Origin of the sequence: Streptomyces sp. NPDC059696, from assembly GCF_042733745.1 — a bacterium.
Lineage (GTDB): Bacteria > Actinomycetota > Actinomycetes > Streptomycetales > Streptomycetaceae > Streptomyces.
The window spans coordinates 1-56669 of the sequence record NZ_JBHWFG010000035.1 but is presented as its reverse complement, the minus strand read 5'-3'; the positions used below and the strand labels follow the sequence as shown (position 1 = coordinate 56669).

54 protein-coding genes and 1 riboswitch (1 of these 55 running past the window's edge) are annotated in these 56669 nt (G+C 72.1%); of the genes, 36 read left to right on the top strand and 18 right to left on the bottom strand.

The window, feature by feature from the left end; translation table 11 throughout:
- The 4 genes from ACFV20_RS30210 to ACFV20_RS30195 all read left to right on the top strand — a co-directional run.
- Positions 1-368, top strand: partial view of an ArsA family ATPase gene (locus tag ACFV20_RS30210; RefSeq protein ID WP_385662264.1) — the final stretch only. It extends 802 nt beyond the left edge of the window; only the last 368 of its 1170 coding nucleotides appear in the window; its start codon lies beyond the left edge, outside the window; it ends in the stop codon at positions 366-368.
- Between the two features lie 99 nt (positions 369-467).
- Positions 468-968 carry a DUF5304 domain-containing protein gene (locus tag ACFV20_RS30205; RefSeq protein WP_385662262.1) on the top strand — a complete coding sequence of 167 codons (501 nt, stop codon included), beginning with the start codon at positions 468-470 and terminating at the stop codon, positions 966-968.
- A gap of 132 nt (positions 969-1100) precedes the next feature.
- Positions 1101-2054, top strand: coding sequence for an ROK family glucokinase (locus ACFV20_RS30200; RefSeq protein ID WP_385662259.1), 954 nt, complete (start codon positions 1101-1103; stop codon positions 2052-2054).
- 112 nt (positions 2055-2166) lie between these two features.
- Positions 2167-2913: an endonuclease/exonuclease/phosphatase family protein gene (locus ACFV20_RS30195; protein ID WP_385662257.1), complete on the top strand. Its 747-nt coding sequence runs from the start codon at positions 2167-2169 to the stop codon at positions 2911-2913.
- Here the strand turns inward: ACFV20_RS30195 and ACFV20_RS30190 are convergent.
- Positions 2910-3539 (bottom strand): hypothetical protein, encoded by a 630-nt coding sequence (locus ACFV20_RS30190; RefSeq protein ID WP_385662254.1) that lies wholly within the window; start codon positions 3537-3539, stop codon positions 2910-2912. The genes ACFV20_RS30195 and ACFV20_RS30190 overlap by 4 nt on opposite strands.
- Complete coding sequence (locus tag ACFV20_RS30185) at positions 3532-4329, bottom strand: alpha/beta hydrolase (protein WP_385662250.1); 798 nt, start codon at positions 4327-4329, stop codon at positions 3532-3534. Before ACFV20_RS30185 ends, ACFV20_RS30190 begins: the two co-directional genes overlap by 8 nt.
- Before the next feature lie 204 nt (positions 4330-4533).
- Here ACFV20_RS30185 and ACFV20_RS30180 point away from each other — a divergent pair, with 204 nt between their 5' ends.
- Genes ACFV20_RS30180 through ACFV20_RS30165 form a run of 4 tightly spaced genes read left to right on the top strand, consistent with a single transcriptional unit; the run spans position 4534 to position 8443 of the window.
- Positions 4534-5415 (top strand): lysophospholipid acyltransferase family protein, encoded by an 882-nt coding sequence (locus tag ACFV20_RS30180; protein ID WP_385662248.1) that lies wholly within the window; start codon positions 4534-4536, stop codon positions 5413-5415.
- A 30-nt stretch (positions 5416-5445) separates the two neighbouring features.
- Positions 5446-6675: a MacS family sensor histidine kinase gene (macS, locus tag ACFV20_RS30175; RefSeq protein ID WP_385662245.1), complete on the top strand. Its 1230-nt coding sequence runs from the start codon at positions 5446-5448 to the stop codon at positions 6673-6675.
- Positions 6672-7361: a response regulator gene (locus tag ACFV20_RS30170; RefSeq protein WP_385662242.1), complete on the top strand. Its 690-nt coding sequence runs from the start codon at positions 6672-6674 to the stop codon at positions 7359-7361. Before macS ends, ACFV20_RS30170 begins: the two co-directional genes overlap by 4 nt.
- Before the next feature lie 53 nt (positions 7362-7414).
- The gene (locus ACFV20_RS30165) at positions 7415-8443 is read left to right on the top strand and encodes a 6-phosphofructokinase (RefSeq protein ID WP_385662239.1); all 1029 of its coding nucleotides are present in this window, start codon (positions 7415-7417) and stop codon (positions 8441-8443) included.
- Positions 8444-8495: 52 nt separating this feature from the next.
- Here the strand turns inward: ACFV20_RS30165 and ACFV20_RS30160 are convergent, their stop codons facing one another.
- Both ACFV20_RS30160 and ACFV20_RS30155 read right to left on the bottom strand, forming a co-directional pair.
- The gene (locus ACFV20_RS30160) at positions 8496-10361 is read right to left on the bottom strand and encodes an anthranilate synthase family protein (RefSeq protein ID WP_385662237.1); all 1866 of its coding nucleotides are present in this window, start codon (positions 10359-10361) and stop codon (positions 8496-8498) included.
- 107 nt (positions 10362-10468) lie between these two features.
- Positions 10469-10525, bottom strand: coding sequence for a trp operon leader peptide (locus ACFV20_RS30155; protein ID WP_078625594.1), 57 nt, complete (start codon positions 10523-10525; stop codon positions 10469-10471).
- A 96-nt stretch (positions 10526-10621) separates the two neighbouring features.
- Here ACFV20_RS30155 and ACFV20_RS30150 point away from each other — a divergent pair, with 96 nt between their 5' ends.
- Positions 10622-11974: a class II 3-deoxy-7-phosphoheptulonate synthase gene (locus ACFV20_RS30150; protein ID WP_385662234.1), complete on the top strand. Its 1353-nt coding sequence runs from the start codon at positions 10622-10624 to the stop codon at positions 11972-11974.
- Positions 11975-12122: 148 nt separating this feature from the next.
- A complete protein-coding gene (locus ACFV20_RS30145; protein ID WP_234750469.1) occupies positions 12123-12356 on the top strand; it encodes a bacterioferritin-associated ferredoxin in 234 nt (77 codons plus the stop codon).
- Between the two features lie 13 nt (positions 12357-12369).
- Here ACFV20_RS30145 and bfr read toward each other — a convergent pair whose 3' ends face one another.
- Complete coding sequence (bfr, locus tag ACFV20_RS30140; protein ID WP_104779326.1) at positions 12370-12846, bottom strand: bacterioferritin; 477 nt, start codon at positions 12844-12846, stop codon at positions 12370-12372.
- Positions 12847-13021: 175 nt separating this feature from the next.
- Here bfr and ACFV20_RS30135 point away from each other — a divergent pair, with 175 nt between their 5' ends.
- Positions 13022-13672, top strand: coding sequence for a sulfite oxidase-like oxidoreductase (locus ACFV20_RS30135; protein ID WP_234750471.1), 651 nt, complete (start codon positions 13022-13024; stop codon positions 13670-13672).
- Positions 13673-13714: 42 nt separating this feature from the next.
- Here the strand turns inward: ACFV20_RS30135 and ACFV20_RS30130 are convergent, their stop codons facing one another.
- The 5 genes from ACFV20_RS30130 to thiO form a co-directional block, all read right to left on the bottom strand.
- Positions 13715-14593 (bottom strand): deoxyribonuclease IV, encoded by an 879-nt coding sequence (locus ACFV20_RS30130; protein WP_385662230.1) that lies wholly within the window; start codon positions 14591-14593, stop codon positions 13715-13717.
- 58 nt (positions 14594-14651) lie between these two features.
- Positions 14652-16583 carry a Stk1 family PASTA domain-containing Ser/Thr kinase gene (gene pknB / locus ACFV20_RS30125; protein ID WP_385662227.1) on the bottom strand — a complete coding sequence of 644 codons (1932 nt, stop codon included), beginning with the start codon at positions 16581-16583 and terminating at the stop codon, positions 14652-14654.
- Between the two features lie 183 nt (positions 16584-16766).
- Positions 16767-17564 (bottom strand): thiazole synthase, encoded by a 798-nt coding sequence (locus tag ACFV20_RS30120; protein WP_385662225.1) that lies wholly within the window; start codon positions 17562-17564, stop codon positions 16767-16769.
- Positions 17565-17566: 2 nt separating this feature from the next.
- On the bottom strand, positions 17567-17767 hold the full coding sequence (gene thiS / locus ACFV20_RS30115) for a sulfur carrier protein ThiS (RefSeq protein ID WP_053671923.1): 201 nt from the start codon (positions 17765-17767) through the stop codon (positions 17567-17569).
- On the bottom strand, positions 17764-18948 hold the full coding sequence (gene thiO, locus ACFV20_RS30110; RefSeq protein WP_385662222.1) for a glycine oxidase ThiO: 1185 nt from the start codon (positions 18946-18948) through the stop codon (positions 17764-17766). The genes thiS and thiO overlap by 4 nt, the downstream gene beginning before the upstream one ends.
- Positions 18946-19057: riboswitch (TPP riboswitch) on the bottom strand. Its footprint overlaps the gene before it by 3 nt.
- Positions 19058-19109: 52 nt before the next feature.
- On the opposite strand from thiO, the gene ACFV20_RS30105 reads away from it, so the two are divergent.
- The 6 genes from ACFV20_RS30105 to ACFV20_RS30080 all read left to right on the top strand — a co-directional run bounded on the left by ACFV20_RS30105 (position 19110) and on the right by ACFV20_RS30080 (position 24155).
- Complete coding sequence (locus tag ACFV20_RS30105) at positions 19110-19460, top strand: hypothetical protein (RefSeq protein ID WP_385662219.1); 351 nt, start codon at positions 19110-19112, stop codon at positions 19458-19460.
- Positions 19461-19492: 32 nt separating this feature from the next.
- On the top strand, positions 19493-20734 hold the full coding sequence (locus tag ACFV20_RS30100) for an NAD(P)/FAD-dependent oxidoreductase (RefSeq protein WP_385662216.1): 1242 nt from the start codon (positions 19493-19495) through the stop codon (positions 20732-20734).
- 64 nt (positions 20735-20798) lie between these two features.
- On the top strand, positions 20799-21164 hold the full coding sequence (locus ACFV20_RS30095) for an Rv2175c family DNA-binding protein (protein ID WP_030848153.1): 366 nt from the start codon (positions 20799-20801) through the stop codon (positions 21162-21164).
- Between the two features lie 302 nt (positions 21165-21466).
- On the top strand, positions 21467-22123 hold the full coding sequence (gene thiE / locus ACFV20_RS30090) for a thiamine phosphate synthase (RefSeq protein WP_385662213.1): 657 nt from the start codon (positions 21467-21469) through the stop codon (positions 22121-22123).
- Positions 22124-22242: 119 nt separating this feature from the next.
- Positions 22243-23166, top strand: a complete 924-nt coding sequence (gene metF / locus ACFV20_RS30085) for a methylenetetrahydrofolate reductase [NAD(P)H] (protein WP_385662211.1) — start codon at positions 22243-22245, stop codon at positions 23164-23166.
- Between the two features lie 56 nt (positions 23167-23222).
- On the top strand, positions 23223-24155 hold the full coding sequence (locus ACFV20_RS30080; protein WP_385662208.1) for a hypothetical protein: 933 nt from the start codon (positions 23223-23225) through the stop codon (positions 24153-24155).
- A 27-nt stretch (positions 24156-24182) separates the two neighbouring features.
- Here ACFV20_RS30080 and ACFV20_RS30075 read toward each other — a convergent pair whose 3' ends face one another.
- From ACFV20_RS30075 to ACFV20_RS30060, 4 genes are all read right to left on the bottom strand, one after another.
- Positions 24183-25727 (bottom strand): phytoene desaturase family protein, encoded by a 1545-nt coding sequence (locus ACFV20_RS30075; protein WP_385662205.1) that lies wholly within the window; start codon positions 25725-25727, stop codon positions 24183-24185.
- A gap of 532 nt (positions 25728-26259) precedes the next feature.
- Entirely contained in the window at positions 26260-26889 is a 630-nt protein-coding gene (locus ACFV20_RS30070) for a TetR/AcrR family transcriptional regulator (RefSeq protein ID WP_366709661.1), read from the bottom strand.
- Positions 26890-26936: 47 nt separating this feature from the next.
- On the bottom strand, positions 26937-29021 hold the full coding sequence (locus ACFV20_RS30065; protein WP_385662201.1) for a YhgE/Pip family protein: 2085 nt from the start codon (positions 29019-29021) through the stop codon (positions 26937-26939).
- Positions 28993-29994 carry an ATP-binding cassette domain-containing protein gene (locus ACFV20_RS30060; RefSeq protein ID WP_385662198.1) on the bottom strand — a complete coding sequence of 334 codons (1002 nt, stop codon included), beginning with the start codon at positions 29992-29994 and terminating at the stop codon, positions 28993-28995. The genes ACFV20_RS30065 and ACFV20_RS30060 overlap by 29 nt, the downstream gene beginning before the upstream one ends.
- 167 nt (positions 29995-30161) lie before the next feature.
- Here ACFV20_RS30060 and ACFV20_RS30055 point away from each other — a divergent pair, with 167 nt between their 5' ends.
- The 3 genes from ACFV20_RS30055 (at position 30162) to ACFV20_RS30045 (ending at position 32398) form a co-directional block, all read left to right on the top strand.
- On the top strand, positions 30162-30725 hold the full coding sequence (locus ACFV20_RS30055; protein WP_385662196.1) for an SAV_6107 family HEPN domain-containing protein: 564 nt from the start codon (positions 30162-30164) through the stop codon (positions 30723-30725).
- Positions 30726-30904: 179 nt separating this feature from the next.
- On the top strand, positions 30905-31720 hold the full coding sequence (locus tag ACFV20_RS30050) for a methyltransferase (RefSeq protein WP_385662193.1): 816 nt from the start codon (positions 30905-30907) through the stop codon (positions 31718-31720).
- A 279-nt stretch (positions 31721-31999) separates the two neighbouring features.
- On the top strand, positions 32000-32398 hold the full coding sequence (locus ACFV20_RS30045) for a DUF3040 domain-containing protein (RefSeq protein ID WP_385662190.1): 399 nt from the start codon (positions 32000-32002) through the stop codon (positions 32396-32398).
- 315 nt (positions 32399-32713) lie between these two features.
- On the opposite strand, the gene ACFV20_RS30040 is transcribed toward ACFV20_RS30045, so the two are convergent.
- The 4 genes from ACFV20_RS30040 to ACFV20_RS30025 form a co-directional block, all read right to left on the bottom strand.
- The gene (locus ACFV20_RS30040; RefSeq protein WP_385662187.1) at positions 32714-35107 is read right to left on the bottom strand and encodes a DUF3488 and DUF4129 domain-containing transglutaminase family protein; all 2394 of its coding nucleotides are present in this window, start codon (positions 35105-35107) and stop codon (positions 32714-32716) included.
- Complete coding sequence (locus tag ACFV20_RS30035; RefSeq protein WP_385662185.1) at positions 35107-36468, bottom strand: DUF58 domain-containing protein; 1362 nt, start codon at positions 36466-36468, stop codon at positions 35107-35109. Before ACFV20_RS30035 ends, ACFV20_RS30040 begins: the two co-directional genes overlap by 1 nt.
- The gene (locus tag ACFV20_RS30030) at positions 36468-37544 is read right to left on the bottom strand and encodes an AAA family ATPase (RefSeq protein WP_385662184.1); all 1077 of its coding nucleotides are present in this window, start codon (positions 37542-37544) and stop codon (positions 36468-36470) included. The genes ACFV20_RS30035 and ACFV20_RS30030 overlap by 1 nt, the downstream gene beginning before the upstream one ends.
- 286 nt (positions 37545-37830) lie before the next feature.
- Positions 37831-38382, bottom strand: coding sequence for a beta-class carbonic anhydrase (locus tag ACFV20_RS30025; RefSeq protein ID WP_385662182.1), 552 nt, complete (start codon positions 38380-38382; stop codon positions 37831-37833).
- A gap of 385 nt (positions 38383-38767) precedes the next feature.
- Between ACFV20_RS30025 and rsmH the strand changes: the two genes are divergently transcribed.
- The 16 genes from rsmH (at position 38768) to ACFV20_RS29945 (ending at position 56519) form a co-directional block, all read left to right on the top strand.
- Positions 38768-39724, top strand: coding sequence for a 16S rRNA (cytosine(1402)-N(4))-methyltransferase RsmH (rsmH, locus tag ACFV20_RS30020; RefSeq protein WP_385662179.1), 957 nt, complete (start codon positions 38768-38770; stop codon positions 39722-39724).
- Positions 39725-39755: 31 nt separating this feature from the next.
- Positions 39756-40205, top strand: coding sequence for a hypothetical protein (locus ACFV20_RS30015; protein ID WP_385662176.1), 450 nt, complete (start codon positions 39756-39758; stop codon positions 40203-40205).
- Between the two features lie 5 nt (positions 40206-40210).
- Complete coding sequence (locus tag ACFV20_RS30010; RefSeq protein WP_385662173.1) at positions 40211-42169, top strand: peptidoglycan D,D-transpeptidase FtsI family protein; 1959 nt, start codon at positions 40211-40213, stop codon at positions 42167-42169.
- A gap of 193 nt (positions 42170-42362) precedes the next feature.
- Positions 42363-43883 (top strand): UDP-N-acetylmuramoyl-L-alanyl-D-glutamate--2,6-diaminopimelate ligase, encoded by a 1521-nt coding sequence (locus ACFV20_RS30005; RefSeq protein ID WP_385662171.1) that lies wholly within the window; start codon positions 42363-42365, stop codon positions 43881-43883.
- Positions 43884-43911: 28 nt separating this feature from the next.
- On the top strand, positions 43912-45327 hold the full coding sequence (gene murF, locus ACFV20_RS30000; RefSeq protein ID WP_385662167.1) for a UDP-N-acetylmuramoyl-tripeptide--D-alanyl-D-alanine ligase: 1416 nt from the start codon (positions 43912-43914) through the stop codon (positions 45325-45327).
- The gene (gene mraY, locus ACFV20_RS29995; RefSeq protein WP_037670865.1) at positions 45327-46418 is read left to right on the top strand and encodes a phospho-N-acetylmuramoyl-pentapeptide-transferase; all 1092 of its coding nucleotides are present in this window, start codon (positions 45327-45329) and stop codon (positions 46416-46418) included. The genes murF and mraY overlap by 1 nt, the downstream gene beginning before the upstream one ends.
- Positions 46400-47851 carry a UDP-N-acetylmuramoyl-L-alanine--D-glutamate ligase gene (gene murD, locus ACFV20_RS29990; protein ID WP_385662165.1) on the top strand — a complete coding sequence of 484 codons (1452 nt, stop codon included), beginning with the start codon at positions 46400-46402 and terminating at the stop codon, positions 47849-47851. Before mraY ends, murD begins: the two co-directional genes overlap by 19 nt.
- Before the next feature lie 135 nt (positions 47852-47986).
- On the top strand, positions 47987-49351 hold the full coding sequence (ftsW, locus tag ACFV20_RS29985) for a putative lipid II flippase FtsW (protein WP_385662162.1): 1365 nt from the start codon (positions 47987-47989) through the stop codon (positions 49349-49351).
- 6 nt (positions 49352-49357) lie between these two features.
- Positions 49358-50455 (top strand): undecaprenyldiphospho-muramoylpentapeptide beta-N-acetylglucosaminyltransferase, encoded by a 1098-nt coding sequence (gene murG / locus ACFV20_RS29980; RefSeq protein ID WP_385662160.1) that lies wholly within the window; start codon positions 49358-49360, stop codon positions 50453-50455.
- A gap of 25 nt (positions 50456-50480) precedes the next feature.
- Positions 50481-51275, top strand: coding sequence for a cell division protein FtsQ/DivIB (locus ACFV20_RS29975; RefSeq protein ID WP_385662157.1), 795 nt, complete (start codon positions 50481-50483; stop codon positions 51273-51275).
- A 288-nt stretch (positions 51276-51563) separates the two neighbouring features.
- On the top strand, positions 51564-52757 hold the full coding sequence (gene ftsZ / locus ACFV20_RS29970) for a cell division protein FtsZ (protein ID WP_385662155.1): 1194 nt from the start codon (positions 51564-51566) through the stop codon (positions 52755-52757).
- 10 nt (positions 52758-52767) lie between these two features.
- Positions 52768-53499, top strand: coding sequence for a peptidoglycan editing factor PgeF (gene pgeF, locus ACFV20_RS29965; RefSeq protein ID WP_385662152.1), 732 nt, complete (start codon positions 52768-52770; stop codon positions 53497-53499).
- 6 nt (positions 53500-53505) lie between these two features.
- Positions 53506-54225, top strand: coding sequence for a YggS family pyridoxal phosphate-dependent enzyme (locus ACFV20_RS29960; protein ID WP_385662149.1), 720 nt, complete (start codon positions 53506-53508; stop codon positions 54223-54225).
- A 129-nt stretch (positions 54226-54354) separates the two neighbouring features.
- Positions 54355-54996, top strand: coding sequence for a cell division protein SepF (locus tag ACFV20_RS29955; protein ID WP_033312670.1), 642 nt, complete (start codon positions 54355-54357; stop codon positions 54994-54996).
- A gap of 59 nt (positions 54997-55055) precedes the next feature.
- Positions 55056-55343, top strand: a complete 288-nt coding sequence (locus ACFV20_RS29950) for a YggT family protein (protein ID WP_385662145.1) — start codon at positions 55056-55058, stop codon at positions 55341-55343.
- A 54-nt stretch (positions 55344-55397) separates the two neighbouring features.
- On the top strand, positions 55398-56519 hold the full coding sequence (locus tag ACFV20_RS29945) for a DivIVA domain-containing protein (RefSeq protein WP_053671892.1): 1122 nt from the start codon (positions 55398-55400) through the stop codon (positions 56517-56519).
- The last annotated feature ends 150 nt before the right edge of the window (positions 56520-56669 follow it).

Sequence of the window (56669 nt, the reverse complement as noted above, 5' to 3'; positions counted from 1 at the left end):
GGCGCGAGTCCCACACCGTCCACACCGTCGCCCACCTCGGACGCGACCCGCGCGGCACCGACGACCTCACCACCCTCGCCGTGCCCGGCACCGGGCAGCCGGCCCCCGCCGCCGACTGGCCCGTGACCGACCGGCTCGACGCGGACGGCGTGCTCGTCTGGACGATCCCGCTGCCCGGCGCCCTACGCGAGGAACTCGACCTCGTCCGGCGCGGGGACGAACTCGTCGTCACGGCGGGCGCGTTCCGCCGGGTCGTCCCGCTGCCCTCCGCGCTGCGCCGCTGCACGGTCGACGGGGCCGCCCTGCGCGAGGGCGAACTGCGGATCCGGTTCGCGCCCGACCCGAAGCTGTGGCCGCAGGACCGCTGAGGCGGGCAGCGGCAGGGGGAACACGGCCGGTCCGGGCCGTGAACCCGGTACGCCCGTTCGGGTAACGTCGTAGGGACGAACCGTAGTCAGGAGTCCGTCATGAGCGAAGATCTCCCCCCGTCCGGCGCCGCCCGCGACGAGGCCGCGGACGACGTGCGGGTGACCGACGCCGACGCCTGGGCGACCGCCTGCAACGAGGACCTCCAAGCGGAGAAGGACCGCCGCCGCGCCCAGTACGGCACGCCCCCCGGCTCCGCCGCGGAGGAACTGAGGAAACTCGTGGACACCGTCGCCGAGAAGCTGTCCGGTGCCCGGTCCCCGCTGCTCGGCGCGGTCGCCGGCCCCGCCGCACAGCAGGTCGTGCGACAGGTCGTGCAGCAGGCCAAGGACGCCGTGGAACCGGTCATCGAGCGCAATCCGGACGTCTTCGACCACCTGGCCGCCGCAGGCAACGAACTGCTCGCCGCCTACCGCTCCGCCGTCCAGGCCCAGGAGCGGCGCTGGACCGGCCGCGACGCTCGCGACGATCCCCGTGACCAGGACGAGCGCCGGGACGGCGGCGACGACGCCGGCCCCGGGGAGCGCATCGACCTGGACTGAGTCCCCGGACCCGGCCGGGCGACGGCCCCGGAGCAGCCGCCCCGGGTGCCCACCGTGCGGACGACAGCGAACCCGGCGGCACGCCTCGGGTACCGTTGCCCGTAGCGGGGCTCGACCGAAACTGAGGGATTCATGGGACTCACCATCGGCGTCGACATCGGCGGCACGAAGATCGCGGCCGGCGTGGTCGATGAGGACGGCAACATCCTCTCGACCCACAAGGTGCCGACCCCGGGCACGGCTGAGGGCATCGTGGACGCCATCGCTTCGGCGGTGGACGGCGCACGCGTCGGACACGAGATCGTCGGCGTGGGCATCGGTGCCGCCGGTTACGTGAACCGGCAGCGCTCCGAGGTCTACTTCGCGCCCAACATCCACTGGCGCAACGAGCCGCTCAAGGAGAAGGTCGAGGCCCGTGTGGGCCTCCCCGTGGTCGTGGAGAACGACGCGAACGCCGCGGCGTGGGGCGAGTACAAGTTCGGTGCCGGCAAGGGCCACCGCAACGTCATCTGCATCACCCTCGGCACCGGCCTCGGCGGCGGCATCATCATCGGCAACAAGCTGCGCCGCGGGCACTTCGGCGTCGCCGCCGAGTTCGGCCACATCCGCATGGTGCCGGACGGCCTGCTGTGCGGCTGCGGCTCGCAGGGCTGCTGGGAGCAGTACGCCTCCGGCCGCGCCCTCGTCCGGTACGCCAAGCAGCGCGCCAACGCCACCCCGGAGAACGCCGAGACCCTGCTGGGCCTCGGCGACGGCACGCCCGAGGGCATCGAGGGCAAGCACATCTCCATGGCCGCCCGCCAGGGCGACCGGGTGGCCGTCGACTCCTACCGTGAACTGGCCCGTTGGGTCGGCGCGGGCCTCGCCGACCTCGCCTCCCTCTTCGACCCGTCCGCCTTCATCGTCGGCGGCGGCCTCTCCGACGAGGGCGAACTGGTCCTGGGCCCGATCCGCAAGTCCTACAAGCGCTGGCTGGTGGGCGGCAACTGGCGCCCGGTGGCCGAGGTCCGCGCGGCGGAACTGGGCAACAAGGCGGGCCTGGTGGGCGCGGCGGACCTGGCCCGGGAGCCCGACCCGATCATGTAGACGCCGTCAGGGTGCGCGCCGCGGGGCGCGGGGAACTGCGCGATCGGCCACATGCGACCCGGCACTCGCGCACCCTCCCCGCGCCCCGCCCCTTTGGGCGTAAATTGATCACATGTCGCTGCTCCCCAACGCGCGTACCGAACCCGACGGTTCCGCAGTCATCAGGGTCCTCAGCTACAACATCCGCTCCATGCGCGACGACACCGACGCCCTGGCCCGGGTCATCACGGCGTGCGAGCCCGACCTCGTCCTCGTCCAGGAAGCCCCCCGGTTCTTCCGCTGGCGCAAGAAACTCGCCCGCCTGGCCCTCGCGTCCGGCCTGGTCGTCGTCACCGGCGGCGCGACCACCACGGGCCCGGCGATCCTCAGCTCGCTCCGGGTGGGCGTCGAACGCACGGAGGACGTCCTCCTGCCTCCCACGCCCGGCCTGCACCGCCGCGGCTTCGCCACCGCCGTCGTCCGCATCGCCGGCACCCGCCTCGGTGTCCTCAGCTGCCACCTCTCCCTGCAGAAGGAGGAGCGCCTAGAGCAGTCCGGCATGCTGCTGGACCGGCTCGCCGGCATGGGGGTGGAGCACCTGATCGCCGGCGGCGACCTCAACGAACGCCCCGACGGCCCGGCCTTCCGGCGGCTGGCCGCCGAACTGACCGACTGCCGGGCCGCGGCCCCCTGGGGCGGCGAGCACACCTGGACCCCCGGCGACCCGTACCAGCGCATCGACGCGATCTTCGCGACGAAGGGCATCGAGGTGCTGGGCTGCGGTGTGCCGACCGATCAGCCCGGGGTGTCCGACGCAGACCTGAGGGCGGCCACGGACCACCTCCCGGTCCTGGCCGCCCTCAGGATTCCGGCTTCCTAGACGACCGCGCCCCGGCCGGGGTCGTCGTCCTCCTCGTCGTCCGTGCGCATGCGCGTCACCAGCGTCGCGAATCCGCCGAGGAAACCGCCGATCCCCAGCGTGGCCAGCCACCAGGTCATGTCCCAGCCGAGCAGCACGGCCAGCAGGAGCAGCACCGGCCCGCCGAGCACACCGAGCCAGGCGAACTTGGCGGTGGGGTCGGCGGTGGGCAGCGGGGGCGGCTCCGGGGGCACGAAGTGGCCCTCGTCGTCCTCGTCGAAGTCGTCCTCGGCGGGCTCGGGCGTGGTGTAGTCGCGCGGGCCGACACCGGGGGCGAAGGAGACCGAACCGCCCAGGGGCCTCACCGGCTCGTCCCCGGGATCCGTGGCCTGCTCCGGCTCGGCCGGCTTCACCGCGTCCCCCGACTTCACGGCCGTGTCGCCCCGGTCGCCGTCCAGCACCGCGTCGTTGGGCCCGCTCGCCGGCAGGGCCAGGTCCTCGATGGACTTGAACGGCTTGGCGCCCGGCGGGTCCGGCGGCTCCTCGCCGTACCCGGCGACGATCGCCGCCCAGGCGGCCTCCTCGTCGAAGGGGACGCCCTTCTCGTCCGGCTCCCGGCCCTCGCGGTCGGAGTCGTGCTCAGCCACCTGCGGTCGTCCCTTCCTTGCCGAGCCCGGGCTCCTTGCCGAGGCCGGACGCGATGCGGCGGATGAACGCGAGGCTCTCCTCGTGGATCCGGTCCGCGTCATGGTCCAACGTGGCGACGTGGTAGCTCTGTTCCAGGATGACCTCCTTCACGTCCGTCGACGAGATCCGGCTGAGGATCCGGGCGCTGTCGGCGGGCGGCACGACATGGTCCTGCGGGCTGTGCAGCAGCACCACCGGCTGAGTCACCTGCGGCAGCTCACCGTCGACCATCCGGAAGAACTGCCGCAGCGAGTGCGCCGCGTGCAGCGGCACCCGGTCGTAGCCGAGTTCCCTGCTGTCCGGCTTGGCGATGTCGCTGGCGATGCCCTTCGTCGCCGGGACGAGGTGGCGCACCACCGGCAGGGCGTGCGCGGCCAGGCCGTGCACCTTGTTCGCGGGGTTGACGACCATGACACCGCGGACGGCGTCGCCGTGCTTCGCGGCCAGCCGCAGGGCGAGCGCGCCGCCCATGGACAGACCGGCCACGAAGACCGTCTCGTGGCGCTCGCACAGCAGGCGCAACGCGCGGTCCACCTCCGCGTACCAGTCCTGCCAGCCGGTGATCCGCAGGTCCTCCCAGCGCGTGCCGTGCCCGGGCAGCAGCGGCAGGGAGACGGTCAGGCCGTGGTCGGCGAGGTGCTCCGCCCAGGGGCGCAGCGACTGCGGGGATCCGGTGAAGCCGTGGCAGAGGAGGACGGCGACCTCTCCGCCCTCGTGGTGAAACGGCTCGGCTCCGGCGAGGACCGGCACCTTCGGCCTCCTGGATGGTGAGAAGGGACTGGCACGATCACGCAATGTCACGGAACGTCATGGAAGGGGGTCGCACGGCGTTCGCGGGACCTTCACCGTACGCGACCGCACTGACACCGACCAGGGCCGTCGGCGCCTTTGACGGCGCTCCGGGTTAAGGTCTGTTCGACACATACAGGAGGCACTCGGTTGTTGTACGGCGCGATGAAGGTCGCTGTTGGGGGACCGCTGAAGGTCGCCTTCAGGCCCTGGGTGGAAGGCCTGGAGAACATTCCCGCAGAGGGCCCCGCGATCCTGGCGAGCAACCACCTGTCCTTCTCGGACTCGTTCTTCCTGCCCGCGGTCCTGGACCGCAAGGTCACGTTCATCGCGAAGGCCGAGTACTTCACCACACCCGGTGTGAAGGGACGGCTCACGGCCGCCTTCTTCAAGGGCGTCGGGCAGCTCCCCGTGGACCGCTCCGGCGCCCGCGGCGCGGGTGAGGCCGCCATCAAGAGCGGCATAGAGGTGCTGGAGCGCGGTGAGCTGTTCGGGATCTACCCGGAGGGCACGCGCTCGCCCGACGGACGGCTCTACCGGGGCAAGCCCGGCGGCCTCGCGCGTGTCGCGCTGGCGACCGGTGCGCCCGTCATCCCCGTCGCCATGATCGACACGGAGAAGATCCAGCCGCCCGGGAAGGTCATGCCGAAGCTGATGCGGCCCGGCATCCGGATCGGCGAGCCGCTGGACTTCAGCCGGTACCAGGGCATGGAGCACGACCGGTTCGTGCTGCGCGCGGTGACCGACGAGGTCATGTACGAGATCATGAAGCTCTCCGGCCAGGAGTACGTCGACATGTACGCGACGGCCATGAAGCGTCAGCTCGCGGAAGCGGCCAAGGCGGAGAAGGAAGCCGAGAAGGCGGCGAAGACCGCCCTCGCCCGGGCGGAGAAGGAACAGGCCGGGAAGGAACAGGCCGAGAAGGAAAAGGCCGTCCGGCACGAGGCCGCCGAGCACGAGGCCGGGAGCCGGCAGGCCGAGCAGCAGGGGACCGGGAAGCAGGAGCAGGCGGAACAGCAGACGGAGCGGCGGCGGACCGAGCCCTAGCCGGGACTCGGCCTCGGGGGGGCGGGGGAGATGGCCAAGCGCGAGCGGGTCATGAGAATGTCGGTCGAGCAGCCGCTGTGGCGTGCGCTCAGCGCCTACCGGGTGCTCACGATGCTGTACGCGGTCGGCCTGTTCGCCACCGCCTTCGGGGAGTTCACCCGCCCCTGGATCGCCGTCGCCTACTTCGCCGTGCTGTGCGGCTGGACCCTGGCCACCCTGCCCCGGGTGGCCAACGCGGCCCGCTGCACCCGGCGTTTCCTCGCCGCCGACCTGACCGTCGCCCTCACCGGCATCCTGCTCACCCCGGTCGCCGACGCCCACGAGCGCGTCCAGTCGGGCGGCCCGACCCTGCCGTCGATCTGGACCGCCGGCGCCGTCCTCGCCTTCGCCATCAAGGGCGGCTGGCGCTGGGCGGCCCTCGCCTCCGGGCTCGTGGCCGTCGCCAACCTGGTCGAGCGCGGCAGCCCGGCCCGCGACACCGTGCACAACGTGATCCTGGTCTGCATCGCCTCCGTCGCCATCGGCTACGTCGTCGAGGTGGCCCGCGCCTCCGAGCGCACCCTCGCCCGCGCCCTGGAGATCGAGGCCGCCACCCGGGAGCGGGAGCGCCTCGCCCGGGACATCCACGACAGCGTGCTCCAGGTGCTGGCGATGGTGCAGCGCCGCGGGGCCGTGATCGGGGGAGAGGCGGCCGAGCTGGGCCGGATGGCCGGCGAGCAGGAGATCGCGCTGCGCACCCTGGTCTCCGGTGGGCTGGTGCCGGTGTCGCGGGTCTCGGAGGACGCCGCCGACGGCGCGGTCGTCCGGGCCGTCGACGAGGAGGAGCCGGAGCCGGACGGCCCCGTCGACCTGCGCGCCCTGCTCGCGCCGTACGCCGGGTCCCTGGTCAGCCTCGCCGAGCCCGGCGCGCCCGTGACGCTGCCGCCCCTCGCGGGCCGGGAGGTGGCCGCCGCCGTCGGGGCGGCCCTGGACAACGTCCGCCGGCACGCCGGTCAGGACGCGCGGGCGTGGATCCTGGTCGAGGACGAGCCCGACGAGGTCATCGTCACCGTGCGGGACGACGGCCCCGGCATCCCGGAAGGGCGGCTGGACCAGGCCGAGGGCGAGGGACGGCTGGGCGTCGCCCTGTCGATCCGCGGCCGGCTGCGCGACCTCGGCGGCAGCGCGGAGCTGATCTCGGTGCCGGGCCAGGGCACGGAGGTCGAGCTGAAGGTACCGAAGGACGTGACGAGCACACGGGGAAAGGCGGAGCAGCGATGACGGGGACCACGTCGGACCGGCAGGACCCGATCAAGGTCATGGTCGTCGACGACCACCCCATGTGGCGCGACGCGGTCGCCCGCGACCTCGCCGAGTCGGGTTTCGAGGTGGTCGCCACCGCGGGCGACGGCGAGCAGGCCGTGCGCCGCGCCAAGGCCGCCGTCCCCGACGTCCTCGTGCTCGACCTGAACCTCCCCGCCAAGCCCGGCGTGCAGGTCTGCAAGGAGGTCGTCGCCGCGAACCCCGCGCTGCGGGTGCTGGTGCTGTCCGCGAGCGGCGAGCACGCCGACGTCCTGGAGGCGGTGAAGTCGGGGGCGACCGGCTACCTGCTGAAGTCCGCCTCCACCGGGGAACTGCAGGAGGCGGTCCGCCGCACGGCCGTCGGCGACCCGGTCTTCACCCCGGGCCTCGCCGGACTGGTCCTCGGCGAGTACCGCCGTCTGGCCGCCGAGCCGGGCCCGGCCCCCGACACCGACGAACCCAAGGCGCCCCGGCTCACCGACCGCGAGACCGAGGTGCTCCGTCTGGTCGCCAAGGGCCTGAGCTACAAGCAGATCGCCGAGCGCCTGGTCATCTCCCACCGCACGGTGCAGAACCACGTCCAGAACACCCTCGGCAAGCTCCAGCTGCACAACCGGGTCGAACTCGTCAGGTACGCGATAGAGCGCGGCCTCGACGACGAGTGAGACGCACGTCACACTGACCTTTCGTCAGGTAACTGTGGCGAAGGGACTGTTCCATGCGCGTCGGAGTACTGACCGGAGGCGGCGACTGCCCCGGCCTCAACGCCGTCATCCGGGCCGTCGTCCGCAAGGGCGTGCAGGAGTACGGCTACGACTTCACCGGCTTCCGGGACGGCTGGCGAGGAGTCATGGAGGGCGCCACCGTCCGGCTCGACATCCCCGCCGTGCGCGGCATCCTGCCCCGCGGCGGCACGATCCTCGGCTCCTCGCGGACCAACCCGCTGAAAGCGGAGAACGGCATCCGCCGGATCAAGGAGACCCTGTCCGGGCTGGAGGTGGAGGCGCTCATCGCCATCGGCGGCGAGGACACCCTGGGCGTGGCCGCCCGCCTGTCCGACGAGCACGGCGTGCCCTGTGTCGGCGTGCCCAAGACCATCGACAACGACCTGTCCGCCACCGACTACACCTTCGGCTTCGACACCGCCGTCGGCATCGCCACCGAGGCCATCGACCGGCTGCACACCACCGCCGAGTCCCACATGCGGGTCCTGGTCGTCGAGGTGATGGGCCGGCACGCCGGCTGGATCGCCCTCCACTCGGGCCTGGCCGGCGGCGCCAACGTCATCCTCATCCCCGAGCAGCGCTTCGACGTCGAGCAGGTGTGCGCCTGGGTGACCTCGCGATTCCGGGCGTCGTACGCGCCGATCGTCGTGGTCGCGGAGGGGGCGATGCCGAAGGACGGCGACATGGTCCTCAAGGACCAGTCCCTGGACTCCTTCGGGCACGTCCGCCTGTCCGGGGTGGGGGAGTGGCTCGCCAAGGAGATCGAGAAGCGCACGGGCAACGAGGCCCGTACGACCGTCCTCGGACACGTCCAGCGCGGCGGCACCCCCAGCGCCTTCGACCGCTGGCTCGCGACCCGCTTCGGTCTGCACGCCATCGACTGCGTGCACGACCGCGACTTCGGCCGGATGGTCGCCCTGCGCGGCACCGACATCGTCCGCGTCCCCATCGCCGACGCCACCGCCCGTCTCAAGACGGTCGATCCCGCGCTGTACGAGGAGGTCGGGGTGTTCTTCGGCTGACCGCCGGGCATCCGGTGCCGGCCGGGGCCGTGCCGCCCCGGCCGGCCCGCGCCTACACCGACGGCGCGTTCGTGCCCCGCAGCTGCCCCACCAGATCCCGCACGATCGCCGCCCCGTTCAGCGTGAGCACCGACTCCGGGTGGAACTGGACCCCGGCGAAAAGCGGGCCGCGCAGCGCGTGCACCTCGCCGTTCGCGGCGCGGGAGACCTCGATGCCGTGCGCCGACAGCTCGCCCGCGGCCTCGTCGTCGCAGCGCGCCACGAAGCTGTTGTAGAAGCCGACGGTCTCCCGCCGCCCGAACAGCTCGATCTCCGTCTGCGCCCCCTGGTACGGCACGTCCTTACGCACGATGTCCAGACCGAGCTCGGCCGCGATCAGCTCGTGCCCCAGGCAGACGCCCAGCACACCCTGCCGTTCGGCCCTGATCACCTCGGCGGTGAGGGAGCGCAGGAACCGCATCTTCGGATCCGCCAGGTCGGACGGGTCCCCCGGCCCGGGCCCCAGCACGAGCGGACCCTCGTGCCCGAGCACCGCCTCCCGCAGCCCCGGCTCGTCGTACCGCCGCACGCTCACCGCCAGTCCGCCGGCCCGCAGCAGGTGCGCGAGCATCGCCGTGAAGGTGTCCTCACCGTCCACGACCAGGGCGTGTCCCGCCGGTTCCGCGGAGCGCTCCTGCATCCGCAGCCAGAAGGGCGCGAGCGAGGCCCGGCGTCCGTCCAGCGCCGCCCGCACCCGCGGGTCGTCGGCGAGGCGCGGACGGGTCCGCTCCGCGCGCGGCCGGGTCGGCCCCACGCCCAGCGCCGCGAGCACACCCGCCGCCTTGGCGTGGGTCTCGGCCACCTCGCTCGCCGGATCGGAGCCGCGCACCAGGGTCGCGCCGACCGGCACCCGCAGCCGCCCGTCCGCGCCGATGTCGGCGGTGCGGATCAGAATGGGGGAGTCCAGCGTCTGGAGCCCGCCCGCGTCCCGGCCGATCAGGGCCAGGGCACCGGCGTAGTACCCGCGCCCCCCGCTCTCGTGCCGCTCGATCACCCGGCAGGCGTTCTGCACCGGCGAGCCGGTGACGGTCGCCGCGAACATGGTCTCCCTCAGCACCTCCCGCACATCCAGCGTGGACCTGCCGCGCAGCTCGTACTCGGTGTGCGCGAGGTGCGCCATCTCCTTCAGCCGGGGGCCGACGACCACCCCGCCCCTGTCGCCGACGGTGCACATCATCTTGAGCTCCTCGTCGACGACCATCGACAGCTCCTCGATCTCCTTGCCGTCGGCGAGGAAGTCCAGCAGGTGCTCGGGCGTGGGCCCCTCGGCGGGGTAGCGGTAGGTGCCGCTGATCGGGTTCATGACGACCGTGCCGCCGGACATCCGCACGTGCACCTCGGGGCTGGCCCCGACCAGGGTGCGCTCCCCGGTGTGCACGACGAACGTCCAGTACGCCCCGCGCTCGCCCTCCAGCAGCCGCCGGAACAGCGCCAGCGCGTCCGAGCGGCCGAAGCCGGGAATCTCCCCCTCGTACGTCCGGCGGATCACGAAGTTCGCGCCCGCGCCCTGCCCGATCTCCTCGCGCAGCACGCGTCCGACGATCTGCGCGTACTCCTCGTCGGCGACGTCGAAACCGCCGCCCTCGACGCGCACGTCGTGCGTCGGGAGCTGTTCCAGGGCGTCAACCAGCGGGACGCCGTACGACTCCTCGGGTGTGAGTGCCAGCAGGGGCGTGCCGTCGTCGCGGACGTCGAAGCCGCGCTCGCGGATCTGCCGGAAGGGCACCAGCGCGAGGCTCCGGTCGGGAAGGTCGGCGAGCCGGTCGCAGGGGGCGACCGGGCCGATCAGGACCTCGACCAGATCATGGTCGTGGCCCGGGGTGCGGCGGCGCAGCAGGGCGAACGGACGGGAGTCGTCCGGCAAGCCGAGCAGGTTCATGGTCCGTGCTCCATCTCGGTGAGTCTCGGTGAGAGAGAGGAACGGACCCCGGGAAACGCCGAAGGCCGCCCCTCGGGCGGCCTTCGCGAAGTCTTGAGTACGCGCAGTCAGCGGGCCGCCGGATGAGCGGTCCACCACCAGGTCTGGGTCGAATGCGCGAACATGCGACGCACCCTACCCCATGTCCGAGGGGTGTTCGGGGTGTCTCACTTGCTGGGCATGGCTCAGGACGCCCGACACGACCCCGTAATGTTGAGGTCGTGACCGTGAACGCTAAGACCAGCGCGAGTGCTGGCAACACCTGGCGAGACCTGCCCGCGGCGCAGCAGCCCGAGTACCCCGACCCCGAGGCTCTGCGCGCAGTCGTTGCGGAGCTGGAGTCGTATCCGCCGCTCGTCTTCGCGGGCGAGTGCGATCAGCTGCGCGCCCGGATGGCGTCCGTCGCCAAGGGAGAGGCGTTCCTCCTCCAGGGCGGCGACTGCGCCGAGGCCTTCGACGCGGTGTCCGCCGACCACATCCGCAACAAGCTCAAGACCCTGCTGCAGATGGGCGCCGTGCTGACGTACGCCGCGTCCGTGCCGGTGGTCAAGGTCGGGCGCATCGCCGGCCAGTACTCCAAGCCGCGCTCCAAGCCGACCGAGACCCGCGACGGCGTGACGCTGCCGACCTACCGCGGTGACTCCGTCAACGGCTTCGACTTCACCGAAGAGGCCCGCGTCCCGGACCCCGAGCGGCTGAAGCGGATGTACCACGCCTCCGCCTCCACGCTGAACCTGGTGCGCGCCTTCACCACCGGCGGCTACGCCGACCTGCGCCAGGTGCACGCCTGGAACCAGGACTTCGTGAAGTCGTCCCCGTCGGGGCAGCGCTACGAGCAGCTGGCGCGCGAGATCGACAACGCGCTGAACTTCATGCACGCCTGCGGGACCGACCCGGAGGAGTTCAAGACGGTCGAGTTCTACGCCTCCCACGAGGCGCTGCTGCTCGACTACGAGTCCGCGCTGACCCGGGTCGACTCGCGCACCGGCCAGCTGTACGACGTCTCCGGGCACATGGTGTGGATCGGTGAGCGCACCCGGCAGCTGGACCACGCGCACATCGAGTTCGCCTCGAAGATCCGCAACCCGATCGGCATCAAGCTGGGTCCGACCACGACGGCCGAGGACGCGCTCCAGTACATCGACCGCCTCGACCCGGACCGCGAGCCGGGCCGGCTGACCTTCATCGTCCGCATGGGCGCCGACAAGGTCCGCGACAAGCTCCCGGAGCTGGTCGAGAAGGTCACGGCCTCGGGTGCCACCGTCGCCTGGATCACCGACCCGATGCACGGCAACACCTACGAGGCGGCCTCCGGGCACAAGACCCGCCGCTTCGACGACGTGCTCGACGAGGTCAAGGGCTTCTTCGAGGTCCACAAGGCCCTCGGCACCCACCCGGGCGGCATCCACGTGGAGCTCACCGGCGACGACGTCACGGAGTGCGTGGGCGGCGGCGACGAGATCTTCGTCGACGACCTGCACCAGCGCTACGAGACGGCCTGCGACCCGCGGCTCAACCGCAGCCAGTCGCTCGACCTGGCGTTCCTCGTGGCGGAGATGTACAGGGACCAGTAACAGGTCCGCCTGTTACCGGGGCAAGGACTGGGGCGCGGATCACACGATCCGCGCCCCACTCCACTTTTGTGCTCCGGACCCGACGGGTAAGGTTAGGTTAGCCTCACCGATCAACGGGGACGGCGCCAGAGAACGACCCCGTCGGGAGGTGAACCGCGTGTACGTCTGCAGTTGCTTCGGCATCACCGAGCAGCAGGTCAAGCAGCACGCGGACGGCGGTGCCTGCACGCCCCGCCAGATCGCCTCCGCCTGCAAGGCGGGCACCGACTGCGGCTCCTGTGTGCGCCGCATCCAGGCGATCCTGGGCAGGGGATCCTGCCCGCGCCGCGATCTGGCCGACCGCGGCGAACCGGTCCTCGCGGAACTGGACGACGCCGCCTGACGGCAGGCCTGCCCTAGCTCGGCTGCTCGATCTGCTGCGCGATGTACAGCGCCTCACCGAGCTTGTCGATCAGCTCCAGCTGCGTGTCCAGGTAGTCGATGTGGTGCTCCTCGTCCTCGAGGATGGACTCGAAGAGGTTCGCCGAGGTCACGTCGCCCTTGCTGCGCATCACCTCGATGCCGCGCCTGAGCCGGTCGATCGCCTCGACCTCGACCTGCCGGTCCGCCTGGAACATCTCGGTGACCGTCTGGCCCACCCGTACGTGGAACAGCCGCTGGTAGTTGGGCAGGCCGTCCAGCATCAGGATGCGCTCGGTGATCTTGTCCGCGTGCTTCATCTCGTCGATGGACTCTTCACGCGTGTACTTGGCGAGCTTGGTCCAGCCGTTGTTGTCCTGGATCCGGTAGTGCAGCCAGTACTGGTTGATCGCCGTCAGCTCGCCGGTCAACTGCTCGTTGAGGAATTCGAGGACCTCGGGGTCGCCCTGCATCGCAGAGGCTCCTTCCGCGCGGGGGAACTGGCAGGTTGCGCCGCATGATTCCACTGGCGGAGAAGATCGTCCAGTAAGTGTTCACTTAGTAAGTAAGGGCATGCTTAGTCCATTTTGTCCTGCATCGGAGCGGCCTCGGTCAGGGGCACCACCCGGGGTCTGTCAGGATGGAGTCATGGGTCAGCCGCTGGAACACGAATCGGGAGAAGGGCGCGATCCAGCAGGAGCGACGCAGCCGGAGCTCCCCCCGGGACAGCGGTTGCAGCGCGGCTGGCCGGTCACGCACTACGGGCCCGTGCCCAAGTTCCGGCCCGAGCGCTGGGAGTTCCGCGTCTTCGGAGCCACCGCCGACGGCGGCAAGCACTGCTGGAGCCACGAGGAGTTCACGGCCCTGCCGCACACCACCGTCGTGGCCGATCTGCACTGCGTCACGAAGTTCAGCATGCTGGGCGCCGAGTGGGGCGGCATCCCCGCGCGCACGCTCCTGGACCTCGCCCCGCCCGCGGACGACGTCACCCATGTGATGGTGTGGGCCGAGTACGGATTCAGCTCCAACCTCCGGCTGTCCGACTTCGCCGACGAGCGCGTGCTGTTCGCCACCCACAAGGACGGCGAACTGCTCACCGCCGAGCACGGCTTCCCGCTGCGCCTGATCGTCCCCCACCTCTACGCCTGGAAGGGCCCCAAGTGGGTCCGCGGCGTGGAGTACATGACCGCCGACCGGCGGGGCTTCTGGGAGGAGCGCGGCTACCACAACATCGGCGACCCCTGGCGGGAGCAGCGCTACTCCTACCAGGAGGAGCCCGGGGACGGTCCCGGCCTCTGAGGCGTCAGCCGCCCCCGGTGCCTCGGCCCGGTCTCCGGCGCCTCAGCCCTCGCGCAGCTTCTTCAGCCGCTCCACGTCGGCCGCGTGCCCCTGCTTGCCGCCCGGCGTCTCGATGATCAGCGGCACGCCCTCGGTCGCGGGGTGCGTCATCAGCGCCCGGAACGGATCCTCGCCGATGTGGCCGACGCCGATGTTCTCGTGCCGGTCCTTGTGCGCGCCCACCACGTCCTTGGAGTCGTTGGCGTGGATCAGCTTCAGCCGGCCCTCACCGACGGTGTCCACCAGCAGGTCGAGCGTCTGGTGCATACCGCTCGGGCCGGTCAGGTCGTGCCCGGCGGCGTAGATGTGGCAGGTGTCCAGGCACACGCCGAGCATCGGATGGGCGTCCAGCGCCTCGAAGTACGGGCCGAAGTCCCACGTCCGCGAGCACAGCGAGGCGCCCTGACCGGCCGTCGACTCCAGGAGCAGGAACGGGTCGTCGTCGTGGGTCAGCTCGTCCAGCAGCGGCAGCAGGTGCTCCCGTACCTGCTTCAGGGCCACCGACCGCTCCCGGCCGCCGGTCGCGCTGCCGGTGTGCACGACCACGCCCAGCGCCCCGATCTCCCGCCCGCGCCGCAGGGAGTGCCGCAGCGACTCCACCGACCGCTCCACCGTCGCCTCGGTGTGCGAACCGAAGTTGATCAGGTAGGGGGCGTGCACGTACGCCGGGATCGACCCGTCCGCGCACGCCGTACGGAACGCCTCGTCCTGCTGGGGATTGCCGGTCGGGGTGGCCCAGCCGCGCGGGTTGGCGACGAAGACCTGGACGGCCTCGGCCGCCAGGTCACGGGCGTACGACAGACCGACGGAGTGGAGCCCACCGGCCACGGGGACGTGGCCGCCCACCGGGTTGCGGGAGGGGCCGGACAGCTGAGTGTTCACCCGTTCAGGGTGTCATGCGTCCGGCCCTGCCCCCGCCACGGGCCCGCGCCCGCCGGCCTCACCTGATCGTGATGGTGATCGTGGAGCCCTTGGGCGCGGTCCGGCCGCCCTCGACGGACTGGCTCTTGACCTCGTCGCCGAACAGACCGAACAGGCCGCGGTCCTCGTCGACCTCGAACCCGGCGCCCTCCAGCGCCTGCCTCGCGTCGTCGACGTTGTCACCGACCACGTCCGGGACCTCGATCATCTCGGGGCCCTTCGACAGCGTCAGCGTCACCGTGTCGCCCTCGGCGGCGGTGCCGGACGCGGGGGACTGCCGGACCACCTGGCCCTTGTCGTACTCCGAGGAGGTGACCCGCTCGGTGGCGATCTTCACCTTGAGGCCCGCCTCCGTCAGCTCGGACCGCGCGTCGGCCTCGTCGGAGCCGGTGACGTCGGGGATGTCGACGGGGGCGCCCTTGCTGACGACCAGCGCGACGGCCGTGCCCGCGCGCACCTTCGTACCGTCGGCCGGGCGCGCGGAGACCACCGCACCGCGCGGCACGTCCTCGCTGAACTGCCGGGTGACCATGCCCGGCTCCAGCCCGTCGTCCTTCAGCAGGTCCCGCGCCTCGCCCAGCTCCTGGCCCGCCAGGGCGGGCACGCGCACCGTCTCGGGGCCGTCGGAGACGGTGATGCCCACCGCGTCGTTGCCCCGGATGCGCGCCCCGGCCTTCGGGTCGCTGCTGATGATCCGGCCGCGCTCCACGGTGTCGCTGTAGGCGTGCTCCACCTTGCCGAGTTCGAGGCCGGCGTCCCGCAGCCGGTCCTCGGCCTGGTCCTGAGTCTTCGCCAGCAGCGGCGGGACCTCCGTGAACTGGCCGGAGTTGATGTACCAGACGCCGACGCCCAGGCCGAGCGCGAGCAGCACCGCGACGACGATCGCCGCCGGGCCGCGCCGGGATCCCGGACGGCGCCGGACGGGCGGGGGAGGCGGCGGAGAGGCGAAACGGCTGGTGCGGTCGAGGGACTCCCCGGCCGCGTCGTCCTCGTCGGCCGGCAGCGGGTGCGGCGTGGTCAGGGCGCGCGGGATCACCGTCGTCCGGTCGTCGCCGTTGTCGTGGTCCATCGCGAGCGCCTGCGGCGGCACCGCGTCCAGCTGGTCGTCGTCCAGCCGCTGGCGTCCGTCCCGGACCTGCGCGAGCAGCGCCACGGCGTCGTGCGGGCGCACCGCCGGGGTGCGGGCCGTCGCCGAGGCCACCATCGCGTCCAGCTCGTAGGCCATGCCGGGCACGGCCGCCGACGGCGGGGGCACGTCCTCGTGCAGGTGCTTGTAGAGGATCACGGCGGGGGAGTCCCCGTCGTGCGGCTTGTCGCCGGTCAGCATCTCGTACAGCATCACGCCGCACGCGTACACGTCGACGCGGGGGTCGGCGGTGCCGTCCTCTATCTGCTCCGGGGCCAGGTACGAGACCGTGCCGAGCACGGTGCCGGTGGTGTTCGTCACCGTGTCGACGGCCCGGACCAGGCCGAAGTCGGCGACCTTGACCCGGCCGTCGTCCCCGATCAGCACGTTCTCGGGCTTCATGTCGCGGTGCACGAAACCGGCGCGGTGGGCGGCGCCCAGGGCGGCCAGCACGGGCTCCAGGATGTCCAGGGCGGCCCGCGGCTGCAGGGCCCCGCGCTCGCGCAGCACGTCCCGCAGGGTGCAGCCCGCGACGTACTCCATCGCCAGGTACACGTACGAGCCGTCGGTGCCCTGGTCGAAGACCTGCACCACGTTCGGGTGGGCCAGCCGGGCCACGGACTTCGCCTCGCGGATGAACCGCTCGACGAACGAGGCGTCGACCGCGAGCGAGGGGTGCATCACCTTGAGCGCGAGGACCCGGTCGAGCCGGGTGTCCACGGCCCGGTAGACCGTGGCCATCCCGCCGACCGCGATCCGCGCGTCGATGCGATACCGGCCGTCGAGCACCTGCCCGACCAAGGGGTCCTGAAGGGTCGTGTCCACGCAGGCGAGTGTACGAGCCATGACCGACAGCCCCGTCCCCCCGGCGGAATCCGGGGCGGGACTGCAGCCGACCTGTGACGTGTCCCCCGGGCCGTGTGCCATGACCCCCCTGCCACCGGAACGGGGCGGGGGTGCAGCCGACCCGTGGCGTGCCCCCCGGGCCGTGTGACGCGACCCCCCGGGCTACCGGAAAGCGGGCCGCTCCGGGTCCAGCACGGCCATGCCCTCCGCCGGCGACGACGCCTCGGCGAAGTGCCGCCGGGGGATCCGCCCCGCCCGGTACGCCAGCCGCCCCGCCTCCACCGCGTGCCGCATGGCGTCGGCCATCAGCACGGGCTCCTGCGCCCGTGTCACCGCCGAGGCGAGCATCACACCCGCGCAGCCCAGCTCCATGGCCAGTGCCGCGTCCGAGGCCGTGCCGGCGCCCGCGTCCAGGATCACCGGCACGCGCGCGTGCTCCACGATCAGCTGGAAGTTGTGCGGGTTGCGGATGCCGAGCCCGGAGCCGATCGGGGAGCCGAGCGGCATGATCGCCGCGCAGCCCACGTCCTCCAGCCTCCGCGCCAGCACGGGGTCGTCGTTGGTGTACGGCAGCACCGTGAAGCCGTCGTCGACCAGGGTCTCGGCCGCCTCCAGCGTCTCGATCGGGTCCGGCAGCAGCGTGCGCTCGTCGGCGATGACCTCCAGCTTGACCAGGTCGGTGCCGAGGGCCTCGCGCGCGAGACGGGCCGTGAGGACGGCCTCGCCGGCGGTGAAGCAGCCCGCCGTGTTGGGCAGCACCCGGATGCCCAGCCTGTCCAGGACGGACAGCACCGAGCCGTGCACCGAGGCGTTCACCCGGCGCATCGCGACCGTCGTCAGCTCCGTCCCGGACGCGGCCAGCGACCGCTCCAGCACGTCGAGGCTGGGCGCCCCGCCGGTACCCATGATCAGACGGGACGTGAAGGACGTACCACCGAGGACGAACGGGTCGTCGGCCATGGTCAGCCTCCCTGGACGGCGGTGAGGACTTCCACGCGGTCTCCCTCGGAGAGGGGCGTGGAGGGCCACTGGGTGCGGGGGACGACGGTCTCGTTGAGGGCGGCGGCCACACCCGAGGGCGAGGCGGTGAGCGACCTCACGACCGTGTCGAGAGCCGTGCCGGGCCCGACGTCCCGGGGCTCGCCGTTGACGGAGATGTTCATACGGGCTGCTCCGTGAGTGCGGTGGCGGGGGAGAAGCGCTTCGGCGTGAAGGGGCGGGCCTCCTCGGGGAGTTCGCCCGTCGCCAGGACGTGGGCCAGGGCGTCGCCGGTCACGGGGGTGAGCAGGACGCCGTTGCGGTAGTGCCCGGTGGCCAGCAGCAGGCCCTCCAGACCGGTCGGGCCGAGCAGGGGCGCGTTGTCGGGGGAGCCGGGCCGCAGACCGGCCCGGGTCTCGGTGAGCGGCAGCTCGGTGATGCCCGGGACCAGTTCGTGCGCGTCCCGCAGCAGCGCGTACACGCCGCCCGCGGTCACGGTGGTGTCCCAGCCCAGCTCCTCGCTGGTGGCCCCGACGACCAGCTCGCCGCTCGCCCGCGGCACCAGGTAGACGTGGCTGCCGCGCACGACCGCGCGCACCGTGCGGCTCAGGAACGGCCCGTGCCGCTGCGGCATGGTCAGCCGCAGGACCTGCCCCTTCACCGGCCGCACGGGAGGCAGCACGTCCTCGGGGACGCCCGGGAGCCGGCCGCTCAGGCTGCCCGCGGCGAGCACCACCTGTCCGGCGGCCACCTCGCTCCCGTCGGCCAGGACGGCGCCCGCGGCCCGCTCCCGGACGACGGTGAGCCGCTCCGCCCACGTGCGGTGGAAGACCACGCCCGTCCGCTCGCACGCGGCGACCAGCGCCCCGGCCAGCCGCCGGGGGTCGATCTGGTGATCGCCGTCGACCCGCAGCCCCCCGCGCACCCCCGGCGCGAGCATCGGCTCCAGGCGCCGGCACTCGCGCCCCGACAACCACTGCGACTCCAGCCCCGACTGCTGCTGCAGGGCGTGCAGTTCGCGCAGGTGGGCCCGGTCGTCGGCGTCCAGCGCCACGGCGAGCGTGCCGCAGCGGCGGTAGCCGAGGTCCCGGCCGGTCAGCTCGGTGAGCTCGGCGGCGAAGTCCGGGTAGCGGCGGGCGGAGGCGAGGTTCAGGCCGAGCAGGGTCTGCTCGCCGTAGTGCAGTTCCGTGACGGCGGCCAGCATCCCGGCGGCCACCTGTGCGGCTCCGCCGCCGGGCTCGGGGTCCACGACGGCCGTGGCGAACCCGCGTTGCGCGGCCCGCCAGGCCGTGACCAGGCCGATGATCCCGCCCCCGATGACCAGGACGTCTGACGACGCGGACGTCGATGTGGACGTAGGCGACATGGGCGTCCAGCCCCTCCCTTCGCCGGCATGACCCGGATCAGGTTCGTACGGTCGGAGGCCGCCAGCCTCCCTCTCAGCCCGGTGCGTCCGGGCTCCCGCGAGTGCTTTACGTTGGCCACCCTAGCCCGATGCCCTGTCCAGCAGTAAGGGAGCCTCGTCCCATGGCCCGATCCCTCGACGGTCTCGTCCTCGCCCCGGTCGCCGACCAGGCCCCGGGCCAGGTGGGCACCCGCACCCGGTTCACCTATCACGAGCGGCAGGGCGAGATCTGGGCCGAGTACACCGGCGGTGACGTCGTACGCGGGCACTTGGTGGGTACCCGGGAAGGTGACCGGCTGGATTTCCGGTACGTCCAGCTCAAGCGGGACGGCACCACGTCCTCCGGGCACTGCGTCTCCTCGGTCGTGGAGCTGCCCGACGGTCGGGTGCGGCTGGAGGAGACCTGGGAGTGGGAGTCCCAGCGGGGCAACGGCACGAGCGTTGTGGAGCAGGTCACGGCGCACGAGCACTGACTGACAGAACGTCAGGTGTCTATGGTGATCAGGTGAGCGAGCAGACGCAGGAACCAGGTTCGTCCGCGCCGCGGCGCGTCGTCGTGGCCGGTGCGGGCATGGCCGGGGTGCAGACCGCCGTCGCGCTGCGCGAGCAGGGCTTCACCGGTGACGTGATCCTGATCGGCGCCGAGCCCCACCAGCCCTACGACCGGCCCCCGTTGTCCAAGGCCGTCCTGCTCGGCAAGTCCGAGGGCTCCGCCTTCGACGTCGACTTCGAAGCCCTCGGCATCGAACTGCGGCTCGGCTGCGAGGTGCTGGGCGTGCGCCCCGCCGACCACGAGCTGGACACCGAGGTCGGGCCCGTGCCGTACGACGTCCTGGTCGTCGCGACGGGCGCGGAACCCGTCCGGCTGCCCGGCACCGACGGCGTGCCGGGCGTGCACCTGCTGCGCACCCTGGACGACGCCGAGCGGCTGCGGCCCGTGCTGGCCCGCCGGCACGACATCGTGGTCGTCGGCGCGGGCTGGATCGGCGCGGAGTTCGCCACGGCCGCGCGCGAGGCGGGCTGCGCGGTGACCGTGGTGGAGGCCGCGGAACGCCCCCTCGCCGGGGCGCTGCCCGCCGAGGTCGCCGCCCCGATGGCCGGCTGGTACACCGACGCGGGGGCGGACCTGCGCACGCACGCGCGCGTGGAGCGCGTCGAGCCCGGTGCGGTCGTCCTCGACGACGGCTCGCGGCTGCCCGCGGACGCGGTCGTCGTCGGCATCGGCGCCCGCCCCGCCACGGCCTGGCTGGCCGGCTCCGGTATCGCGCTGGGCACCCACGGCGAGATCGTCGCCGACGAGCACCTGCGCACGACCCTGCCGGACGTGTACGCGGTCGGCGACTGCGCGTCCTTCCCCTCCGGGCGCTACGGCGAGCGCCTGCTGATCCACCACTGGGACAACGCGCTCCAGGGGCCGCGCACGGTCGCCGTGAACATCGTCGGAGGGGCCACCGGCGAGCCCTCGGCGGTGTACGACCCGGTGCCCTACTTCTGGTCCGAGCAGTTCGGGCGGTTCGTCCAGTACGCCGGGCACCACCCGGCCGCGGACACGACCCTGTGGCGGGGCGACCCCTCCGGCCCGGCCTGGACGGTGTGCTGGCTGCGGGGTGAACGCCTGGTCGCGCTGCTGGCGGTGGGCCGGCCCCGGGACCTGGCGCAGGGCCGCCGCCTGATCGAATCGGGCACGGCGATGAACCCGGTGCTGCTGGCGGATCCGGCCCGGCCCATGAAGGCGGCCACGGCCTAGCGGGCCCCGCCCGGGTGGACCGCCCGGCTTCCGACTGTCAGTGGCGAATGGCAGGCTGGTTCCCGTGACCGAGATTGACGCAAAGATCGATGCTCTCGTCCCCGCCTGGCTCACCCTCCCCGACATCGCCGAACAGTTCGGCGTCGAGGTGACGCGTGTGCGGCAGCTGGTCAAGGACGGCCAGCTCATCGCCGTACGCCGAGGTGAGAACCGCGCGCTGCACGTCCCCGCCGCCTTCATCGACGGGGACAAGGTCGTCAAGGGCCTGTCCGGGACCCTGACACTGCTGCGGGACGACGGCTTCACGGACGAAGAGATGCTGGAGTGGCTCTTCACCCCGGACGACAGCCTGCCCGGCACCCCCGCGCAGGCGCTCAGCGAGAACCGCGGCACGGAGGTGAAGCGCCGCGCCCAGGCGCTCGCGGTCTGACCCGGCCGCGACCGGACAACCGTCCGGTGCCGTGCGAGCGGGACCGGACCTGAACAACCGCCCGACGTGGGGCCGTGGCCCGGGGGTCACGGCCCGGGGGTGCCTCGTGCCCGGGCGACCTGCGCACCTCCCGGCCTCCCGCGGCGCCGCTCACCGCGGGGCCGCGACGCCCGGTGGGGCCCGTCCGTCCGTGCCGGGGGCAGGCGTAGGGTGCCCGAGGCGTGCGCGGCGGGCCGGGGCGATCCCGCGCCGCACGGCGCCCACGCGGACACCCGTACGCCACGACATCCAGGGGGACACGCATGACCGGCACCGCCGCCACCGCACGGGCCCAGCTCGCCGACGCCCGGGTCTACCTCTGCACCGACGCGCGCAAGCGGCAGGGCGACCTGCCGCAGTTCCTCGACGCCGTGCTGGCCGGCGGCGTCGACATCGTGCAGCTGCGGGACAAGGGCATGGAGGCCGGTGAGGAGCTGGAGCACCTGGCCGTCCTCGCCGAGGCCTGCGCCCGGCACGGCAAGCTGCTCGCGGTCAACGACCGGGCGGACGTCGCCCACGCCGCCGGCGCCGACGTCCTGCACCTCGGCCAGGGCGACCTCCCGGTCCCCGCGGCCCGCGCGATCCTCGGCGACGACGTCCTGATCGGCCGCTCCACCCACGCCGAGTCCGAGGCCGCCGCGGCAGCCCTCCAGCAGGGCGTGGACTACTTCTGCACCGGCCCGTGCTGGCCGACGCCGACCAAGCCCGGCCGTCACGCACCCGGCCTGGACCTCGTCCGGTACACGGCCGCCCTCGGCACCGACCGCCCCTGGTTCGCCATCGGCGGCATCGACCTGTCCCGCCTCGATCAGGTCCTGGAGGCCGGGGCCCGGCGCGTCGTCGTCGTACGGGCGATCACCGAGGCCGACGACCCGGGGGCCGCGGCGTCCGAGTTCGCCAAGCGGCTGCGGGAGGCGTAGGAGCGGCTTCGGGAGGCGTGGTGACGACGGTCTGTCCAAGGGATGGACAGCAAGCGGACAATCCGGGCAAATGTCGGCCTGCGGTTGGGGGACCGACAGCCCCTGGCTAACCTGCCGGTATGGCCCTCGGCACCGCATCCATCAGGTCGGACCACGCGCGCACCGTCCGCGACATGCTCGCAGCCGGCAAGACGACGTACTCGTTCGAGTTCTACGCCCCCAAGACCCCGAAGGGCGAGCGGAACCTGTGGAACGCGCTGCGCCGGGTCGAGGCGGTGGCGCCCGACTTCGTCTCCGTGACCTACGGCGCGGGCGGTTCCACCCGCGCGGGCACGGTCAAGGCGACCGAGGCGATCGCCTCCGACACCACCCTCACCCCGATCGCCCACCTCACCGCGGTCGACCACTCGGTGGCCGATCTGCGCAACATCATCGGCCAGTACGCCGACGCCGGGATCCGCAACATGCTCGCCCTGCGCGGTGACCCGCCCGGCGACCCGATGGGTGAGTGGGTGCCGCATCCGCGGGGCCTCGCCTACGCCGCCGAGCTCGTGGAACTGATCAAGGCCTCCGGCGACTTCTGTGTGGGCGTCGCCGCCTTCCCGGCGATGCACCCGCGCTCCCGCGACTGGGAGACCGACGTCCGCCACTTCGTCGACAAGTGCCGTGCGGGCGCGGACTACGCCATCACGCAGATGTTCTTCCAGCCCGAGGACTACCTCCGGCTGCGCGACCGGGTCTCGGCCGCCGGCTGCGACACCCCGATCATTCCCGAGGTCATGCCGATCGCCAGCGTGAAGACCCTGGAGCGGATCGGCTCCCTCACCAACGCCGCGTTCCCCGCTGCCCTGAAAGAGCGGATCCTCACAGCAAAAGACGATCCGGCCGCTGTACGCTCCATTGGGATCGAATTCGCCACGGAGTTCTGTGCGCGGCTGCTCGACGAGGGCGTGCCCGGCTTGCACTTCATCACGCTGAACAACTCCACCGCGACACTGGAGATCTACGAGAACCTGGGCCTGCACCACTCACCGCAGGCCTAGACCGTTCGCACCGGTATACGACACACTGCGTAGCGGCCACTGGGAGAGGGGCGTACATGGGCTGGGCGGTCCTCTACATCGCGTTCGGCATCGTCGCGCTGTGGCTGCTGGGCGAGGTGCTGCTGCAGTACAAGGCGCGGCTGCGCTGGCGCCTGCTGGCCTTCGCCGGGTTCCTCGGTGTCGTCGTCGGTGTGCTGATCCCGTCGGTGGTCGTGATCGGAGTGGGAGCGGCCGCCTTCGCGGTCGGGCAGACCTACGTCACCCTGTCGTTCCGCAGCGGCTTCGCGGCCGGCTGGGCGATGAACGCGCCCGCGCTGGGCGGCAGCAAGCGCCGCCGCGGCGAGCGCGGCCGCCAGGAGCCGACGCTGGAGGTCACCGGCCTCGAGGCCGAGGGCGGCTACGACGACGGGGCGGCCGCCTACCGCCGCGACCCCGCCCCCCACGGCCCGGGCGACGACTACGACGGGGACGACGTCTTCACCCCCGCCCGCTCCGCCCAGCCGGCGTCGGCCGAGACCACCGCCGTCTACGAGCCCCAGCCCATGCCCGAGGACAGCGGCTCGTACGGCGTCTACGACACCGGGTACCAGACCGCGGGCCAGCAGCCCCACGACCAGTACGCCGCCCAGGCCGCCGACCAGTCCTACGCCTACGACTACTCCGGCTACGGGACGCAGCAGGGCTACGACGCCACCGGCCAGCAGCAGTACGCCGCCTACTCGGACCCGTACATCGGCTCGTCGAACTACGGTCAGGGCACCTACGACGGCACCTACGGCGAGCAGCAGTACTACGGTCAGCAGGCGTACGGCCAGGAGCAGTACGCCGGCACCTACGGCGGGGAGACCCCGCCCGGCGGCGTGTGGGTCCCGCAGCAGCGCAACACCGACGAGTACGGGCAGGAACTGCCGCCCGAGCAGCCGTACCCCTACCAGGGCGGCGGGCAGCAGCCGCAGGGGAACGGCTTCGACGAGCAGTACCGTTTCTGAGGACCCCGCCCCGCGGCGGCGCCGTCCTCACTGCGAGCCGCGGAACTCCGGCCCCTCCACGATCAGCCCCGCCACCAGCGCGCCCGACATTCCCGCGTGCGGCAGCCCGCCGCCGGGATGAGCCCAGCCGCCCACGGCGAACAGGCCCGGCACCCGCGTGCCGTTGGCCGGGTGCAGCAGCCGTCCGCCGCCCGCCGCCAGGGCCGGCACCGGAACCGCTCCGCCCGGCGCGCCCGTCGCGTCCGCGATGTCGTCCGGCGTGCTCACCTCGTGCCAGAGGAGACGGTCGCGCAGCCCGGGTACGGCCCGTTCGGCGACGGTGATCATGTGATCGGCCAGGTCGGCCAGGTCGGCCAGGTCGGCCAGGTCGGCCAGGTCGGCGAGATCGGCGGAGTCGTCGTGGGACCGGCCGGGACGCGCGGGCACCACCGTCGTGAGGGTGACCGCCTCGTGGTCCGCCGGGGCGGAGCTCGGGTCGTCGGGCCGCAGGACCGTGACGGTGGGGCGCCGGGTCCCGGCCGCCGTGCCGAACAGGGCCTCCAGCTCCGCCTCGCGGTCCGGGGCGTGCACCACCGTGCGGTGTGCCGTGCCCCCGGGGCGGGCGCCGCGCAGGGCCAGCAGGACCGTCAGCCGGGACGCCGCGGCCGGCTGCGGCGGCACTTCGCCGTCCCCCCGTACGACGGTGCCCGCCGTCAGCCGGGCCAGTGCGGCGGGCGCGACCCCGGCGACCACGAAGTCCGCCTCCGCCACCGACCCGTCGGCGAACTCCACCCCTGACGCCCGGCCGTCCTTCTCCAGCACACCGGTGACGTCGGCACCGAAGTGAAACTCGACCTTCCGGGCCAGACACCGCTCGTGGACGGCCCGCGCCAGCTCCCGCAGCCCGCCGCGCACGTACCAGGTGCCGAAGGCGTGCTCCATGTACGGCAGCACGGCCGCGCTCGCCGGGGTGAGACGGGGGTCCAGGCCGTGGCCGAGGGCATGACTCTCCAGGAGGGCGGTGAGCCGGGGGTCGCGCAGCTCCCAGGCGCCGATCTCGGCGAGGGTGGCCGCCCGGCGGGTGCGCAGCAGCCGCTTGTGGGGCACCGACGGGTAGGGCTCGCGCTCGGCCAGCACCTGCCAGTTGGGCCAGAGCGGTTCCTCCAGCAGCGGCCGGCGGGTCCGGTCCCAGGCCTCGCGGGCCCGGACCAGGAAGTCGCCCCAGCGCTGCCCCGCGCCCGCGCCGAGCGCCTCGTCCAGGGCGGCGACGACGCCCGCGCGGGAGGCGTTCGGCAGCGACACCTCGGTGCCGTCCGCGAACACGTGCCGGGCCGACGGGTCGACCTGCACCAGATCGACGCAGGACTCCAGCGGCTCCTTGCCGGTCTTCACGAACAGGTCGCGGTACACGGCGGGCAGCGGCAGCAGGGCGGGGCCCGTGTCGAAGGAGAACCCGTCGCGCTCGAAGCGGCGCAGGGCTCCGCCGTAGGTGTCCGTCCGTTCGTACACCGCCACCCGGTGGCCCGCGACGGCCAGCCGGGCGGCAGCCGCCAGCGCGCCCATCCCGGCGCCGATCACCGCAATCCGTGCCATGCCGGCGACTTTATCGGCCCCCGCCGACAGCCCCGGCGCGCGGTCTGCCGAGTACGGGCGCGGACGTCGTCGTGACCAGACGGCGGCGGGCGCCGTGGGGTTCCCTGCGCACCCCTGAGTACGCGTACCTAGCCGGGGAGTTGAGTACGCGCGCGGATGGGGGCCGGCCTGCGCGGACGGGAGAGTGGAGGCACGGAGAGGGGCACGGCTCCGGCACCGGCGACACGGGGCGCCGGAACGGAGCCGGCCCGCGATCCGCTCCTTCCGCCGACGCCGTCGGCGGGAGCGAGACACGGGGGAGATCCGGGTGACCGGGGAAAACCGGGGGACGACCGCACGGGGGTTCCTGCGGGGGGACGCACGGGGGAGCAGGAGAAGGAAGACGGGGGAGGGGGAAGCGCCGGTTCGAGGTGGCCCGCGGGGGACGCGGCCACACCGGACCGGCGCTTTCACCTGTGCGGAGCGGGCGGCTCAGCGGCAACCGCCCGCGGGGCAGGGCCGATCAGCGGCAGCCGCCCCGGGGCAGGGCCGTTCAGCGGCAGCCGCTGACCCGGCCCTGGAGGAGTCGGGACAGCGCCGCGTGGACGTCGTCCAGGGAGCGTTCCGCCTGGAACGACTTCCAGTCCAGCGCGGCCACGAGCACCATGCCGACCAGCGCGGACGCCGTCAGCGAGATGTCGATCTCCTCGCTGAACTCCCCGCCCGCCACACCGTCGCGCAGCACGTCCTCCACGACCGCCACGGCCTGCTGCCTGACCACCATCAGCGTGGACTGCCAGGTCCGGTTGGTGCGCCACAGCTCGGCCACGTACAGCTGCGTGAAGGCCGGGTAGCGGTCGATGAAGACCAGCCCGGCGCGGATCATCGCGTCCAGGGCGTCGACCTTGCTGCCGCCCTCGGCCGCGGTCCGCTCGGCCGCCTCGCGCAGGGAGGCGGTCAGCAGACCCACTCCGTGCCGCAGCAGCTCCTCGAAGAGGACGGACTTGCTCGCGAAGTTGTAGTAGACGGTGCCCTTCGCGACCCCGGCACGCTCGGCGATCTCGTCCACGGTCGTGGCGGAGAACCCCTGCTCGGCGATGAGCGTGACGGCCGCCTCGTAGAGCTTCTGCCGGGTGGCCTCGCGGCGCGTGCTGCCGCCCGACGCGGCACTGCTGCTTTCCATGGCCCCGATTGTCACAGGAATATTTCCGGTGGAAGCGACGGTGGGGCTCACAGGCTCAGCTCCGGGTGCAGCCGGTCCAGAGTCCACACCTGGCGCCGGCGGGCCGCCACGGCGGTCAGCGCGAGGGCACCCGCGGTGAACGCCGTCAGCACCACACAGGCCTGCCACACCGGTTCGAGTCCCCCTCCGGTGATCAGCCGCCTGAGGGACTCGACGACGTAGCTCATCGGCAGGAACGGGTGGAGCGCGTTGAAGAACCCCGGACTGGTCTGGACGGGGTACGTGCCGCCCGCCGAGGTCAGCTGGAGCATCAGCAGCGCGAGGACGAGGATCCGGCCCGCCGCCCCGAAGCGCGCGTTCAGCCACTGCACGATCGCCGCGAAGCACGCCGTCACCAGGAACAGGAAGCCCACCGTCCCGGCCGCTCGGGCCATCTGCAGGCCGACCGCCCAGTGCAGCACCGACATCAGCGCCACCGTCTGGAGCACCCCGATCGCCACCACCGGCAACCAGCCCGCCAGCGCGATCCGCCACGCCGGCGCTCCCGCGGCGAGCGCCCGCCGGTTCATGGGCGCGATCAGCATGTACGCCACCATCGCACCGACCCAGAGGGAGAGCGGGATGAAGTACGGGGCGAAGCCGGTGCCGTAGTTGGGCGCCTTGTGCATGTCGTGCGAGGCGAGCCGCACGGGGTCGGCCATGACCTCGGTGCGCCGGTCGCGGTCCTGTTCGTCGTAGTCGGGGATCTTCTCGGCCCCGTCGTGCAGGCCTCCGGCGAGTTTCCCGGAGCCGTCGACGAGCTTGTAGATCCCGCCGTTGAGGTCGTCCGCGCCCGTCTTCAGCTTGCCGAGGCCCTTGTCCAGGCCGACGGCACCGGTCTTGGCCGTGCCGATCCCCTTGTGCAGCTTCTTCGCACCGGCGGCGACCTCGGCCGCACCGTCGTTCAGCGCGTTGATCTTCTTGACGGCGTCGGTGAGGTCCTCGGACAGGTGCGGGGCGCGGTTCGCCAGCGCCTGGGACTGCTTCTGCAGGGTGGCGAGGTTCTTGTCGAGCTTGTCGAGGTCGCCGTCCTGGTCCGCGATCAGCGTGTCGAGGTCGTCCGCGATGGTGGTCACCTCGGCTGCGGCGTCCTTGGCCGTCTTCAGGTCGGAGCAGGCCGCGTCGGGCAGGACCGGGTCGTCGCAGCGCCGGGCGTAGACGTCGTTGAGCTTGCCGGAGGCCGCACGGGCGCCCTTGGCGGCGGTCGGGGCCGTCCTCACCAGGGTGTCGAGGTGCTTGCGGATCACCCCGGAGGAGTCGGCGACCAGCTGGGCGGTGTCGCCGATGGTCTTCTCGTTGCCCTTGAGGAACGGGCCGACCTTGTCGGCGGTGCCGTTGACCCGGTCGGCGAGCTTCTGCGTGCCCTCGGCGACCCGTTTCGAACCGTCCTCCAGGTCACCCGCGCCGGTGTCCAGCTTCTTCAGGCCGGCGGCGAGCTTGCCGCTGCCGCCCTTGGCGTTCTTCAGGCCGTCGGCGAGGCTCTTGGAGCCCTTCTCGGCCTTGTCGATGCCGCCGTTGAGCCGGTCGGCGCCCTTCGCCGCCTTCACGGTCTTGCCGTGGATGTCGGAGAACGACACGAAGATCTTGTCCAGGAAGGACCGGGACGTCTTCGTGGACGCCGCCTGCCGCACCTCGCTGAAGACCGTCCGGGAGATCTGCCCGACGATGTAGTTGTTCGCGTCGTTCGTGCGCACCTGGAGGGCGCCGGTCTCCGGGGTGTTCCCCGAGCTGGAGGCGATCCGCTCGCTGAAGTCGGCGGGCAGGGTGAGCGACAGGTAGTAGGTGCCGTCCTCGACGCCCCTGCGGGCCTCGGCGGCGCTCACCTCCCGCCAGTCGAAGGTCTTGCTGTCCCGCAGGCCCTTCGTGATGTCGTCGCCCGCCGTGATCTTCCTGCCGTCGGCGGTCGCCCCCTTGTCGTCGTTCACGAGCGCGACCGGGATCCGGTCCAGACGGCCGTACGGGTCCCAGAACGACCACAGGTACAGCGCGCCGTACAGCAGCGGCAGTACCAGCAGCGCGACCAGCGCGGCGCGCGGCAGCTTCCCCCGCCCGAAGCGGCGCAGCTCAAGAGCGGCGAGTTTCGGCGACCGCATCGGCCTTCCCCTCTCCCTGTCCCTGACCGGCCTCGTCGGCCTCGTTCACCCGGTCTGCGGCGTCCTTCAGGTCCGCCGCGTCCTTCTGGTCTGCCGCGTCCTTCTGGTCTGCGTCCTTCGGGTCCCCGTGGTCCGACTGGTCCGGCTGGTCTGTCCGGTCCGGCTGGTCTGTCCGGTCCGTCTGGTCCGTGCGGTCCGTCTGCTCGGTCTCGCCCGCCTCGCGGGCTCCGTCTGCCTCGCGGGCTCCGTCCACCTCGGCTTCCCGCTCCTCGGCGCTCTGCGCGGTGGAGATCCTCACGGCGCCCTCGGGGGCCTCGCTGCACACCGCCACGACCGTCCTCCCGGCGTCGGCCAGGGACCTCAGCAGCGCCCGGACCTCCTCCCGCTCGGCGTCCGACAGCTTGAGGTCGGCGTCGTCGACGCCGAGCAGGCGCGGCTCGCCGACCAGGGCGAGGGCGATCGACAGCCGCAGCGCCTCCAGGCGCTCCAGGTCCCGTACGGCCGTGCGCGGCCCCTTCGGCAGGGCCTCCAGGTCGAGCCCGGCGGCTTCGAGCGCGGCGTCCACGCGCCGCCGGGCCTCGGCCGCCCTCTCGCGACGGGGGCGCAGCAGCGCGCGCAGCGAGGCGCCGAACCGCCGCTGGAGCAGTGCCCGCTCGCGCAGGTGCTCGCCCACGGTCAGGGCCGGGTCGAGGTCGGTGACCCCCGGGACGTGTGCCAGTGCGCTGATGCCGCGCACGGCCGCCATGTGCTTGGGCAGCCTCGCGTCACCCACGACGGCCGTGCCCTCCGCGACCTTCATCCGGCCCGTCAGCGCGAGCAGCAGGCACGTCCGGCCTGTCCCGGACGGGCCCACCACCGCGACGAGCGCCCCCGGCTCGGCGTCGACGGAGATCCCGCGGACCGCCCACCCCCGTGGCCCCTTGACCCCGAGGCCGTCGGCGGCGATCCGCACCCCTCCTGCCTGTTCCCCCACGCGCTTCCCCTGAATTTGAACTGACTGGTCAGTGCAAAAACTACTCCGAACCTACGAGCGAAGCAAAACGGCAGGTCAGAACGGATTGTCAGTGCCATACCTCACGATGGGTCACATACGGCACTCCGTGACGTGACGTGCCGTCAACTGACGACAGGAGGTTCGTCATGGCCAGCTATCACGCAGCAGCCGCCCGCCGGCGCCGCGCCACCGGCCCTGCCCCCTCACTGACCGGCCCGGCGAGCGACGTGCACCCCGTGCTCCGCCGGGCCACGGCCCCGCCCGCCGCCCTCGACCTGCTCGCCCAGGCGCGCGCGAGCCTCGACGAGGCCACCACCCTGGAAACGCCCAACGAGCGCTACGCGACGGCCCACCTCGCCGCCCTGCGCACCGCCGCCGCGGTGCTCGCCGCCCGGGGGCGTCCGGAGACCTCGCCCCGGGCCCGGGCCAAGATCCGCAGCGCCTGGGAAGTGCTCCCCGAGATCGCACCCGAACTGGCCGAGTGGAGCGCGCTGTTCGCCGCCGGTGCCCGGCGCCGCGCCCGGGCCGAGGCCGGCATCCAGGGCGCGGCCACCGGCCGGGACGCCGACGACCTCATACGCGACGTGGCGATGTTCCTACGCCTCGTCGAGCGGATGCTGGTCCTGCAGCCGGTCCTCCCGCAGCCCCGCCCGGACCAGGACCGGCCGGAGGGCCCCGGCGCGGGCAGTGACATGCCGGACGCGGGCTGACCGCGGCCCGAGCCCGCCCGACCCGCGGGACATCCCGGGACCGGGGCATCCGGACGCCGCCACCGAGGCAATAGGGTGGGGGACGCCTGAAGTCTTCCCTCCCCGGGACCGGGGCCGGGGGAGACGCCCCGTTCGCGCCGCCGTGCAAGAGGCGGTGCCGCGCCGAGGAGTCAACTGACGTGTCGGACCCGATGCGCCCCCGCGCCTCACTCCGTACCGCCGTGGTCTGGGAGGTCCTCCAGGACGCCCTGGAGCGCCGGGTCAAGGCCACGGGTCGGGAGTCGCTGGACGTCCTCGACACCGGAGGCGGCAGCGGCAACTTCGCCGTGCCCGCCGCCCGCCTCGGCCACCGGGTCACCGTCGTCGACCCCAGCCCCAACGCGCTGTTCGCCCTGGAGCGCCGCGCCGCCGAGGCCGGCGTCGCCGACCGCGTCAAGGGCGTCCAGGGCGACGCCCACGGCCTCTTCGAGGTGGCCGAGCGCGGGGGCTACGACGCGGTGCTGTGCCACGGCGTCCTGGAGTACGTGGACGACCCGGCCGAGGGCATCCGCAACGTGGTCGCCGCCCTGCGCCCGGAGGGCGTGCTCAGCCTGCTCGCCGCCGGGCTGGGCGGTGCCGTCCTGGCCCGCGCCCTCGCCGGGCACTTCAAGGAGGCCCTCCAGGCACTCGGCGACCCGAACGGACGATGGGGCACGGGTGACCCCGTACCGCGCCGCTTCACCGCCGAGCAGCTCACCGAGCTGGTCGAGGGTGCAGGGCTGCACGTCGGTGCCGTGCACGGCGTGCGGGTCTTCGCCGACCTCGTGCCCGGCGTCCTCGTCGACACCGAGCCCGGAGCCCTGGAAGCGCTGCTGAAGCTGGAGGAGGCCGCGGCCGAGCTCCCCGCGTTCCACTCCGTCGCCACCCAGCTGCACGTGCTGGGCGTGACCGGCGAGGCCCCTGGGGCTCGTGGGACTGGTGGGACCGACGAGACCGATGAGGCGGCCGGGGCCTGAGGTCACCCGTGAGGCACCGCCGCTGATCAGCGCCTTGGCTGCGCATGGAGTACGCCACAGGCCCCCCGAATGGGGGCGGCGCGCCGTATGATCGAGGGAGACCGTTCCGGCATGACGGATCGGCCGCCGGGGAATGGAAGCCTCAGCGAGCCGGGACGCCCATGGCGGGTTCCGGTTGGTCAATTGGCGCAGAGGGGCGGGTTTCACGGGGGCGATTCCCTGCCTATCCTGAAGGGACCCCCCGGGTCGCCCCGGCGACTGCACGATGAGGAGGACTCCGTGCCGCTCTCGGAGCACGAGCAGCGCATGCTCGAGCAAATGGAGCGAGCGCTGTACGCCGAAGATCCCAAGTTCGCGACAGCGCTTGAGGGAAGCGGGCTGCGCACGTACACCCGGCGACGGGTCTACCAGGCGGTCGCGGGCTTCCTCGTAGGTATCGCGCTCCTCATGGCCGGAATGGTCGCCAAGCAGGTCTGGCTCAGCGTCGTGGGCTTCCTCGTCATGCTGGGCTGTGCGGTGCTCGCTGTGACCGGCTGGCGCAAGGCTCCCAAGCCGGGTGAGCAGGCGGCCGGTGCCGCCGGGCCTCACGCCCGCCGACAGGGCCGGCAGCGTCGCTCCGTCATGGACCGCATCGAGCAGCGCTGGCAGAAGCGCCGCGACGAGCAGGGTGGCCATTAGCCCCCGCGCAGCCTCGCGATGCCCAGGTAAACGCGTCAGTCCCCGATGAACACGTAGCTCAGGGGGTGACCACCGACTCGGTGGTCACCCCCTGACGTTTGCCCTCCGTAGTTGGGCAACCCTGCCGTGCCCTGCCCGGCAGGGAGCTCAGCCCTGCCGGTTCCTGCCCGGCAGAGTGCTCAGCCCCGCCGGGCTCCTGCTCGGCAGAGAGCCCAGCCCTTCCGGGGTCCCCTGCCCGGCAGAGTGCTCAGCCCCGCCGGGCTCCTGCTCGGCAGAGAGCCCAGCCCTTCCGGGGTCCCCTGCCCGGCAGAGTGCTCAGCCCTGCTGGCCCGACGTCTTGCGCCAGGTCGGACGCAGTGCCACGGCGCGCTCGCGGACCCTCGTCCACCAGGCCGACAGCGCCCACACCACGCGCGCGGTGGAACGCGGAGCCAGGAGTGCGCGGAGCCTGGCCGGGCGGCCGGCTGCCGCGCCGAGGCCCGCCGTGGCACGACGGACGTCCTCCGTGAGGCCGGCCACCGGGCGGGGGTGCGGGGCGTACAGGACCTGCTCCACCGCGTTCGCCACCCGGTGCACCGAGGCCGCGGCCGTCGCGTCGAGATCGCCGAGGCGGACCATGCGGGCCGCCGCCTTGCGCGGCGTCTGCGACTCGTCCGGCGCGATGCCGAAGTCCCACGCGGTGTCGGTCAGCTCCTGCCAGACGGCCAGGGTGTGCGGCGCCGTGTCCGCCTCGCCCCGGCCGTGTGCCCCGAGCCGGGCCGCGCGGGTCCGCAGCCGCCACAGCATCGGTGCCAGCGGGAGCGCCAGGACGGCCAGGCCGGCCAGGGCCCACACCAGGAACGCGTACCACTTGGGCCCGTCGTCGTCCGTGGGCAGCGCCGCCTGCGGCGATTCACTCGAGCAGCCGCCGTCCAGCTTCTTCTGCTCCGGCGTGCAGGTCTCGCTCGCCGAGGGCGCCGCGGACGGCGCGGTGGACGCCGACTGGGAAGGACGGGCGTCGTCCGGGACCGACGTGCCCGGGTTGTCGGGCAGGGTGTACGCCGGTATGGAACCGCGGTTCGGGGTCGGCTCGAAGCGGGTCCACCCCACGCCCTCGAAGTACAGCTCGGGCCAGGCGTGCGCGTCCCGCAGCCCCACCGACACCGAGCCGTCCGCCTGCGGGGACCCGGGCGCGAAGCCCACCGCCACCCGGGCCGGTATGCCCAGGGAGCGGGCCATCGCCGCCATCGAGAAGGAGAAGTGCACGCAGAAGCCCTGCTTGTCCTTCAGGAAACGGGCGATCGCCTGCGAGCCGCTGCCCACCTGCACCTGCGTGTCGTACTCGAAGCCGCCGGACACGGCGAACCAGTCCTGGAGCTTGACCGCCCGGTCGTAGGGGTTGGCCGCGCCCGCGGTGACCTTGCGGGCGGTGCGGGACACCACCGACGGCAGCGAGTCGGGGAGCTCGGTGAACTCGCGCTCGATGTCCGCGGGCGCCGGTGCGGCCGCGGCGAGCTGCTCCGCCGTCGGCCGCACGTCCAGGCTCTTGACCTGGTACGTCAGGCCCCGTGTGTTCTGCCCGTGATCGCCGACCAGCGTCATGCCCTGCGGCTCGTACCGCCAGTTGCCGCTGATGCGCACCCCGCTCGGCGGGTACGGCATGGGCAGCCAGTCCTGTGCGTACCAGTCGGCCGCCGTGATCGCGGTGTCGAATTCCGTGCGCTTGACGTCCGGACTGAGGCCGACCGGGTCCGGGAAGGAGCCGTCGGGGACGGCGGTGATGGACCGCCGCGACGGCTTCCACGTGGTGCCGTCGAAGTCGTCGAGGGACACGATCCGCAGATACAGGTCCGAAACGTCTGCCGCCCCGGTCCGCACGGACAGCACCTGCTGGTCCTCGTCCGCGTTGAGGCTGTCCCGCAGGGAAACCAGGGGGTTCACGGCGGAGATCGTGCCCCCGCCGCCGGATCCGCCACCCGCGCCCGCTCCCACCGAGTCGAGCAGGCCGCCGTTCATCGTGGGCAGGGCGAGCGGCACCACCAGGGCGATGCCCAGCGCGACCACGCCGATGCGCCGGCCGGTGCGGACCGGGGCGACCACGCCGCTCGACTCCCCGCCCGCCGTGCGCTGAGCGCCGCCGAAGACCCGCCCCCACTGCGAGAGCCGGTCCCGCCCCTCGGCCAGCAGCAGCATCAGATAGCCGGCCGCCGCCACCAGGAACCACAGCCAGTCCGAGCCCCCGTCCGACAGCCCTGCCGCCACCGAGTACAGGGCGAGCAGGGGCAGCCCGGCCGGAGCGGCGCTGCGGAAGGTGACCGCGAGGGTGTCCACCAGCAGTCCGACGACCAGCACCCCGGCCAGCAGCATCAGCCGGATGCCGTCGGACTCCAGCGGTGCCGGAATGGCGTACCGCGCTATGTCGTCACCGCCCTGCCGCAGCAGCAGCGCGAACCGGTCGAAGGCCTGCGGCCCGGGAATCACCCCGGCCAGCGCCTGCTCACGGGCGAACACGAAGGTCAGCAGGGCCACGGTCACCACGGCCTGGGCCGCCACCGTCAGCGGCCGGGCCAGCGGCACCCGGCGGGCGGCCGCTCCCACGCCCGACTGCAGCGCCAGCAGGAAAGCCGCCTGCACGATCCAGGTGGCCGGTCTGACGAGGGGCAGCAGGGCGCACGCGGCCATCAGCGTGGCCGCCCAGGCGCCCAGGGTCAGTCGTACCCGCCCGCTCATCACGGTCCCTCCCCGCCGCTCGCGGCGGCCACGCCCCTGCGCTCCCGGTCGGCCAGGCGCCACAGCTCGTCCATGGCGGCCCCCCGCGGCACACGCAGGGCCGTCCAGCCGGCCTCGCGCAGCATCCGCAGCCGCTCTCCGCTCCTGTCCGACGGGCCGGCCACGTCACTCGGTTCCCGCATCCAGGTGTCGCTGTCCAGTACGAAGGCCACCGCCCCCGGGCTGCGCTGACGCATCCGGCCCAGCACGGCGGCCTGGTCCTCGTCCAGATCGCCGAGGAAGGCCACCAGCAGCCCCTCGTTCCCGCCGCGCAGCACGTCGTAGGCCCGGGACAGGCCCGCGCCGTCGGAGTGGCCGATCACCGCGAGGGTGTCCATCATCAGGCCGGCCGCGTCCGCCGACTCCTGGCTCGCGCCCGCGAAGCCGTCCGTGCCCTCACCGGGCACCACGTCGCCGGTGTCGGTCAGCAGCCGTACCGAGTAGCCCCGTTCGATCATGTGCACCAGGACCGAGGCGGCACCCGACACGGCCCACTCGAAGGGCGAGTCGGGCCCCGCGCCCTGGTAGGCGATGCCCCGGGTGTCCAGCAGCACCGTGCACCGGGCGCGCTGCGGCTGTTCCTCGCGGCGCACCATCAGCTCGCCGTAGCGGGCGGTGGAGCGCCAGTGGACCCGCCGCAGGTCGTCGCCGTAGCGGTAACCGCGCGGGATGACGTCGTCGTCGCCGGCCAGTGCGAGCGAGCGCTGCCGCCCGTCGCCGTACCCCTTCGACTCGCCGCTGAGGCGCACCGGCGCCAGCGACTCCACGCGCGGGATGACCGTGAGGGTGTCGTACGTCGAGAAGGACCGGGTCAGCTCGCACATGCCGAACGGGTCGGTCAGACGCAACTGCAGCGGCCCCAGCGGGTAGCGGCCGCGCAGGTCGGAGCGCACCCGGTAGGACACCTCGCGCCGGCCGCCCGCCTCCACCCGGTCGAGCACGAAGCGGGGCCGGGGGCCGAGCACGTAGGGCACCCGGTCCTGGAGCATCAGCAGGCCCGTGGGCAGCCGCGAGACGTTGTCCATCCGCAGGTGGACGCGGGCCTCGCTGCCGGCGGGCACGCGCGCGGGGGAGAGCCGGCGACTGCCCGCGACCCGGTAGCGCGTGCGGTACAGCACGGCGGCGCACACCAGCGGCAGCACCGCCAGCAGCAGGCCCACGCGCAGCAGGTCGCTCTGGCCGAGCACGTAGGAGCAGATCGCGGCCGCGACGCCGGCGGCCAGGAAGGAGCGTCCGCGGGTGGTCAGACCGGCCAGGGCGGTGCGGATGCCGCCCTTCTCGCCCCGGTCGGCCTCCGCCTGCCCCGCCCCCGCGGTGGTCATCACAGCCTCCGCGGCGGCTGCTGGGGATAGGTCGGCGCCGTGCGGCCCAGGCCGCCGAAGCCGCTCTGCTGCTGCGGGCCGGACGGCACCGGGGTGCGCTGCAGGATCTCCTCGACGACCTGCTCGGCGGTGCGCCGGTTGAGCTGGGCCTGCGCGGTGGGCAGCAGCCGGTGGGCCAGGACGGCGACGGCGAGGGCCTGCACGTCGTCGGGCAGCGCGTACTCCCGGCCGCTCAGGGCCGCGGACGCCTTGGCCGCGCGCAGCAGGTGCAGCGTCGCGCGCGGGGAGGCGCCGAGTCTGAGGTCGGGGTGGGTGCGCGTGGCGGCGACCAGGTCGACCACGTAGCGCCGGACCGGCTCGGCGACGTGCACCCCGCGCACCGCCTCGATGAGCTTGAGGATCTCGTGCGCGTGGGCCACGGGCTGGAGGTCCTCCAGCGGCGAGACGCCGCCATGCACGTCCAGCATCTTCAGCTCGGCCTCCGCGCTCGGGTAGCCGACCGAGACCCGGGCCATGAAGCGGTCGCGCTGGGCCTCCGGGAGCGGGTAGGTGCCCTCCATCTCGACCGGGTTCTGCGTCGCCACCACCATGAAGGGGCTGGGCAGCTCGTAGGTGTTGCCGTCGCTGGTGACCTGGCGCTCCTCCATCGACTCCAGGAGGGCGGACTGCGTCTTGGGCGAGGCGCGGTTGATCTCGTCGCCGATCACCACCTGCGCGAAGATCGCGCCCGGCTTGAACTCGAAGTCACGGCGCTGCTGGTCCCAGATGGACACACCGGTGATGTCCGACGGCAGCAGGTCGGGTGTGAACTGGATGCGCCGCACCGAGCAGTCGATGGACCGCGCCAGCGCCTTGGCCAGCATCGTCTTGCCGACACCCGGAACGTCCTCGATCAGCAGATGTCCCTCGGCGAGCAGGACGGTCAGGGAGAGCCGTACGACCTCGGGCTTGCCCTCGATCACGCCTTCCACCGACTCCCGCACGCGCTCCACGACGGCGGTCAGGTCATCTCCCACCCGAGAGAAATCTCGGGCGGGGGGACCCCCATGGCTCGCTCGATCGTCATAGGTCGTCACCCGGCGCTCCTCGGCCTTTCCCGTGCCCGGAAGCACGGAATACCCCATTTTCCCGGGCCGACGCCGCATGACGCGGGCCGGCCCACCCCGAACCACGGACACCACGCGTGAAAAGTTCCGCGTGACGCCACTCCCGCATTCTTGCTGCCGTTACCGATTCGTGTCACTCGACTGTGGACAACTGGCCGCGATATGTCGGTGTTACGGCCATTCGAACGCGTGACTGACAGGATTCAGACAGCCGCGGCGGGTGGCGGGCCGGGGTGGGCGCATCCCGCCGCGCAGGTCAGGAGGCCGGGTCGACCTCGCGCAGCAGACCGGTCGTCACGTCGTAGACGAAGCCGCGGACGTCGTCGGTGTGCGGCAGGAACGGCGAGGTGCGCACCCGCCGGATCGACTGGCGTACGTCCTGTTCGGCGTCCTGGAAGGACTCCACCGCCCACGACGGGCGCTGTCCGACCTCGGCCTCCAGCTCGCCGCGGAAGTCCTCGGTGAGGGTCTCCATGCCGCAGCCGGTGTGGTGGACGAGGACGACGCTGCGCGTGCCGAGCTTGCGCTGGCTGATGGTGAGGGAGCGGATCACGTCGTCGGTGACCACACCGCCCGCGTTGCGGATCGTGTGGCAGTCGCCGAGCTCCAGGCCCAGCGCGCCGAGCGTGTCGAGCCGGGCGTCCATGCAGGCCACGACGGCCACCTGGAGGGCCGGCCTGGCGTCCATCCCGGCGTGCCCGAAGGCCGCCGCGTACCGGCTGTTGCCCTCGACGATACGGTCGGTGACCGTGCCGTCGGCCGTCATGGCGCTCTCCGAACCCGTGGGTACCGATGCAGAAGTCGTCATAGGCATGACGTTACTGGTCACACCCGGTCCGAGCCTCCTGTGGAAGTGGACAAAGAATGCCGCTCAGGGGTGGTTGTGAGGTAGCCCACAAGGGTGGTGTCCTGGTCCCGGTGCGAACGGCGGCGACGCGCAGGCCGGTTGATTGACCGGGCGACACGGTGGACTAAAGTGACGCGAAGCGGGAGGCGAGACTCTCCCCGCTGGACTGAATTCTTCGGAGACCCCGGCCACGACCGGAGATCTCCCCGCGTGCGCGGCGCGTACGTACGGCTCGGCCTCCTCCCGCTCCCGGTCGGCTGACGCTTCCGGCGCCGGCAGGCCTCCCCTTCACGAGCGGGCGGGGACCCGGCGGTGCGGACGGCCGCGCCGGATCTGAGAGGGCCCCTTGAGCGAGAGTCGACACGTCCCGGTGATGCTCCAGCGGTGCCTGGATCTGCTGGCACCCGCGCTGGAGGGCCCGGACGCCGTGGTCGTCGACTGCACCCTCGGCCTCGGCGGTCACAGCGAGGCGCTCCTGGCGCGGTTCCCCGGCACCCGGCTCGTCGCCCTCGACCGCGACAAGGAGGCCCTGCGCCTGTCCGGCGAGCGCCTCGCGCCCTACGGCGAGCGCGCCACCCTCGTCCACGCCGTCTACGACGAACTCCCCGAGGTGCTGCACCGGCTCGGCATCGCGCGCGTGCAGGGCGTCCTGTTCGACCTGGGCGTCTCCTCCATGCAACTCGACGAGGCCGACCGGGGATTCGCCTACGCCCAGGACGCCCCCCTCGACATGCGCATGGACCAGACGACCGGCGTCAGCGCCGCCGAGGTCCTCAACACCTACCCGCCGGGCGAACTCGTGCGCATCCTGCGGGCCTACGGCGAGGAGAAGCAGGCCAAGCGGATCGTCGGCGCGATCGTGCGGGAGCGGGAGAAGGAGCCGTTCAGCAACAGCGCGCGGCTCGTCGAACTGATCCGCGACGCCCTGCCCCAGGCGGCCAAGCGCACCGGCGGCAACCCGGCCAAGCGCACCTTCCAGGCCCTGCGCATCGAGGTCAACGGCGAACTCTCCGTCCTGGAACGCGCGATCCCCGCCGCCGTGAAGGCGCTCGACGTGGGCGGCCGGATCGCCGTGCTGTCGTACCACTCGCTGGAGGACCGGCTGGTCAAGCAGGTGTTCGCGGCGGGCGCCGCCACCACCGCGCCGCCCGGGCTGCCCGTCGTCCCCGAGCGCTACCAGCCGCGGCTCAAGCTGCTGACCCGGGGTGCCGAACTCCCCACGGAAGAGGAGATCGCCGAGAACCGGCGAGCGGCACCGGCGCGGCTGCGCGGGGCCGAGCGCATCAGGGAGGACGTCGAGTGAGGCGTGTGCAGGCCGGACCGAGGGAGCGTGCGTGAGCGGCAAACCCGAACTGAAGGGGAGGGCGGCCCGACTCGCGCGGCTCCTCCCGACCGGCCCCGGGCAGGCCGCCCGCACGCCCTTCGTCCTCCTGGTGGTCCTCCTCCTCGGCGGCGGTCTCATCGCCCTCCTGGTGCTGAACTCGGCGCTCAGCGAAGGCGCGTTCAAGCTCGACGACCTCCAGCGCGGGACCAAGAACCTCACCGACGAGGAGCAGGCCCTCCAGCGGGACATCGACGCCTACTCCGCGCCCGACGCCCTGCAGCGCCGCGCCCGCGAGCTCGGCATGGTGCCCGGCGGCGATCCCGCCTTCCTGGGCCCCGACGGATCCGTCAAGGGCGTCCCCAGCGCCGCTCCCGGTGTCCGGCGGTCCGCAGCGCACACCCCCCTGGTCCTCGCCCCCGAGGCCATGACCGACGGCCTCGCCCCGACCCCCGGCAGGTGACGGAAGTGTCCGACAGGCAACCGCCGCGTCGCCGTGTGCCCGGCCCCGCCAGGCCCGCCCGGCCGGACGCCCGGCGCCGCCCCGGCCCCGGCGCCCGCCCGGCCCGGCGCCCGGGGCAGGCCCGCCCGGCGGCGCCCAAGCCGCTGCGCCTCGGCAGCCCCCGCCCCCGGCTGCGCCTGGTCGGCCTCGCGCTGACCCTGGTGCTGACCGCCTTCGTCGTGCGGCTGTTCCAGGTGCAGGCCGTCGACGCGAGCACCTACGCCGCCAAGGCCCAGCAGAACCGGTACGTCGGGCAGGTGCTGGCCGCCGACCGGGGCGAGATCACCGACCGCTCCGGGGTGGCCCTCGCGACCAGCGAGGACGCCTACGACATCACCGCCGACCCCACGATGTTCGCCCCGAAGATGCTGAAGATCGGTGACGGCCCTGAGCAGGCGGCCGCCCTCCTCGCGCCGATCCTCGGCCAGGAGCAGGAGGACCTGGTCGGGAAGCTGCGGCCGAAGAACACGGCCCTGCGCTACGTCAAACTGGCCTCCCGCCAGACCCCGCAGGTCTGGAAGCAGATCAAGGACCTCAAGTCGGCCCTCGCCAAGAAGGCGGAGACGGACAAGTCCACGCCCAACGTGCTCTCGGGTGTCTTCTCCGTCGCCACCAGCAAGCGGGTGTACCCGGGCGGTGACCTCGCCGCCGGGATACTGGGCTGGGTCAACGGCGAGGGCAAGCCCGGCGGCGGCATCGAGCTGCAGCTGAACAAGCAGCTCGCCGGCAAGGACGGCAAGATCCGCTACGCCCAGTCCGGCGGCCGGCTGGTGCCCACCGCGGGCTCCACCGAGACACCCGCCGTCCCCGGCAGCGACGTCGAGCTCACCATCGACCGCGACATCCAGTGGGCCGCCCAGAACGCCATCAGCGAACAGGTGAAGGAGTCGGCGGCCGACCGCGGCTACGTCATCGTCCAGGACACCCGCACCGGACAGATCCTGGCCATGGCGAACTCGCCCGGCTTCGACCCGAACGACCTGTCCGACGCCGACCCGGCCGCCCTCGGCAACGCCGCGCTCCAGGACGCCTTCGAGCCCGGCTCCACCGCCAAGGTCATGTCGATGGCCGCCGTCCTCCAGCAGAACGTCGCCACCCCCGGCACCCACGTGGTCGTGCCCAACCGGCTGCACCGCGGCGACCGGCTGTTCAAGGACGACATCGACCACCCGACCTGGTACCTCACGCTCAACGGCGTGCTCGCCAAGTCCAGCAACATCGGCACCATCCTCGCCACCGGACAGCTCGGCAGGACCCAGGCCCAGGCCAACAAGGTCCTCTACGACTACCTGCGCAAGTTCGGCCTCGGCGGCTACACCGGGCTCGGCTTCCCGGGCGAGACCAAGGGCATCCTGGCCCCGCCCGACAAGTGGTCGACCTCGCAGCAGTACACGATCCCTTTCGGCCAGGGCGTCTCCATCAACGCCATGCAGGCGGCCTCCGTGTACTCGACCATCGCCAACGGCGGCGTACGGATCGAACCGTCCCTGGTGCGCGGCACCAGAGGCCCCGACGGCCGGTTCACGCCCGCCCCGAAGCCCGAGAAGACCCGGGTCGTCAGCGACAGGACGGCGAAGACCCTCGCGCGGATGCTGGAGTCGGTCGTGGACGACGAGGAGGGCACCGGCACCAAGGCGCGTATCCCCGGCTACCGCGTCGCGGGCAAGACGGGTACCGCCAACCGCGTGGATCCGGCCACCGGCAAGTACCACGGCTACACCTCGTCGTTCGCCGGGTTCGCGCCCGCCGACAAGCCCCGCATTACCGTCTACTGCGCCATCCAGAACGCCACTCAGGGCAGCTACTTCGGCGGGCAGATCTGCGGCCCCGTCTACAAGAAGGTCATGGAGTTCGCACTGAAGTCCCTCCAGGTCCCCCCGACCGGCGCCAAGGCCGCGAAGCTGCCCGTCTCCTTCCAGCAGTGACCAGGGCCGACCCGCCCTGATCAGCACTCAGCCCCACCGACCCACCAGGACCGCCTCCGTGACAACGATCACCCCCGAGCCCGGCAACCCGAGCAGCCCCCGCCCCTCGCTTCGCCCGGAGGCGGGTGCGCCCGGTACGCTCACCGCCGTGCCACACGCTGATCAGTCCCAAACCACCCAGAAGGGCCATCCCGTGACATACCCCGGGCCGCCCAGGCCGGTGCACGTCTCCGCCACACCCCTCGCGGAACTCGCCGATCAGCTGGGTGCTTCCACGCCGGAGAGCGCCGCCGAGGTCACGGGCATCACCCATGACTCGCGCGCCGTACGTCCCGGCGACCTGTACGCCGCCCTCCCGGGGGCCCGGCTGCACGGCGCCGACTTCGTCAACCAGGCCGCGGGCCTCGGTGCCGCCGCCGTGCTGACCGACCCGACCGGCGCCGAGCGCGCCGCCGCGTCCGGTCTGCCGGTCCTGGTCGTCGACGACCCGCGCGGGCGGATGGGCGAGCTGGCCGCCACGATCTACGGCCACCCCGGCCGGGACCTGCTCCAGATCGGCATCACCGGCACCTCCGGCAAGACCACCACCGCCTACCTCGTCGAGGGCGGCCTGCGGACGATCCGGTCCACCGGCCTGATCGGCACGGTCGAGATGCGCATCGGCGACGAGCGCATCAAGTCCGAGCGCACCACCCCCGAAGCCACCGACCTCCAGGCCCTGTTCGCCGTCATGCGCGAGCGCGGCGTGGACGCGGTCGCCATGGAGGTCTCCAGCCACGCCCTGGTCCTCGGCCGGGTCGACGGCTGCGTCTTCGACATCGGCGTCTTCACCAACCTCAGCCCGGAGCACATGGAGTTCCACTCCGGCATGGAGGACTACTTCCAGGCGAAGGCGCAGCTCTTCACCCCGAAACGGGGCAAACTCGGCGTGGTCAACGTCGACGACGAGTACGGGCGCAGACTGGCCAAGGAGGCCGGCGTCCCGGTCGTCACCTACTCCGCCGAGGGCCACCCCGACGCCGACTGGCGCGCCGAGGACGTCCAGGTCGGCCGGCTGGACTCGACGTTCACCGTCATCGGCCCCAAGGGCGAGCGGATCTCCGCGAAGTCGCCGCTGCCCGGCCCGTTCAACGTGGCCAACACCCTCGCCGCGATCGTCGCCCTCGCCGTCGCCGGACTCGACCCGCAGGCCGCCGCCGACGGTGTCGCCGCCGTCCCGGGCGTGCCGGGCCGCCTGGAGCGCGTGGACGCCGGGCAGCCCTACCTCGCGGTCGTCGACTACGCCCACAAGACCGACGCCGTCGAGTCCGTGCTGCGCGCCCTGCGCAAGGTCACCGAGGGCAGGCTGCACATCGTCCTCGGCTGCGGCGGCGACCGGGACCGGACCAAGCGCGAGCCCATGGGCGCCGCCGCGGCGCGGCTGGCCGACACCGCCGTACTGACCTCAGACAACCCCCGTGGCGAGGACCCCCTCGCGATCCTCGCCACGATGCTCCAGGGCGCGGCGTCCGTGCCCGCGCACGAGCGCGGCGAGGTGCAGGTCTTCGAGGACCGGGCCGCCGCGATCGCCGCCGCCGTCGCCCGCGCCGAGCCCGGCGACACCGTGCTGGTCGCGGGCAAGGGCCACGAGCAGGGCCAGGACATCGCCGGTGTGGTCCGTCCCTTCGACGACCGCCAGGTGCTGCGCGAAGCCATCCAGAAGACCCAGGGATGAAAATCCAGAAGACCCAGGGGATGAACTTGTGATCGCCCTCTCCCTCGCCGAGATCGCAGAAGTCGTCGGCGGGCAGACGCACGACATACCGGATCCGTCCGTCCAGGTCACCGGCCCGGTCGTCCGGGACTCCCGAGAGGCGGGGCCGGGCAGTCTGTTCGTGGCCTTCGCCGGCGAACGCGTGGACGGCCACGACTTCGCCGCGGCGGTCGTCGAGGCGGGAGCGGTGGCCGTGCTCGGCACCCGGCCCGTCGGCGTCCCCGCGATCGTCGTGGACGACGTCCAGAGCGCCCTCGGCGCCCTCGCCCGGCACGTCGTGACCCGCCTCGGAGCCACGCTCGTCGCCCTCACCGGCTCGGCGGGCAAGACCAGCACCAAGGACCTCATCGCCCAGGTGCTGCAGCGCAAGGCGCCGACGGTGTTCACGCCCGGCTCGCTCAACAACGAGATCGGGCTGCCGCTCACCGCCCTCAGCGCCACCGAGGAGACGAAGTTCCTCGTCCTGGAGATGGGCGCCCGCGGCATCGGCCACATCCGCTACCTCACCGGCCTGACGCCCCCGAAGGTCGGTCTCGTCCTCAACGTCGGCAGCGCCCACATCGGCGAGTTCGGCGGCCGCGAGCAGATCGCCCAGGCCAAGGGCGAACTCGTCGAGGCCCTGCCGTCCGAGGCCGACGGCGGCACCGCGATCCTCAACGCGGACGACCCCTACGTACGCGCCATGGCCTCCCGTACGAAGGCGAAGGTGCTCTTTTTCGGAGAGTCCGGCGAAGCGGACGTTCGCGCCGAGAACGTGCGACTCACGGACACCGGACAGCCTTCGTTCAGACTTCACACACCCTCCGGTGCAAGCGATGTGACCATGCGCCTGTACGGTGAGCACCACGTGTCGAACGCGCTCGCCGCGGCCGCCGTCGCCCACGAGTTGGGCATGTCCGCTGACGAGATCGCCGTCGCGCTCTCCGAGGCGGGCTCCCTCTCCCGCTGGCGGATGGAGGTCACCGAGCGCCCGGACGGCGTGACGGTCGTCAACGACGCCTACAACGCGAACCCCGAGTCGATGAAGGCCGCGCTGCGCGCGCTCGTGGCCATCGGCAAGGGACGTCGTACGTGGGCGGTGCTCGGCAAGATGGCCGAGCTCGGGGACGAGGCTCTCGCCGAGCACGACGCGGTCGGACGGCTCGCCGTCCGGCTCAACGTCAGCAAGCTCGTCGCGGTTGGTGGCAGGGAAGCCGCCTGGCTGCAACTGGGCGCATATAACGAGGGTTCGTGGGGTGAGGAGTCGGTGCACGTGTCCGACGCACAGGCGGCGATCGACCTGTTGCGCAGCGAGCTGCGCCCGGGGGACGTCGTGCTCGTGAAGGCGTCCCGTTCGGTCGGCCTGGAGAGCGTGGCGCAGGCGCTCATCGAGACCGGTGCCGAGGGTGAGGTTTCCGCCCGATGATGAAGCAGATCCTGTTCGCAGGAGTCATTGGCCTCTTCCTGACCCTGGTCGGGACGCCGCTGCTGATCAAGCTGCTCGCCCGCAAGGGCTACGGCCAGTACATCCGCGACGACGGCCCGCGCGAGCACGCCAGCAAGCGCGGTACGCCGACCATGGGCGGTATCGCCTTCATCCTGGCCACGGTCGCCGCGTACTTCCTGGCCAAGGTGATCACGGGCTATCTGGACCCGGACGTCGACGCGGCGCCGACCTTCTCGGGCCTGCTGGTGCTCGGCCTGATGGTCGGCATGGGCCTGGTCGGCTTCCTCGACGACTACATCAAGATCGTCAAACGGCGTTCGCTCGGTCTGCGCGCCAAGGCGAAGATGGCCGGACAGCTGATCGTCGGCATCGGCTTCGCGGTGCTGTCGCTGCAGTTCGCGGACAACCGCGGCAACACCCCGGCCTCCACCAAGCTGTCGTTCATCACGGACTTCGGCTGGACGATCGGCCCCGTGCTGTTCGTGGTCTGGGCGCTGTTCATGATCCTCGCCATGTCGAACGGCGTGAACCTCACCGACGGTCTGGACGGTCTGGCCACCGGCGCCTCGGTGCTCGTCTTCGGCGCCTACACCTTCATCGGCGTCTGGCAGTTCCAGGAGTCCTGCGCCAACGCGCAGACGCTGACCAACCCGGGCGCCTGCTACGAGGTGCGCGACCCCCTCGACCTCGCGGTGGTCGCCTCCGCGCTGATGGGCGCCTGCCTCGGCTTCCTGTGGTGGAACACCTCGCCGGCCAAGATCTTCATGGGTGACACCGGTTCGCTCGCGCTCGGCGGTGTGCTCGCCGGCCTCGCGATCTGCTCGCGCACCGAACTGCTGATGGCCATCCTCGGCGGCCTCTTCGTCCTGATCACCATGTCCGTGGTGATCCAGGTCGGTTCGTTCCGCCTCACCGGCAAGCGCGTCTTCCGGATGGCACCGCTCCAGCACCACTTCGAACTCAAGGGCTGGTCCGAAGTGCTCGTCGTGGTCCGCTTCTGGATCATCCAGGGCATTTGTGTCATCGTCGGACTCGGCCTCTTCTACGCAGGATGGGCAGCGGACAAGTGACCACCTCGGAGCCCTTCGACTTCCAGGGCAAGCACGTCACCGTGGCGGGACTCGGCGTCTCCGGCGTCCCGGCCGCCAAGGCGCTGCACGGCCTGGGCGCGATCGTCACGGTCGTCAACGACGGCGCCGACGAGCGCGCGCGGGCGCAGGCGGCCGGCCTGGAGGCGCTCGGCGTCACCGTGCGCCTCGGCGACGGCGACACACTGCCGGAGGGCACCGAGCTGATCGTCACCGCCCCGGGCTGGCAGCCGGACAAGCCGCTGTTCGCGGCGGCGGAGCGGGCGGGCGTCCCGGTCTGGGGCGACGTCGAACTGGCCTGGCGCCTGCGCGGCCCCGACGCCGCCGACTGGCTGGCCGTCACCGGCACCAACGGCAAGACCACCACCGTCCAGATGCTGGCGTCGATCCTGAAGGCGGCGGGCCTGCGCACGGCCGCCGTCGGCAACATCGGCGTCTCCCTGCTGGACGCGGTGCTCGGCGAGGAGAAGTACGACGTCCTGGCCGTGGAGCTGTCCAGTTACCAGCTGCACTGGGCACCCTCCCTGCGCGCCCACTCGGCCGCGGTGCTCAACCTCGCCCCGGACCACCTCGACTGGCACGGCTCCATGGAGGCGTACGCGGCCGACAAGGGCCGCATCTACGAGGGCAACCGCGTGGCCTGCGTCTACAACGTGGACGCCACCGACAAGCCGTCCACCGAGGACCTGGTCCGTGAGGCCGACGTGGAGGAGGGCTGCCGGGCCGTCGGCTTCACGCTGGGCACGCCCGGGCCCTCCCAACTCGGCGTCGTGGAAGGCATCCTGGTCGACCGCGCCTTCGTCGAGAACCGGCACAAGAACGCCCAGGAACTCGCCGAGGTCGCCGACGTCGACCCGCCGGCCCCGCACAACATCGCCAACGCCCTCGCCGCCGCGGCCCTCGCCCGCGCCTACGGCGTGCCCGCCAGGGCCGTACGGGACGGCCTGCGGGCCTTCACCCCGGACGCGCACCGCATCGCCCACGTCGCGGACGTGGACGGGGTCGCGTACGTCGACGACTCCAAGGCCACCAACACACATGCGGCGGAAGCCTCGTTGGCGGCCTACGAGCCGATCGTGTGGATCGCGGGCGGGCTCGCGAAGGGCGCGACCTTCGACGAACTGGTCGCCAAGTCGGCGAAGCGGCTGCGGGGCGCCGTGCTGATCGGCGCGGACCGCGCCCTCATCCGGGAAGCCCTGGCGCGACACGCCCCGCAGGTACCGGTCGTCGACCTCGACCGGACCGACACTGGGGCGATGCGCGCGGCGGTCCAGGAGGCGCGGACACTCGCTCAGCCGGGCGACACGGTGCTGCTGGCTCCGGCCTGTGCCTCCATGGACATGTTCGCCAACTACAACAAGCGCGGGGACGCCTTCGCGGACGCCGTCCGTGAACTCGGCTCCGCCGACGGCTGACCCGGGTCCGCCTCGCCCGGCGGCGGTGCCGGGCGTACCTGGGAGGGACGCGTGACACGGATGTGGCTGGTGCCCGAGCGGCCTGGGGGCGTGCACCGCGCGACGTCCCCCTCCGGCACGGCAGGGTGAGCGCCGATGCCCACCAGCCGCACCGGACGGCCGCCGACCCCCCGCGCCCCCAGGCGCCCCGCCGCGCCACGGCCCGCGCGTGAGAACGGCGTCCTCGGCCTCTACACCCGCGCACGCAAGGGCTGGGACCGGCCGCTGACCGCCTACTACCTGATCCTCGGCGGCAGTCTGCTGATCACCGTGCTGGGCCTGGTGATGGTCTACTCGGCCTCCCAGATCACCGCGCTGCAGATGTCGCTGCCGGGTTCGTACTTCTTCCGCAAGCAGTTGCTCGCGGCGGGCATCGGCACCGGACTGCTCTTCGCGGCCTCGCGGATGCCGGTGCGACTGCACCGGGCACTCGCCTACCCCATCCTCGCGGGCGCCGTCTTCCTCATGGCCCTCGTGCAGGTCCCGGGGATAGGGGTCTCGGTCAACGGCAACCAGAACTGGATCTCCCTGGGCGGCTCCTTCCAGATCCAGCCCAGCGAGTTCGGCAAGCTCGCCCTGGTGCTGTGGGGCGCCGACCTGCTGGCCCGCAAGCAGGACAGGAAGCTGCTGAACCAGTGGAAGCACATGCTGGTGCCGCTGGTCCCGGCCGCCTTCATGCTGCTCGGCCTGATCATGATCGGCGGCGACATGGGCACCGCGATCATCCTCACGGCCATCCTGTTCGGCCTGCTCTGGCTGGCCGGGGCACCCACCCGGCTGTTCGCCGGAGTGCTGTCGGTCGCCGCCGTCCTCGGCCTGATCCTCATCAAGACCAGTCCCAACCGCATGGCACGCCTGCAGTGCCTGGGCGCCACCGAACCCCAGTCGGGGCCCGTGGACTGCTGGCAGGCCGTGCACGGGATCTACGCCCTCGCCTCCGGCGGAATCTTCGGCTCCGGGCTGGGTGCCAGTGTGGAGAAATGGGGCCAACTCCCCGAAGCCCACACCGACTTCATCTTCGCCGTCACCGGTGAGGAACTGGGCCTGGCGGGGACGCTGTCGGTACTCGCCCTCTTCGCGGCTCTAGGCTATGCGGGTATCCGCGTGGCCGGACGCACGGAGGACCCCTTCGTCAGGTATGCCGCGGGAGGCGTGACCACCTGGATCACGGCCCAGGCCGTGATCAACATCGGTGCGGTGCTCGGTCTGCTGCCGATCGCCGGTGTCCCGCTCCCGCTGTTCTCCTACGGGGGATCCGCCCTGCTGCCGACCATGTTCGCCATCGGGCTGCTGATCGCCTTCGCGCGTCAGGACCCCGCTGCGCGGATGGCGCTTGCGATGCGGCAACCCCGCTTTGGTAGAAAGCGGGGGGTGGTGGGCACCGGTTCCGGTCGGAGTCCCCGGAGATGGAACACGATGCGACGGCGTGCCTCGGCGGCACGCTCGTCCGGAGAGCGGTGAATTTCGGTGCATGTCGTACTCGCCGGCGGAGGAACCGCGGGCCACATCGAGCCCGCGCTCGCCCTCGCGGACGCCCTGCGCAGGCAGGACCCGAGCGTGGGCATCACGGCCCTGGGCACGGAGCGCGGCCTCGAGACCCGGCTCGTACCCGAGCGCGGGTACGAACTCGCGCTGATCCCCGCCGTTCCGCTGCCGCGCAAGCCCACCCCCGAGCTGATCACCGTCCCGGGCCGGCTGCGCGGCACCATCAAGGCGACCGAGCAGATCCTGGAGCGCACCAAGGCGGACGCCGTGGTCGGCTTCGGCGGCTACGTCGCCCTGCCCGGCTACCTCGCCGCCAAGCGCCTGGGCGTGCCGATCGTCATCCACGAGGCCAACGCCCGCCCGGGCCTGGCCAACAAGATCGGCTCGCGCTACGCCAGCCAGGTCGCCGTCTCCACGCCCGACAGCAAGCTGCGGGGCGCCCGCTACATCGGCATCCCGCTGCGCCGCTCCATCGCGACCCTGGACCGGGCCGCCGTACGCCCCGAGGCCCGGGCCGCGTTCGGCCTCGACCCGAACCTGCCCACGCTGCTGGTCACCGGCGGCTCCCAGGGCGCCCGGCGCCTGAACGAGGTCGTCCAGCAGGTCGCGCCCTGGCTCCAGCAGGCGGGAATCCAGATCCTGCACGCGGTCGGGCCGAAGAACGAACTGCCGCAGGTCCACCAGATGCCGGGAATGCCCCCCTATGTGCCGGTAAGTTACCTGGACCGGATGGACCTCGCGTACGCCGCGGCCGACATGATGCTCTGCCGTGCGGGCGCGATGACCGTCGCCGAACTCTCCGCCGTCGGGCTCCCGGCCGCCTACGTCCCGCTGCCCATCGGCAACGGCGAACAGCGGCTCAACGCCCAGCCGGTGGTCAAGGCCGGCGGCGGACTGCTGGTCGACGACGCGGAACTGACGCCCGAGTGGGTCCAGCACAACGTCCTGCCCGTGCTCGCCGATCCGCACCGGCTGTACCAGATGTCCCGCGCCGCCGCCGAGTTCGGCCGCCGGGACGCCGACGACCTGCTCGTCGGCATGGTGTACGAGGCGATCGCCGCCAGCCGTGCACACCGATAGGACTGTATGACGGAAGGCAGGGAGCGTGGCCGGATCGACCACCGCCGAACGCGGTGAACGCCAGCAGGAGTCGTCCGGCCCGCCGCCCCGTCTGCGGTCGCGGCGCGCCCGGCTGCGCGCACTCGTCCTCCTGGGCCTCGCCCTGGTCTTCCTCGGCATCCCGACGGTCTGGCTGTTCTACGGCTCCGACTGGCTGCGCGCCGAGCAGGTCTCCGTCTCCGGCACCGGCGTCCTGACACCGGCTCAAGTCGAAGCGGCGGCCGAGGTTCCGCTCGGGAAGCCGCTGATTTCCGTCGACACCGATGCGATCGAGGCACGACTGCGCCGGAAATTGCCCCGAATTGACTCGGTTGACGTGGTCCGTTCCTGGCCGCATGGAATCGACCTGAAAGTGGTCGAGCGGACTCCGGTTCTGCTGGTCCAAAAGGGCCGAAAATTCGTCGAAGTGGACGACGACGGTGTCCGCTTCGCCACGGTTTCCCGGGCCCCGAAAGGCGTCCCCACGCTGGAATTGACGCTCTCCCGGTCCGGCTCCGCCGCCGCGAGCCTGCGCCGCTTCGGCGAGGCACGGCTGGTGCGCGAGGCCGTCGGCGTCGCCCGCATGGTTCCGGCCGCCGTCGCGCGCGAGACACGGACCGTCAAGGTCCGTTCCTACGACGCCATCTCGCTGGAGCTGCGGGACGGCCGTACGGTCGCCTGGGGGAGCAGTGAGAAGGGCGCCGCCAAGGCCCGTACTCTCATCGCCTTGATGAAAGCAACGCCCGATGCGGGGTACTTCGACGTGAGTGTGCCCACCGCCCCGGCGTCATCAGGGAGTTGACGCACATCAGCGCAGGCCAGCACCCTGGTTGGGCAGTGCTACGGCTGATCACATAGGGTGAAAAGAAAAACGGGAGGTTCGGCGTGTTCGTTGAACGTGCGCCACTTGTCGACTTAGTGTCCTGTTCAGAAGACTCCAAGGAACGGACACACTGGTAACCCTAAACTTCAGGGTTAGGGTTCGGGTCGGCGATACGGACCGTCCCATTCGGCATCAGTCGTCGGGTCGCGGGGCGCAGGGCGTCACGCTGATCCGTCGACACGTAACTCGAGGCGAGAGGCCTTCGACGTGGCAGCACCGCAGAACTACCTCGCAGTCATCAAAGTCATCGGTGTCGGCGGCGGTGGTGTCAATGCCATCAACCGGATGATCGAGGTCGGTCTCAAGGGCGTCGAGTTCATCGCCATCAACACCGACGCGCAAGCCCTGTTGATGAGCGACGCCGACGTCAAGCTCGACGTCGGCCGTGAACTCACCCGCGGACTCGGCGCCGGAGCCAACCCGGCCGTCGGCCGCAAGGCCGCCGAGGACCACCGCGAGGAGATCGAGGAGGTCCTCAAGGGGGCCGACATGGTCTTCGTGACAGCCGGAGAAGGCGGCGGCACCGGCACCGGCGGCGCGCCCGTCGTGGCCAACATCGCTCGCTCGCTCGGCGCCCTCACCATCGGTGTGGTCACGCGCCCGTTCACCTTCGAGGGACGGCGCCGCGCGAACCAGGCCGAGGACGGCATCGCCGAGCTCCGCGAAGAGGTCGACACCCTCATCGTCATCCCCAACGACCGGCTGCTGTCCATCTCGGACCGCCAGGTCTCGGTGCTCGACGCCTTCAAGTCGGCCGACCAGGTCCTGCTCTCCGGTGTCCAGGGCATCACCGACCTCATCACCACCCCGGGCCTCATCAACCTCGACTTCGCCGACGTCAAGTCGGTCATGTCCGAGGCCGGCTCGGCCCTGATGGGCATCGGCTCCGCCCGCGGCGACGACCGCGCCGTGGCCGCCGCCGAGATGGCGATCTCCTCGCCGCTGCTGGAGGCGTCCATCGACGGCGCCCGCGGTGTCCTGCTCTCCATCTCCGGCGGCTCCGACCTCGGCCTGTTCGAGATCAACGAGGCCGCGCAGCTGGTCAGCGAGGCCGCCCACCCCGAGGCCAACATCATCTTCGGCGCGGTGATCGACGACGCCCTCGGCGACGAGGTGCGGGTCACCGTGATCGCGGCCGGCTTCGACGGAGGCCAGCCGCCCGCCAAGCGGGACACCGTCCTCGGCTCGTCCTCGGCCAAGCGCGAGGAGCCGGCCCCGGTCCGGCAGGCCGAGAGCCGCCCGTCCTTCGGCTCGCTGGGCAGCGTGACCCCGAAGGAGGACCCGGAGCCCGCGCCCGAGCCGGTCAAGGACATCCCGGTCGCCCCGCCGGTCCCGCCGGCCCCGCGGACCTACTCGGACAGCGCGGCCGAGGAACTGGACGTACCGGACTTCCTCAAGTGATCCTTCAGTCGTGATAGGACAGCGCGAAAGCGCGAGCGGCGCGCACTTCGGCTTCACCGACCGGTGGGGCGGGGTGAGCGCCGCTCCGTATGAGGAGCTCAACCTCGGCGGAGCGGTCGGCGACGATCCCGAAGCCGTGCACACCAACCGGGACCTGGCCGCCAAGTCCCTCGGTCTCGACACGGACCGGGTCGTCTGGATGAACCAGGTGCACGGGGCGGACGTGGCGGTGGTGGACGGGCCGTGGGGATCTTCGGCCCCGGTCCCGTCGGTCGACGCGATCGTCACCACGCAGCGCGGGCTCGCCCTCGCCGTGCTCACCGCCGACTGCGTGCCCGTACTGCTCGCCGACCCCGTCGCCGGGATCGCCGCCGCGGCCCACGCGGGCCGGCCCGGCATGATCGCCGGGGTCGTCCCGGCCGCGGTGCGCGCCATGACGGAACGGGGCGCCGAGCCCTCCCGGATCGTCGCCCGCACCGGGCCCACCGTCTGCGGCCGGTGCTACGAAGTGCCCGAGGCGATGCGCGCCGAGGTGGCCGCCGTCGAGCCGGCGGCGTACGCCGAGACGAGTTGGGGCACACCGGCGGTCGACGTGAGCGCCGGAGTGCACGCCCAGCTGGAACGGCTCGGGGTGCGCGACCGGCAGCAGTCGCCGGTGTGCACGCTGGAGTCGCGCGATCACTTCTCGTACCGCCGCGACCGCACCACCGGTCGGCTCGCGGGTTATGTGTGGCTGGACTGACAGGACATGACGGACCGTAAGGACGAACTCGCCGCGAATCTGGCGAAAGTGGAACGGCGGATCGCCGACGCGTGCGCGGCCGCGGGGCGGGCACGTGACGAGGTGACCCTGATCGTGGTCACCAAGACCTACCCCGCGAGTGACGTACGGATCCTCGCGGATCTCGGCGTCCGGCACGTCGCCGAGAACCGCGACCAGGACGCGGCCCCCAAGGCCGAGGCCTGCTCGGATCTGCCCCTCACCTGGCACTTCGTGGGTCAACTCCAGACCAACAAGGTGCGTTCGGTGGTCGGTTACGCGGATTTCGTGCAGTCCGTCGATCGTTCCAAGCTCGTCACAGCTCTGTCGAAGGAGGCGGTCCGGACCGGACGCGAACTGGGATGCCTCCTCCAGGTCGCGCTCGACGCCGGCGAGAGCGCCCGCGGTGAGCGGGGCGGCGTCGCGCCCGACGGGATCGCGGAGTTGGCGGATCTCGTGGCCGGCTCGCCGGGGCTCCGGCTCGACGGGCTGATGACCGTCGCGCCGCTCACCGGCGAGTACGCGGGACGCGAACAGGCTGCCTTCGAGCGGCTGATGGTTTTGTCGACCGACCTGCGCCGGAGTCACCGGGCTGCCACCATGGTCTCGGCAGGGATGAGTACGGACCTCGAACAGGCCGTGACGGCCGGAGCGACACATGTGCGCGTCGGCAGCGCGGTACTCGGAGTCCGCCCCAGGCTCGGGTAACGTCGCCAAGAAGTCGGACCACAGCAGAAAATATGGTCATTGCCGCCGATAGGCGGATTCAAGGACCACGTGGATCGCGGGCACTTGGCAGTCGTCAGCCGATCCACCACAGAGCGGAGGACTCAGAGCATGGCCGGCGCGATGCGCAAGATGGCGGTCTACCTCGGCCTCGTGGAGGACGATGGGTACGACGGCCGCGGATTCGATCCCGACGACGACTTCGAACCCGAACTGGACCCGGAGCCCGAGCGGGACCACCGACGGCACGAGCCGTCCCACCAGCCGCACGTCTCACATCAGCCCCAAAGGGACGAAGAGGTACGAGTCGTGCAGCCCCCCGCGCCTCGCGAGCCGGCCCCCCGCTCCGCTTCGCTCCCCGCGGAATCCAACCGCCCGGCGCGCATCGCGCCCGTGGCATCCATCACACAAGAACGCGCAAGTCTGGAGAAGAACGCACCGGTGATCATGCCCAAGGTCGTGTCCGAACGAGAGCCTTACCGGATCACCACGCTTCACCCGCGGACCTACAACGAGGCCCGTACCATCGGGGAACACTTCCGTGAAGGCACCCCGGTGATCATGAACTTGACTGAGATGGACGACACAGATGCGAAGCGACTTGTCGACTTTGCGGCAGGTTTGGTGTTTGGTCTTCACGGCAGCATCGAGCGGGTGACGCAGAAGGTGTTCCTGTTGTCGCCTGCTAACGTCGATGTCACGGCGGAGGACAAGGCCCGCATCGCAGAGGGCGGGTTCTTCAACCAGAGCTGAGACGCACCACCGGAACAGCAGTACCGAGCAGGGCACAGGGGAGAGGGAAGCAAGAGGTCATGGGCGTGGTTTTGGATGTCGTCTACATCGCGCTGATGTGCTTCCTCATCGTGCTCATCTTCCGGTTGGTCATGGACTATGTCTTCCAGTTCGCCCGCTCATGGCAACCCGGCAAGGCGATGGTGGTCGTTCTGGAGGCCACCTACACTGTCACCGATCCACCGCTGAAGCTTCTGCGGCGGGTCATTCCGCCGCTGCGTCTCGGGGGCGTGGCGCTCGACCTGTCCTTCTTCGTACTGATGATCATCGTCTACATCCTGATCACACTCGTGCAGAAAGCGATGTGAGCGATGTGACAGATACGTCTTGCCGACTGCCGACGACTACGTTGAGGTGAAGAGATGCCGTTGACCCCCGAGGACGTGCGGAACAAGCAGTTCACGACCGTCCGCCTCCGAGAAGGCTATGACGAGGACGAGGTCGATGCCTTCCTCGACGAGGTCGAAGCCGAACTGACCCGCCTGCTCCGTGAGAACGAGGACCTGCGCGCCAAGCTGGCCGCGGCCACGCGCGCTGCTGCGCAGAACCAGCAGAACATGCGCAAGCCTCCGGAGCCGCAGCAGGATCAGCAGCAACAGCAGCAGGGCATGCGCGGTCCCGGCGGTCCTGTACCCGCCGGCATATCGGGCCCGCCGCAGCAGCAGATGGGTGGCCCCATGGGTGGTCCGCCCCAGCTGCCGAGCGGTGCCCCGCAGCTGCCCGCCGGTCCCGGCGGTCAGGGTGGACCCCAGGGTCCCGGCCCGATGGGCCAGGGTCCGGGTCCGATGGGCCAGCCCCCGATGCAGCAGCAGATGGGCGGCCCCATGGGCGGCCCCGGCCCGATGGGCGGTCCGATGGGCGGCCCCGGTCAGCAAGGCCCCGGTGGCGACAGCGCCGCCCGCGTTCTCTCGCTGGCCCAGCAGACCGCCGACCAGGCGATCGCCGAGGCCCGTTCCGAGGCGAACAAGATCGTCGGCGAGGCGCGTTCGCGTGCCGAGGGTCTGGAGCGTGACGCCCGTGCCAAGGCCGACGCCCTGGAGCGGGACGCGCAGGAGAAGCACCGCGTCGCGATGGGCTCCCTGGAGTCCGCCCGCGCCACGCTGGAGCGCAAGGTCGAGGACCTGCGCGGCTTCGAGCGCGAGTACCGCACGCGCCTGAAGTCGTACCTGGAGTCGCAGCTGCGCCAGCTGGAGACCCAGGCCGACGACTCGCTGGCCCCGCCGCGCACCCCGGCGACCGCGTCCCTCCCGCCGTCCCCGGCGCCTTCCATGGCACCGGCCGGCGCGAGCGCCCCGTCCTACGGTGGTGGCAACCAGACGATGGGCGGCGCCCCTTCGCCGTCCGCTCCGTCCTACGGTGGTCAGCAGCAGATGTCGCCGGCGATGACCCAGCCGATGGCTCCGGTGCGGCCGCAGGGCCCGTCCCCGATGGGTCAGGCGCCCTCGCCGATGCGGGGCTTCCTGATCGACGAGGACGACAACTGACGGCCTGATGGCCAGTAGTACGGCATAGACGTCGGCAGCGTTCAGGGCGAGGCCCCGGGTGGGAACCCGGGGCCTCGCCCTTTCGCGCTGTGTGTCGTGCCACGTCTGTTCGTGCGTACGCAACGCCGAAGGCCCGGTCCCGCCAAGATC

Coding starts and splice junctions, on each gene's coding strand:
- ACFV20_RS30205 (WP_385662262.1), top strand. CDS start 468: ATGAGCGAAGATCTCCCCCCGTCCGGCGCCGCCCGCGACGAGGCCGCG.
- ACFV20_RS30200 (WP_385662259.1), top strand. CDS start 1,101: ATGGGACTCACCATCGGCGTCGACATCGGCGGCACGAAGATCGCGGCC.
- ACFV20_RS30195 (WP_385662257.1), top strand. CDS start 2,167: ATGTCGCTGCTCCCCAACGCGCGTACCGAACCCGACGGTTCCGCAGTC.
- ACFV20_RS30180 (WP_385662248.1), top strand. CDS start 4,534: ATGAAGGTCGCTGTTGGGGGACCGCTGAAGGTCGCCTTCAGGCCCTGG.
- macS (WP_385662245.1), top strand. CDS start 5,446: ATGGCCAAGCGCGAGCGGGTCATGAGAATGTCGGTCGAGCAGCCGCTG.
- ACFV20_RS30170 (WP_385662242.1), top strand. CDS start 6,672: ATGACGGGGACCACGTCGGACCGGCAGGACCCGATCAAGGTCATGGTC.
- ACFV20_RS30165 (WP_385662239.1), top strand. CDS start 7,415: ATGCGCGTCGGAGTACTGACCGGAGGCGGCGACTGCCCCGGCCTCAAC.
- ACFV20_RS30160 (WP_385662237.1), bottom strand. CDS start 10,361: ATGAACCTGCTCGGCTTGCCGGACGACTCCCGTCCGTTCGCCCTGCTG.
- bfr (WP_104779326.1), bottom strand. CDS start 12,846: ATGCAGGGCGACCCCGAGGTCCTCGAATTCCTCAACGAGCAGTTGACC.
- ACFV20_RS30135 (WP_234750471.1), top strand. CDS start 13,022: ATGGGTCAGCCGCTGGAACACGAATCGGGAGAAGGGCGCGATCCAGCA.
- ACFV20_RS30120 (WP_385662225.1), bottom strand. CDS start 17,564: ATGGCCGACGACCCGTTCGTCCTCGGTGGTACGTCCTTCACGTCCCGT.
- thiS (WP_053671923.1), bottom strand. CDS start 17,767: ATGAACATCTCCGTCAACGGCGAGCCCCGGGACGTCGGGCCCGGCACG.
- thiO (WP_385662222.1), bottom strand. CDS start 18,948: ATGTCGCCTACGTCCACATCGACGTCCGCGTCGTCAGACGTCCTGGTC.
- ACFV20_RS30105 (WP_385662219.1), top strand. CDS start 19,110: ATGGCCCGATCCCTCGACGGTCTCGTCCTCGCCCCGGTCGCCGACCAG.
- thiE (WP_385662213.1), top strand. CDS start 21,467: ATGACCGGCACCGCCGCCACCGCACGGGCCCAGCTCGCCGACGCCCGG.
- metF (WP_385662211.1), top strand. CDS start 22,243: ATGGCCCTCGGCACCGCATCCATCAGGTCGGACCACGCGCGCACCGTC.
- ACFV20_RS30080 (WP_385662208.1), top strand. CDS start 23,223: ATGGGCTGGGCGGTCCTCTACATCGCGTTCGGCATCGTCGCGCTGTGG.
- ACFV20_RS30075 (WP_385662205.1), bottom strand. CDS start 25,727: ATGGCACGGATTGCGGTGATCGGCGCCGGGATGGGCGCGCTGGCGGCT.
- ACFV20_RS30070 (WP_366709661.1), bottom strand. CDS start 26,889: ATGGAAAGCAGCAGTGCCGCGTCGGGCGGCAGCACGCGCCGCGAGGCC.
- ACFV20_RS30065 (WP_385662201.1), bottom strand. CDS start 29,021: ATGCGGTCGCCGAAACTCGCCGCTCTTGAGCTGCGCCGCTTCGGGCGG.
- ACFV20_RS30055 (WP_385662196.1), top strand. CDS start 30,162: ATGGCCAGCTATCACGCAGCAGCCGCCCGCCGGCGCCGCGCCACCGGC.
- ACFV20_RS30040 (WP_385662187.1), bottom strand. CDS start 35,107: ATGAGCGGGCGGGTACGACTGACCCTGGGCGCCTGGGCGGCCACGCTG.
- ACFV20_RS30035 (WP_385662185.1), bottom strand. CDS start 36,468: ATGACCACCGCGGGGGCGGGGCAGGCGGAGGCCGACCGGGGCGAGAAG.
- ACFV20_RS30025 (WP_385662182.1), bottom strand. CDS start 38,382: ATGACGACTTCTGCATCGGTACCCACGGGTTCGGAGAGCGCCATGACG.
- mraY (WP_037670865.1), top strand. CDS start 45,327: ATGAAGCAGATCCTGTTCGCAGGAGTCATTGGCCTCTTCCTGACCCTG.
- murD (WP_385662165.1), top strand. CDS start 46,400: ATGGGCAGCGGACAAGTGACCACCTCGGAGCCCTTCGACTTCCAGGGC.
- ftsW (WP_385662162.1), top strand. CDS start 47,987: ATGCCCACCAGCCGCACCGGACGGCCGCCGACCCCCCGCGCCCCCAGG.
- ACFV20_RS29960 (WP_385662149.1), top strand. CDS start 53,506: ATGACGGACCGTAAGGACGAACTCGCCGCGAATCTGGCGAAAGTGGAA.
- ACFV20_RS29955 (WP_033312670.1), top strand. CDS start 54,355: ATGGCCGGCGCGATGCGCAAGATGGCGGTCTACCTCGGCCTCGTGGAG.
- ACFV20_RS29950 (WP_385662145.1), top strand. CDS start 55,056: ATGGGCGTGGTTTTGGATGTCGTCTACATCGCGCTGATGTGCTTCCTC.
- ACFV20_RS29945 (WP_053671892.1), top strand. CDS start 55,398: ATGCCGTTGACCCCCGAGGACGTGCGGAACAAGCAGTTCACGACCGTC.